This window comes from Rothia sp. HMSC069C01 (genome assembly GCF_001814655.1).
Taxonomy (GTDB): Bacteria; Actinomycetota; Actinomycetes; order Actinomycetales; family Micrococcaceae; genus Rothia; species Rothia dentocariosa.
This window is the reverse complement of record NZ_KV817391.1, coordinates 116,260-173,930: the sequence shown is the minus strand read 5'-3', so window position 1 is coordinate 173,930 and position 57,671 is coordinate 116,260. Positions and strand designations below refer to the sequence as shown.

The window sequence follows — 57,671 nt, the reverse complement described above, 5'->3', positions numbered from 1 at the left end:
CACCTTCTGCGCGGCAAGCCACTCGATCTCGCGGTAGAACATGCTGTTCGGGGCAACATCCTTAAACGTGGGCTTATCCGGTGCCGTGAAGGCCGGGCTGCCCGCGTACCGGTAGAAGAACGCCGCCATCGCATCGCGGTTAACCGCATCCTGCGGGCGGAAGGTACCATCCGCATACCCCGTCGTCAGCCGCTGCGCCGCAAACCACTCAATCTCCTTGTAGAACTGGTCGCCGGGAGCCACATCCTTGAACGTGGGCGTGCTCGGCGCGGTGAACTGCGGCGAACCCGCTAAGCGGTAGAAGTACGCCGCCATGGCGGCACGGCTCGTATTCTCGGCGGGACGGAACGAACCATCCGGATAACCGGTCGTGATACGCCGCTGCGCCAGCCAAGCGATCTCGGTGTAGAACATATCGCCCTCCTTCACATCCGTGAAGCGCGGGGCAGAAGGGGTCTCCGTGCTCTGCTCGCTCACCGGAAGCACCTGGGCGCGCTCGCCGCTTGCACCCTGGGAACCCGAGAGGTCCCCGGTGCCGTTGTGCAGGTGCAGGAAGAGAGCCTTAGCCGAACCCGCATCCGAGGCGCGGTGCAGCGTCAGCTCGGTGGTGGGGGCATCCGCGAAAATCCCGGGGATGCTCGACTCGGTACCGCTGAACCACACCTTCGGGGCGAAGGGGCTGTAGGTAATCCAGTCGGTCTGGCTGACGTTCTCCCACTCGTACTGGGTGATGGAATCAACGCTGTAGCGAATCTGCGGGGCGTTTTCGGCCGTCAACCCCAGATCCTTCAGGGGTACGCTCATGATGAGTGTGTTTGTGTCCATCATGTTTGTATCGGTATCGCCCCAGGCGCCGTTGAGCGGATAGTAGGCGAGGTGCTCCAAAGACCCGTTTTTGTAGCCCATCAGGCGCACGATCGGGAAGTCCAACCCTGCGGAACGGTCGGTTTTGAGCACATAATCGGCGCGGTTATTGCCGTCCGTATCAATATTGACCGTGAAGGTGTTTTCCTCAGAGATCACATCCCAGTTCCTCCACGTGCTGATGCCGAAGGAAAGCGTGCCTTCGTTCGGGTCTTTGCCCGCATCCTTGAGCGCGGGCGCGCTCGAGGCCGCACCCACATGCTGCAGGTTCGCCTTCATATCGCTGCTGACCCACAGGTTGCTCGGGTTAACACGATTCACCGATGCGCCCCACTCGAAGGCCCCCAGCAGGGAGCGGTATCCGCCCTGGTTCAGCTCGGTGCCCTCTAATGTGACTCGCGTCTGGGAGGAGCCAGCGGGAACCTGCACGTTATTGCCCGCAACCTTCATGGTCGAAACCGGTTTGGGCGCTGCATGCAGGGGAACGCGCAGGGTTTGGTCGCCTTCGGTCAGCTTAATACGCCCGGATTCGGAGGCGATAAACTGCCGTGCCTGCTCGGGAACCACAGTCTTACCCGTATTCACATCGATGGAGGACTGGGTCTTTTCCATCGCCGGGTCCATAGTTTTCTCCAAGCGTGCAGGGTCGATCGTGACCTTCACCTGGAAATTCTTCTTCTCACCCGGCTGAACCGTAATGCTGGAAGGCATCGAGAATTCAACACCGGGCATATCGGTGCTTCCCGCATAGGAAATCGAGTAGGTGTGCGCCTTGGAATCGAAATTCTCAACCGTCATCTCGCGGGTGAGCGACTGCTGACCCGCATCTGCCGCATATTCCAGCACGCCAAAAGTCTGCGAGACCTGCTCGGGACGGTCCGCGTTGTACAGAAGTACGCGGGTATCGACGGCAGCCTTCGCATCGATGCGCCCTGAACCCACGCGATCCACCGCGTAGGTATGCCCAGCGGCATCGTGCAGGTCATGATCTGCGCTGTTCATCATCGCCGCCTTGATCTGAATCGGCGAATAATCCTGATGCGCCTGCAACACCTGCGCCGCCACACCGGAGGCAAAGGGCGCAGACATCGACGTACCCGTGTACTGAATCGAGCCCGTTCCGGTACCCACGGCGGCAGAGGAAATATTATTCCCCGGTGCAGCGAGATCGGGCTTCGTGTACCCGTACGAGCCGTGGAACCCGCGTGCGCTCGAGGTTGTCAGCTCATCAAATTTACCGCTCTGAACGCGCAGACCACCCTTGAGGTCTTCGCCCAGGCGAATCTCTAGGGTGCCAGCCTGTGCAGTCTCGCGAACCTTATCGGATGCGCTCTTCGCCACCCTGAAGCCCGGAATAGTTTCGTTCCCGGCGATCCCCAGTTCGGCGCGCTCTTCCTGGGAGGACAGGACGACGCCTTTAGCGCCAGCTTTCTCAGCATTGTCGAAACGGACTTTCGAGCCGCACGAAATAGTGCCGTCTTCGTTCGCCCACTCGATAAAGACCCACCGATCCTTGAGCTTGGCGGAGTCTTCGGCGCTGAATGCCTCACACCCGAACTTATTCGATGCGGGCGCCGCAACGACTTGACCCCGCAGGGTCTCTTCGGAGGCTTTCGAATAGTTGTAGTCCACCGAATAGTCGCCCGGAATCTTCCCGGCAATCTGGCTGGGGGCAAGAATCTGCGCCGCATCCATGGTGTAGGTTGAACCCACAGAGTTCGCCACCGTCAGCGCCGAAATGGCATTCGCGGGCTGGCCAGAGTTCGAGTAGGTATCGCCTGCACCGTTGTATCCGTTCGCGTTACCCGCCGAGACAACGGCGAGCACACCCTGGCGGAACAGCGTTTCGACGGCGTAGGATTCTGGGTCATCTTCGGGCGAGAACTCGCCGCCAAGAGACATGTTTACCACCTGGGCGCGGTCTGAGAAATCGCCGTCGCCGTTGGGGTCGAGCACCTTATCGAGAGCCTGACCCACCAGGTTGGTGGCGCCGCTGCACCCGAAGACGCGGAAGCTGTACAGCTGGGCATCCGGTGCAGAACCGGGGCCGATCTTCATCTCGCCCAGTTTCTCAGGTGTCAGCGTGGAGTAATCGCCGCGGAAGGTCTTGCCCTGCGCATCCACGCCCCAACCAGCCGCAGTACCCGCCACGTGGGTGCCGTGTCCGCCGCTGATGCAGTCGATAGGGTTGTTATCGGGCACTGCCGTGTTCAGGCCGTTGTAGTCGTCACCGGCAAGATCGTACCCTCCTAAGAACTTCGCGGGGTCGTAGAGACCGGAGGATGCTTCCGGCATGTTGGTGAGTTTCGTGGCCTCGTCAAAGGCTTCTTTCGTGCCGGGCCCGCCAAAGTCGGCGTGCGTATAATCAATCCCCGAATCGATTACCGCAATCTTGATGCCCTTGCCGGTATACCCGGTGTTTTGCCGCGCCCAATTCTCGGCGGCCCCGGTATCGACGACGGAACCCGCATTTTGACGGTATTTCGGCACGATCGGGCTGATGCGCTCAACGTCCGGGCGGGACGCGAGATCACGAATCGCCTGGGCATCACCCATGAGCGCCACGCCCGGCATCACGTTATGGGTGGTGTATAGAACTTTTGCGTGCGATTCTCCCGCTACGGACTGCGCCTGTGACTCTACGCGGGTCTTGATCGCCTGCACCTGTGCCTGAGCGTTCACGGGTGCCTGTCTGTTCTGCAGAACCGCCCGCGGCTGGGTCTGCTCATAGGCACCTTGACCCTTGAACTTGACGTAGACCGGTATGGTGCCCTGCGCCTTTAGCATGCTGGGGGAGAGTACCTGCTGCTGCGTGTGCTGTTGTGAGGTTCTCAGGTCTGGGTCTTGCCCTCTCAACGGTGTCTCTGCTGCGTTGAGTGGTACCGCCGTGGAGGCGATAAGACCGAGCCCCAGAACCGCCGATAACCCGATGCGGGTACACGCCCGCCAGGTGTTGGTGGATGCCATGATGCTCCTTGTGTTTGATAGTGTCGAACCCGAGTCAGCACTTTTGGTAACTATGGTTCGGTGTGATATGCGAGCGCATCGCGTTTTAAAAAAACGATGTGTCTTGCACTATCAATTCTAAGAAGTTTTACTCTAAAGTTTTATCAAGGACACCAAAAATATTTATAAAATTTATACATAAATGTAAATTCTTTACTTCTATAGTTTATATATTCCCTCAAAACATCCGGTATTCGTGCCACAAAAATCTACCGTATAAATATGGTGCGCGCTATGATAAAAAGACCAAAAACACCGAATAAAAACCTTGTCGAAGCTGAGTTGCTCGTATCGTCGAGCACGGTAAGGATGCTGTGCCCGGCTCGCATGGAAGTCTGCATCAGACCCGACGGGGTGGGGCAGCAGCCTCAAGAATGGAATATTGTCATGAGTCAGCCAAATTTTGATCCCAACCACAACCCCTATCAGCAGAACCCGCAACCTAACCAGGGACAGTACCAACAGCCGTACCCACCAGGGCAGCCTATATATGTGACTCAACAAACCAACGATGTCAGCACGGTTGCCATGTGGGGACATCTTTCCGGGCTTTTAGGTGGGTTTATTATTCCACTCGTTATCTGGGCTATCTACAAAGATAAGCCCGGGTACGAACTGGCACGCCGCGCCGCCGCGCGGGCCTTCAATTTTGGGCTGACGGGATATCTTATTGTTCTTATCACCCTGCTGAGCGGGTTTGTCTATATTTTTACGATGGTCGTACCCGGTATGGCATCGACTAACGATCCGAGCACCGCTGTTTCCAGTGCCATGGGGATGTTCGCACCCATAACCCTCATGGTTCTGATAAGCTGCGTTGTTCAGATTATGATGATTATTTTCCAGATTATCGCCGCGGTTAAATCAAACTCTGGTGAAGACTATAAGTACCCTCTGCCCACTCTGCCTATCCTGCGATAGTACCGAGGCGACGGGCGCATCGGGCAGGGGCCTACCTCAATCCTTACCGAAGAAGAGCCGAGGTAAAACTCGTACACGAAACCACGAAACACAGAGACGACAACACACAGAACGGGTGAAAACATGAGCCAGTCAAACTTTGACCCCAACCAAGACCCCTACCAGCAGAATCCGCAGCCTAACCAGGGTCAGCAGCCATACCCGCCGGGATACAACCCACAGCAGCCGGGCCAAGGCTACCCACAACCGGGTTACGGGCAACCGGTCTATGTGATACAGCAGCCCACCGACGTTAACAACATGGCGATGCTCGCGCATCTTTCCGGGATTGCAGGATTCTTAATTCCGCTGATCTTCTGGGCGGTTTACAAAGACAAGCCCGGCTATGAGCGAGTACGCAGCGCCGCCGCACGAGCCTTCAACCTGGGCGTGACCATGGTTATCACTATTTTCAGTTCATTCCTGCTGCTGGTTCTGCTGATGGTAATATCCCTCATCATAGGGGCGCAAAGCCAATCCGGCGAGCCATTTATGCTGTTCTTTACAATGTTTCCCATACTGTGGCTTCTGATCGCAGGCTTGGGCGTTACCGCTGTCGTGTTCCACATTATCGGGGCGGTTAAAGCAAATTCTGGTGAGGACTACAAATATCCTCTCCCCACGATTCCCATGTTGCATTAAGGTAGGCGGCATATACTGTAAAACACAGCCCAACACGCTGCATTGAGGAGGTTCTTATGACCTACGACCCTAACTACAACAACGGACAACCGAACTACCAGAATCAGCCCGGTTATAACCAACAGCCGGGTCCGGGGTACAGCCAGCAACGGCCAGAATATAACCACCAAGGTATTACCCCGGACGCAAAAAACATGGCGATATTCGCGCACCTCTCATCGCTTCTCGCCATGCTGCTGTCGCTGAACACGCTGAGCTTCATAGCCCCGCTCATCTTCTGGCTCATCTACAAAGACAAGCCCGGCTATGAATTCACCAAAGAATCATCGCGCCGCGCCTTCAATTTCAACTTCTCCATGTGGGTTATTAACACCGCCGCATTCCTCCTGATGGTTATCACATTCTTCATCCTGTCTCCGATATGGTTTTTGGTGGTATCAGTCACCGGCATACTCATGATTATCTTCCACATCTTAGGCGCTATCGCGGCTAATCGCGGTGAAATGTACAACTACCCTATGACCTTCATCAAGATTCTCAAATAAGAAGGTTCATGCGGTACCTGGGGCATACACCCGGGCATAATTCATGGATGCGCGCTCGCGGCAGGTTGCCCCGGGCGCGCATCCTGTATGTTGGCCCTCCAAAGTGGCTTTTACCGCCGAATCACGGGGTTTACGCCGCAGAGACTCACGGAAAAGATGTGTTGCAACCGCTAAATAATAGATGCACCATCACAGGGGCGCGTTATGATTAACAAATGTGTGCCTAAGGGGTTTGAAGAACCCGCGCACGGCCGCCGAAACGGCGGGGAGTACATCCTAGAGGAGCAAGAATGTCAGCTGTTGTGATCGTGGGCGCCCAGTGGGGCGATGAAGGTAAAGGTAAGGCAACCGACCTGCTCGGACCCCGCGCGGACTACGTGGTCAAGCCGAACGGCGGCAACAACGCTGGGCATACCGTGGTGGTGAACGGCCAAAAATTTGAGCTTAAGCTGCTGCCCGCCGGCATTCTGAGCGAGAACGCAACCCCCGTAATCGGCAACGGCGTGGTGGTGAACCCGGAGGCACTTTTCTCTGAGATTGAGGGTCTGCAGGCGCGCGGCGCCGACACCTCTAAACTCAAGATTTCGGCAAATGCTCACCTGGTGGCACCGTACCACCAGACGATGGATAAGGTCACCGAACGTTTCTTGGGTAAGCGCGCGATCGGCACGACCGGGCGCGGTATTGGGCCTGCCTATATGGATAAGGTAGGGCGCTTAGGTATTCGTATGCAGGATATTTTGGATGAGTCGATTCTGCGGCAGAAGGTTGAAGGCGCGCTGCGGCAGAAAAACCAGCTGCTCGTGAAGGTCTATAACCGCCGCCATGTTGAGGTAGACGAAATCGTGGACTATTTCATGTCTTACGCCGAGCGGCTCAAACCTATGATCGTTGATACTACTCAGTTGCTCAATAAGGCACTTGATGAGGGTAAAACCCTGCTCATGGAGGGCGGCCAGGCGACCTTCCTCGACGTCGATCACGGTACCTACCCGTTCGTGACCTCCTCAAACCCGACCGCCGGGGGCGCCTGCGTGGGGTCGGGTGTTGGCCCCACCCGTATTTCTCGCGTGATCGGTATTCAGAAGGCATACACCACCCGCGTGGGTGCCGGTCCGTTCCCCACAGAGCTCTTCGATAAGATGGGCGATTTTCTGCGTACAACCGGCGGCGAGTTCGGCGTGAACACGGGGCGTCCGCGCCGATGTGGCTGGTACGATGCGGTGCTTGCACGCCAGGCGGTGCGCATCAACGGGTTTACCGACCTGTTTATTACCAAGCTGGATGTGCTCACCGGTCTTGAGAAGGTCCCCGTATGCGTGGCGTATGAGGTGGACGGCGTGCGCTTTGACGAAATACCGATGACACAGACCGATTTTCACCACGCGAAGCCGATTTACGAGTACTTCGACGGCTGGAACGAGAGCATTTCGGATGCGAAAACCCTGGACGAGCTGCCCGAGAACGCCCGCAAATATGTGCATAAGCTTGAAGAACTTTCCGGCTGCCGCATCTCGGCAATCGGCGTAGGCCCCGACCGCGACCAGACCATTGTGGTCCGTGACTTGATGGATTAGGTTCTTTTCTTCTCCCTCCCAGAAAAGGGCTCTTTATTCCAATAAAGCGGCGTTTTTAATGCTTTATTGGAATAAAGAGCCTTTTTACGTTGTAGGAATGATGCAGAATTAAATGATGGATAATGTGCAAAATATTTTGCCGGTGATAGCTGCACTGGCGAATGATGAATCCCGAGAAATGTATGCCAAGGTTATCGTGCAGGATGTGCCGAAAACGCCTAACTATCGTGATCGTAAACTGTTGGCGCGTCTTGAAGCAGTCAGGCTCATTGAGAAGTCAGAGGATGGGCTTTGGCAGGTTACCGAGGTATTCTCCGACTACTTGAGTCTTTTGAAATCCGCGAAAAACCAGGTAACAGATGATGTTGAGCGGTTTTTAGTCAAGGGACGAGTGCATACCTGGCCCTCACGTGCGCAGGATAAGAATGCTCTTTTGCGTTGGATTCTTCAAAAGAGTATTCCTGCCTCCGAGCAGTTTTCGGAGCGTGAGGTGAACGAGCGCATCAGGCAGTACACAGATGACCCTGCCTTGGTGCGTCGCTACGGCGTGGATCACGGAATACTTGAGCGGGACCCCGCAACTCAGATCTACCGGCGCATTCGATAAATCCCCTGCATAAAAAGAGCCTTTATTTGAATAAAGCGGCGAAAAATACTCTTTATTCGAATAAAGGCTCTTTTTAGCACCTGGGGGCCTACCCCTACACTTAACCTATGTCGTATGTAACCGGTGCTATTTATCCGCAGCAGGACCGCATCCGTATGGGGGTTACCCAGTCCGAGGCGCTTGATGCTTACCGTGAGGGCGGCGCAAGCGTGGCGCTCGGCTACATGACCCCGAACGCGCGGGAGCTGCGCGAGCTTCAGCAAACCTTTAACCTGCACGAACTTGCGCTCGAAGACGCCTCGCACGGGCATCAGCGCGCCAAACTTGAAAGCTACGAAGGCTCCCTGTTTGCGGTGGTACGCCCCGCCATCTACCTGGATGCCGAAGAAGAGGTGCGTCTAGGCGAGATGCACATGTTCTTGGGGCGTGACTACCTGCTGAGCATCGTGAACGATCAGATACATTCGCAGCAGGCAGTGTACGAACGCTTCAACCTGATCTACGCCACTCCGGACGGCTCGCCCATACGCCTGCTGCACCGCATCATCGACCAGACGGTAGACGGTTACATGCCGGTGCTCGAAGGGCTCGAAAACGACGGCGATGAAATTGAGGATGCGCTCTTCAAAGAAACCGGCGCCGGCGACCGCACACTGTCACGCCGCACCTACGAACTGCTCAACCAGGTTGCCGATTTTCAGCGTGCCTGCAAACCGCTCGATATGATGCTCGCGCGCATCATGCAGCAGATTCGTGACGGCGTACTTGACGTCAGCCCCTATACGGGTGCTACCGCAACCGAAATCGCGCAGGAGAAGGATGAGCTGCAACGGCAGTTCCGCAATATTCAGGATCACGTGGTGCAGGTTAAGGAGCGCCTAGAGGATCTGCGCACGTCCCTGCAGAATACGTTTACGGTGCACGATACGATTGTGGCGCAGCAGCAAAACGAAGATATGAAGCGTATTTCGGCGGGTGCCGCAATCCTGGTGGTGCCCACAATTATCGGGTCTATCTACGGTATGAACTTTGAGGATATGCCCGAGCTGAAGTGGACTTACGGATACCCGGCATCGCTCGTGCTCATGGTGGTTGCGTGTGTGGTGGTGTATCTCTTCTTTAAAAAGCGTGGCTGGTTCTAGCCGTAATATTAAGCATTTTAGAAGAGTATATTAAAAATATTCTCACGGTATTTAGTATTAGAAATATCGAATAAAATCTAGAGTTTTCGGTGGTCTGCATGTTGTCGTTAGCGCTCTATTGCAGCGAAGTGAGGGCATTGTAGTGTATGAACACTTTGTAGCGACAACTCGTCACAGAGTGGCGTTAAGCTCTTTTGTATTAAGGGTAGGATGTTGCTACATTAAGGGTGTCCTAACTCAATAGATCAACGAGGATTACACATGTCTTTCACGTTTGCATCACGCCAGCGCACCCTCAGACGCATCTGCGCACTCACTCTCGCAGGCACCATGCTCTTGCCCGCAACTCCGCTTTTGGCTGTGAACGCTCACGCCGATTCCGGTGTAGCGGTAGCCGCCGAACAGAACCAAAGCACCGGAAATATCACCTGGGGTATCAAAACCTCATTCCGCAACTACATCGGCGAACCGTACAAGGTCAGCGAAGGTGCAAGCTACAACTCCACCGACCTGTTCACCTTCCCCAACCAAGAAACCAAAGTTTCTGAGGACGGTAACCAAGTTTCACTTCAGGGATCCGGCAAAGTTCAATATATCTCGCACTGCGCCGACCGCAATAAACCCGAAGAATGCTCGTTGAACCTAACGCTCTCAAACCCGCGCATCGAGGTGGATGCGGCACAGGGCACCGGTACGCTCTACATGGTTGTGCGCACCAAAAATTACACCTCCGGGCAGTGGGAAGGACCCCACGAAATCCCGATGGCGAAGCTCTCGCTCAAGACCGCTCAGCAGAGTGAAAAAGACGGCGTTGTCACCTGGAGCAATGTTGCGGCTAATCTCACCGCCGAAGGTAATCACGCATTCTCGAACTTCTACGAAGACGGCGTGGGGCTGGACGCTCTCACCTTTTCGTATTCCGGTACTCAGGCGAAAGATGCCCAAAACAGCGGCTATAAACTGGGTGAGAGCCTGAACTCGGGTACCGATATTAATAATCCGCAAAATACCGTGCGCGCGGGCTCTTATCTTTTCTACGCGGCAGGTAAAAGCTTCGGCGGCGGGGCGGATGCACGCTACGCGGTCATCGACCCAAAGACTTTGCAGCAGACAGAGTCTGCAACCCTGCCGATGGGTTCCAGCGCGCACTTTGCCGCCAATCCCGCCACCGGCGATATCGTGTTTGTGAACGCGAATACTCGCGCCTTGGAGCGCTACCGGGTAGATGAATCCGGCAAGCTTGTATCTCAGGGTACTTTCGCGGGTGTCACCTTCAGCGAATCCGAAAATATTCTGGCGCTCGGTTACAACGAAGCGACCAACAGCTGGGCTGTGCTCACCGCCGATAGCAGCGGGCAGGCGCGGTACGTCAACGTCGCCTCTGATGGCACGGTGAAAGCGCAAACCGTCAAATCTCCGCTGGACTTTGACCCCTCGGTGGCACACGCCGATGACCTGAGCGAATATTATGGCGACGTTTTCACCGGAAGCACCCGCACGCTTGCGCCGCTGCCCGACGGCTCGTTCCTATACAGCCCCAATAAATCTGTGTACAACGAAGAGGGCAATAAGATTCAGAACGGTCAGCTGCTACATCTGAGTGCTCAGGGTATTTCGGTGGTTGAGCAAACCCAGCCCAAGGATGCGGAAGAGGCAGCCAGCCTCAACGGCCTGCTCACCACCCCGGACGGATACGTCTACCGGTGGAATAACTACGCCGCAAGCGCCAGTGCCGTGCAGGTTCTCAAGTACGATGGTTCTTCCTTCACAACGGTGCGCGAAAGCTCCACCGCGCCGCACGGTATGGGGGCGATCGCATCGTTCTTCACCGCTGGCGACAAGATTGTGGCAGTCGATTCCGCAAACGGCCGCCTGGTCTGGATGTCAAAGACCCTTGAATTTGATCACGATGTGCCGCTCTCTGACTTGCGTTCGACCGATAAGAGCGGGTCGTACAATGCGCTTGAGCTGCCGAATGGGGATATTATCTTCCCCACGATGGTTGAGAAGAATGACGGTCTGGAATCTAACCTGTGGCTCAACCGTCTGGTGAATACAGCTAAGACACCGGAACCCGAACAGCCGAAACCTGCTGACCCGGCCCCGGAACCAACCCCTGAACCGACGCAACCCACGCCCGAGCCCAGCAAACCGGCTGAAACACCGACTCCCGAGCCATCGGAAAGCTCCGAGGCACCAGCGCCTGAGCCTACCAAACCTGCTGACCCTGCTCCAACCCCTGAACCGAGTAAATCAGCTGACCCGGCCCCGACGGTCCCCGCACCGGAACCGTCGAAGCCTACCGAGCCAGAGCCCAGTAAGCCTGCCGAACCTGAGCCGAGTAAACCGGCAGAGCCCGCTCAGTCGTTCTCGGATGTGCACGAAGGCGATATGTTCTACCGCGAGATTACCTGGCTCGCCGGGCAGAACATCACAACCGGCTGGGTCGATGGCACGTTCCGCCCGCACGAAAGTATCGAACGTGAGGCTATTGCGGCGTTCTTCTATCGTATGTCCGGATCGCCCGAGGTACAGCTGCCGAAGGAATCCCCCTTTACCGACGTGAAGGAAGGCGACCCCTTCTACAAGGAAATCATCTGGTTCCAGCAGCAAGGTATTACAACCGGCTGGCCCGATAAGACTTTCCGTCCTCACGACCCCGTCAGCCGCGAGGCTATGGCCGCATTCTTCTACCGTTACTCTGGGAAACCGCCGGTTGAGGTGCAGAATGCGCCCTTCAAGGATGTTCCCGAACAGAACATGTTCTACCGTGAAATTGCCTGGCTGCATGACAGCAAGATTACGACCGGTTGGGATGACGGAACTTTCCGTCCCCACGAGAGCATCAGTCGTGAGGCTATGGCGGCGTTCCTGTACCGTTACGCACACCGTGGTTAATCCGTAACCGTGCTGGCTCCCCGCGCACCGCATCGTTCGGTGGTGGGGAGCTTTGCTCTGCCCGAAAACCCTAAGCGGTCATACCGTAATCTTCGCGGATGCGGCGGCGCACGTCCCGGCGTTCCCGTTTGAATTTGGTGCAGGCGTCTTTGGGGTTTTCGCACTCCCACAGGTCCCATTCGCTCACATCAAGCCCCATCATGGCGACTTCCAGCAGGCCCAGCATATTGAGGAACTGCGCGGTATTAATCCTAAAATCACCGGAACCCGGGCGGCTCTCGGTGGCGAAAGCATACCCTTCCAAGGGCAGCACCCGCGGCGCCCAATGCTTATACCAGGCATCGCCGTAACGGAGGCTGCAATACATACGCGTCAGCGCCAGTTTGGTGCCCTGAATCCGCTCGAAACGAAGACCAATCTCAAGCTGATCGTGCGGGAAAACCATCAGGATAGCGTTCTGCGCCGCCCGGCGTAATTCGTGAAGATTTTGTTGAAATCCGGCCTCGCCATAACGATGCTGAGTGAGCATCCGGGTGCAGGAATTTGACGCTGGGGCGACCTGCAGACAAACACGCTCGGCAATGAGCTGTTCTAAATCGCGGCGAATGGCCTCTATATTGAAGGTTTCGTGGTGTACGAGCGTTCCCGTGGACATGAGGAACTGATGATCGGCGCTAACAATATCCTCGGCGGTTGCAACGATGCGGGATGCGCTCAGGGGGTGCTGTGCCATAGGTGCTGATCCTCTCTCGGTGGGGTACCGCCCCGTGAAAGTGCGGGGTTTTTTTCTGATACCTCGACGGTACCTAGGCACCCTGACACTTTAACCGTGCCGAGCCGCCAAGAGAGGTTTTATACAGCATATATTCCAGATAGGGAATGTGGAATATATACTCTGACAAGTTTATATACCGTTTTTGGAATATAGCTATGTGGGTTGATAAAGAGATGGAAGAGCCCATGTGTATTCATGGGTGCAGGGCGGCGACGAATCCAAGCTCACCTCTGAGACGCTGTGGGAAAGCCTGAAGGCGGTCAAGGAGAAGCACGCTCATAAGGTAGATTCCGATATGTTCTATCTGAACGCGGGAATTACCGCGGCCCTAGGCGTGATCGAGGAAATCGATAAGAACATCTAGTATGCGTATCACAGCGACAGCACCCTTGCCCGGAACCCTCCAGGGATTCCGGGCAAGGGTGCGGTCGTACTGGTTCACATTGTGTAGTATGCGGATGCGTTCGTTTTTCACCCCACAACGATATTCAAGGCATACTATAAAAAAGTGTGTTCTCATGGTTAATACATGCCATTAACCACGCCTTGGAGGATGTCCATGAGCACTCTAGAAGAAAAAGCGCAGCATGTTGCCGATGCTCTCAATAAAGACCACGTCAAGCAGGCGGTACGCATCACGGCAACTGCCTCTAAGACCCCGCTGCCAAAGACCGCCTCAAAATTTGGGGGCATTCCTTATGTACCTGTGGGTGCTTCGGCACCGACAAACTCCAGTGGTCAGCCCTTGGGGATGATCGCGCAGATTAACTGTGCAGAGCTGCCGCCGAATGATATCTATCCAAAAACTGGCATGGTGCAATTCTGGATAGACCCGAAGGACGAGGCGTGGGGGTTTGATGCCGCGAAGCCTGCATCTCAGGAGAACTGGCGGGTTATCTATTACAAGAACGTGGGCAGGCCAGACCCGAACACGACTCTTCCTGCCATAGAACCCAAGGACAACTGGCCTGTTGAACCCACACAGACCGAGTTTGCGCTTTCGTTCGAGGCGATCGAGCAGGGTATTACCGGCGCCGCCAATTACTACTATGAAGATTTCGCGCGCGTGTGGAATAAGATGTACCCCGAATCGCAGCTTGAAAGCTACCAGGAGGCGCAGGGTGCCGCTCTTACGATTGAGGAGAACGATGAATTCTCGAAGATCGGTGGGTATCCCTACTTTGTGCAGAGCGACCCCCGGTTCTTCAATGAGGCTCTGCAGGGGCATACCGTGAACCTGTTGACCATTGTTTCTGAGGTGGACTGGGCAGAACCCCATGACGGTTCACCTAAGCTCATGTGGTGCGGCGGAGGCGCGGCAAACTGGCTGATAACGCCCGAACAGCTGGCGGCGGGTGACTTCTCGAACGTGATCTTTGAGTGGTCGAGCAGCTAACCGACCCGCTCGATAATTCTTATACAGGGGGTTGTGGTGTACTCAAGATACTTGATACGCCACACCCCCTGAATCTTTGGGGCGCCTAGAGTCATGCTCCGAATCATGCAGCGTGTGGCCTTCCAAAAAAATACACCGTTGAATAAGCGCACGAGTGACGAAGTTCTGTGCGCGCCCCCGCAAAATGTGTTCTGATGGTTGTAGCACTGAACCAACCACCCGGAGGAACATATGAATACCACCGAGCAGAATGCAGCTAAAAATACCGAAGCGCAGGTGCGTCGAGTCCTCGACGTTATGAATCAGGGAAAACTCAAGCAGGCTATCAGGATTACGGCAACCCCATCGCAGCAGCCGTTGCCGAAGACCGCCTCCAAGTTCGGGGGAGTGCCGTACCTGCCTGTAGGAGAGTCCGTGCCGACGAATGCATCCGGCCAGCCCTTGGGGATGATTGCGCAGATTAACTGTGCGCAGCTGCCGCAGAATAATATTTATCCGAAGAGCGGCATGCTTCAATTTTGGATTGACCCTCACGACACCGTGTGGGGGTATGACTATAACAAGCCTGCGGTTCAAGAGAACTGGCGGGTGCTCTACTACGAGAGCGTGGGTGAGCCGAACCCGGATGCGCCGCTGCCGGTGATTGACTGGGATGCGATCGGTTGGCCTATCGAACCGGAAAGCGTGGAATTTGCGCTCTCGTTCAGCGTAGTCGAGCAGGGAGTTACCGGTACTGCGCACTACTACTATCCCGATTTTGCACGAGTGTGGGACGAGCTGTATCCCGAGGATAAACTGCCCACGGGAGACGACGAGCGGGCGAGGATTCAGCGGACGGAAGCTGTTGAGGAGCTTACTCTCCCGTATGAGGAGAGCGATGAGTACTCTCGGATTGGCGGTTACCCCTACTTTATTCAGAATGACCCGCGGGATTTCGACGAGAACCTGCAGGGGCACACGGTGAACCTGCTGACCATTGTTTCTGAGGCGGACTGGGAGTCAGAGGAAGAAACCCCGGAACTTCTCTGGGGCGATGCGGGCTCCGCAAACTGGCTGATAACGCCCGAGCAACTGGCGGCGGCCGACTTCTCAAACGTGATTTTTGAGTGGTCGAGTTGCTAGATAAGAAATATATATGCTGGTGACGCAATTGCTTGCATGTTCTAATTCCCGTCATAAACCGACACAAACGACACATTGCTACGCGCACTTGGCGCATCCGGGGACCGTGGCACAGTATAGGGTTGAGTACCTCTGTTCCTCGACCTTGGCGCATCATTCGGCTGCGCTAAGCTAACCAGGAGTCATGCATGGCTGAACATACTTTCGGATTCCGCACCCGCGCCCTGCACGCGGGCGGCACCCCGGACGCTGAACACGGCGCCCGCGCGGTCCCTATCTACCAGACCACCTCATTCGTTTTCAAAGACACCGACGATGCCGCCAATCTCTTCTCCCTGCAGAAATACGGCAACGTCTACTCGCGACTATCGAACCCGACCGTTGCCGCGCTGGAAGAGCGCATTGCATCCCTAGAGGGTGGTATTGGGGCGGTGGCGACTGCATCCGGCATGGCCGCCGAGTTCATCACCTTCGCCGCGCTCTGCCAGGCGGGCGACCATATTGTGGCATCCTCCCAGCTGTACGGTGGGACAGTCACCCAGCTGGATGTCTCCCTGCGCCGGTTCGGTATCGAAACCACTTTCGTGGAAGGCACCGACCCTGCGGATTACAAGGCGGCGCTGACCGAGAACACAAAGGCAATCTACACGGAGGTTGTCGCCAACCCCTCCGGCGAGATCGCAGACCTTGAAGGGCTCGCCGCTGTAGCCCATGAGGCGGGAATCCCCCTCGTCGTAGACGCTACTATCTCAACCCCATACCTGATTCGCCCGCTGGAACACGGGGCCGACATCGTGATTCACTCCGCCACCAAATTCCTGGGCGGGCACGGAACCACCCTCGGCGGCGTGGTTGTTGAGAGCGGACGGTTCAACTGGGCGAACGGCAACTTCCCGCTCATGACCGAGCCGGTGCCTTCGTACAATAACGTCTCGTGGTGGGGGAACTTCGGCGAATACGGGTTCCTCACAAAACTGCGCTCCGAGCAGCTGCGCGACTTCGGCCCCGCGCTCTCACCGCAGTCGGCATTCAACCTGCTTCAGGGCGTCGAAACCCTGCCGCAGCGCATGGATGCGCACCTCGCCAACGCGAAAAAGGTCGTGGATTGGTTGGTTGAGGATGCGCGCATCGCCTACGTAAACTACGCAGGCTTGCCGGGGCATGCGCACCACGAACGCGCGAAAAAACTGTTGCCGCTGGGCGTTGGGTCTGTGTTCTCCTTCGGGGTGAAGGGCACCGAGAAGGCGAGCGGCCGCGTGGTTGGCGGCGAGTTCATTAGCGCGCTCGTGCTGGCATCGCATCTGGCAAATATTGGTGACTCGCGCACTCTGGTGTTGCATCCGGGTTCGACCACGCATCAGCAGCTTTCCAGCGAGCAGCTTGCCGCGGCGGGCGTGGGTGAAGACCTGATCCGTATTTCGGTTGGGCTTGAGGATGTTGAAGACATTATCTGGGACCTTGACCAGGCACTCACCCACGCGACTGGCCTGAACCACGCGGGTGAACGTGTGGGCGAATCCAGCGCCGATAAGCTCGTTGCGGCGCAAGAGGCTCTCGCCGCCGAAGAGGCTGACCCGCAGCAGGGCGTCGCCTACGCACTGCCGAATAGCGCCGCAGCTTCGGGCGCCTCAGAGCCCAAGGATGCACCCGCGAAGGAGGGCAACTAATGACTGAGAAACGTACCTGGGTAGGCCCGAGCGCCCCCGAGCGGCTGAACATTCTGCGCAATACCCGCACTATCGCGATTGTGGGGATGAGCGATAAGATTTCGCGCGCCTCAAACTTTGTGGCAACCTACCTGCTGTCTTCGTCGCCGTATACAGTGTATTTTGTGAACCCGATTCTTGCGGCGAAAGGCAAGACCGTGCTGGGGCAGCCGGTGTACGCCTCGCTTCAGGACCTACCAGAGGTGCCCGATCTCGTCGAGATTTTCCGCCGCAATGAAGACCTCCCGGGCGTGGTTCAGGAGGCGGTTGATCTGGGCGCGAAAACCGTGTGGATGCAGCTGGGCTCGTGGAATGAGGAAGCTGCCGCTATCGGTGAGGCAGCTGGGCTGAACGTGGTCATGGACCGATGCGTGAAGATCGAGCACGCACGCTTCCATGGTGGACTTCACCTTGCGGGCTTCAACACCGGCGTGATTTCCTCGAAGCGCCAGGTCACGGCGTAGTACTTCGGGTCTGCGGCTGAAAGCTGAGTTCCGGGAGCGTTTTCTTCGTTCGGGAGCAGTTAAACTGCTCCCGAACGAAGAAAACGCTCCCGGTTTTTGATAGTGCCCAGCATGAGTAAAAGATAAAGCCCACGCTTGGGAAGGTAGTCGTGCGCTTCCACCTCTGTCGTGAATAACCTGATGCCCCCGAAGTTCATCGTATACACTGGAATACATAGTAAAAAGAATGGTTATTGTGTATAGGAGTGTTGATGATGAGCCGCAGTATCCGTGCCGAAATTACTATCCAGGCGGAACCGCATCGTGTTTGGGAAATCCTGACCCGGTTTGAGGAGTATCCCGCGTGGAACCCCTTTATTATTTGGGCGCAAGGTGTGCCGCATGCTGGAGAACGCCTTACACTCACGATGAAACCGGGCAAGCGCCCCATGACCTTCCGCCCCACCGTGCTGGAAGCATCCGAAAATCAGAGTCTTGAATGGCTGGGTCGTCTCGGAATCCCGGGAATTTTTGACGGTCAGCACCGCTTTGAACTGAACCCTTTGCCCGGCGGCGGTACTCACCTGATACAGTCCGAAATCTTCAGTGGTCTGCTTGTGCCCCTCATGCCTAAACTTCTTGACAATACTCAAGAAGGTTTTCGCCGTCTGAATGAGGCACTGGCGCATCGAGCCGAAGAAAATTAATCGTCAGAAACACAAAATTATATATTTATATTGTTTCCACCCGAAAATCTAAATCGGGTTAACCACTTGACAGCTTAAAACCCTACCCTTAGGGATAGGTTTACGGGTATGCTAATACGAGTGCCTTGCGACAGGGGGCTTTCGCGGCGGTCGCAGGGTACTTTTGTGGCGGTGGGGTGCTTGGCACACATGAGCATCCCGCCGCCTTTATCGTTTCTTTCCGAACAGCGTTGAGGAACCTCTCAGGGCGAAGTAGCAGACCCGTTACTTACCGCGTTGCTCCCGTTCACGATGCAGCTGATCGCGGTACGCCTGAATCTGGTCCTCTGTAATCACATCCAGCTGATTTGTGAGCGGCGTGCCCGGTGCCCAGCCTTCGTTCTCAAGGTGTTCGTGGTCGCGGCGGAATACATCCAGCAGGCGCGGGCGCTGAACCTTCAGCGTGGTGGGCATCGGCAGTCGCCAGTCGCGCCACCGCGCCACAATACCCAACACCGTGCAGGTGAGCACAGACATAGCGATCGCCACATGAGGGCGTTCCAGCATCCTGAAACAAATTGCCGTTTCGGCGGCGCCCACGAACGCTACCGTGGCGTAGAGCGAGTTTCCGCCGAAGATAGCGGGGATGCGGTTCACCATAATATCGCGGATAACCCCGCCGCCAACCGCCGTTGTCACCCCCAGCGCGATTGCTGGAAGCCAGTGCAGCCCCAGGGTAAGGGATTTGATGGTGCCGGTAGCCGCCCAACAGCCCATGCCCAGAAAGTCTACGACCACAAGGGCGCGGGTGGCCCAGTTTGAGCTCAGATCCAGCACATACGCCAACGCCGCCGAGGTAATAGCGCCTACCCAGTACCAGCCGTCGGTAAGCGCTATTGGAAGCCCCACATTCAGCAGGATGTCACGAATCATGCCGCCGCCCATGCTGCAGACGACCGCCAGTAGCAAGAAGCCCACCATGTCGAACCGCAGGGCGCGCGCCACTGCTCCGCCGAGCAGGCCATTAGCCACTACGGCTGCAATATCTACGATTCGGAACAGCGTCTCGGGCTCGATATTGAACACGGTCGGCCTCCTTTCGACGGCTCAGGTGTAGAGGAGTGCGGCCCGCAGTTTTAGGCGCAACGTCTGCTATCTTACCGCGTGTGTTGCCGCTACGATACCCGCAGGTTTGTGGCGTGCCGCATACGCCAGATCTGTGCGAGACAATGGAGGAAAGTAAACGCAGGTTGAAAGTGCTGAGAGGAACGCAATGGCGGTTTCACGTGAGCAGGTTTTTGAGGTTCTTCAGCGGGTGCATCCGGTGCTAGAGCAGGGCCTGCCTGGATGGTCGGTGCGCCCAAATATTACGGGAACCGGCGCGGTGGGGCTGTATCTTGACGGCCCCGAGCTGCCGCTGATGGGTGTGAATCTGGCGGGCGAGCCCGTGGCACGGCATCTGTGCGGAACGGTTCAGAGTGCCGACCGTGGGCTTCCCGGCGAGCTGGATCAGGTGCGGTATCAGTATATTTTGGGCGTGAGCGTGACCGAGCGTGACGAGGAATATCCCGAATTAACCGACCTGCCCAAGACGGGGGAGCCCAGCTGGGTTAATGCTCTGCGGGTGTTGGATCAGCAGGTCATCGCCGAAGCCCGGGATGAATTTTTCATTAGCCGCGGCGGTTATGTGCCCGGTCGTCGGGCTTTGGGGAAACGCCGGGTGGCGCTGCGGCGCGAGTTCTTCCCCGGCAAACCCTGGCTGGGTCTGGGCACGATTGACTGGTGCGCGGGCGTGCGTTCCACTCCTGTCTACGCCGGTGAGCTGGATGCGCTCGTCGCCGCCGCGGTGCGCCTCGCCTCCACCTGGGATGCAGCGCTCCGGTCGGTCTAAAATTCACCTGACATGAGGTTTTATGCGTGACGTGCTCACGTTATACATAAGATTCACGAGTTAGGCATATTACCTGAATAAGGCAGTGGGCGAGTCATCAGCGCTCGGTGCCCACTGTTTTCACCTGTGCGGATAAACCCCCAAAGCGCCCTTAGATCCTCGGGAAGAGGGGAGTAGAATCAAAGAGGTGCCTCTCACAGGTTTTTTCTCAACGTTCAGAGGAACCTCTGACAGCAAGCAAACATCACACAGACACAACCAAGAATTCAGGTTTTCGTGGCAACGCATTCACAGGGTGCGGTGGAGAATCCGCGCCGCATGCTTTTTCTCTACACAACACTCAGCGCCCTCATGGCCTGCTCGGCTATCTCGACCGACCTTTACCTGCCGGGCCTGCCGAGCATCGAATCGCAGATGGGCGGCAATATCGAGCTGACGATTACGGGATTCCTCATCGGGTTCGCGATTGCGCAGCTGATTTGGGGGCCTGTCAGCGACCGCATCGGGCGCAAAATTCCGCTGATGCTGGGCATGGCAATCTTTGCCGTCGGTTCTGCCGGATGCGCGCTCGCCTCAACCACGACCGAACTGGTTCTGTGGCGCTTGGTGCAGGCGGTCGGTGCGTGCGTGGGTCCTATGCTTGCCCGCGCTATCGTGCGTGATATGTATCAGGGCGTGCGTGCGGCACAGGTACTTTCTACTCTTGTGCTTATTATGGCGATTGCGCCGATTGCCGGGCCGCTTCTTGGCGGGTTTCTGGTGGTATCGGGTGGGTGGCGGCTGACTTTCTGGGCTATTGTGACCATCAGTGCCGTTATTCTGCTTTTGGTCTTTTTCCTGCCTGAGAGTCTGCCCGAGAATAAGCGTGAAAGCAGTTCGGTACTTGCGGCGTTTAGAAGTTATCCGCTTTTGCTGCGCCGCCGCACTTTTATGCGGTACGTGCTGTGCGTGTGTTTCTTTTACGTGGCGATTTACGCTTTTATCACGGCATCGTCGAGTGTGTATATTACGCGGTTCGGGGTTGATCCGCGCTATTACGGTCTGCTTTTCGGCGTGAATATTATCGGGGTGATGGTGCTTAGCAGTTTCAATCGACGATTTGTGCAGCGCTATAGTCTGGATTTTCTGCTGCGTATTTCGACTGCGGTTGCCGGGTTGGCTTCTATACTCGCCGTGATAACTGTTGCTGCGGATGTGGGTGGTCTGTGGGGTGTAGCGGTTCCGGTGTTCCTGGTGTTTAGTATGAACGGCATCGTTGCCGCCTGTACGAACGCCGCCGCCCTAAATTCTGTGGAACCTGCCATCGCCGGTTCCGCTGCGGCACTCTTAGGGTCGTTCCAATATGGAAGCGGTATTATTTCCTCGCTCCTGCTCGCGGTGATTCCGGGGGAGAGGACGATTCTGATGGTCTCTATTATCTGTGCGTTCGTCCTGCTCTCGGCGGTGATGGGCTTCCCGAAAGCACCCGCAGAAAAAGCCTAAGGAACAACCTCAGAGGCAGGAAGCGGCTTAGAATTTATTGTCCTACTCGCATCTGCATCTGAACTTGCGTAGGTAAAACTCTGGGTATAGCCCGGTGCCTCAGGGATTGAGAGTAAGAGGGAGCAGCTGATTCAACTGCCCCCTATTCACTTTAAGTTAAGCTGCCGCTAGCCCCTTAACAAGTAGTTCGCGGGCAACTTCAGAGGTGCTTTGTCCTCGTTGAGATGCTAGGTCTCGGATAGTATTGTTAAGGGGTATTCGGATTTTATGGTGGAAAAGGGCTTATAAATCACCCTTCTCCAAATTCTTAATAAGTGTGGAAAAATCGACACCTAAGTTGTCTGTAATGTCGTGATCATTCACTTCATACCAATTGAAAGTATCGTATAACATAGCTTTATTGAAAGCACTTGAATTAAATCGTGGCTTACGCTTTTTATGGAGCTTCTCATTGAAAAGGATTTTGGCTCGTAAGGCATCAAACGAGTAACCTCTACCCATTCGCTCTACCTGCCTAATAATGCTGTTAATTGACTCCGTATAAGCATTAGTGAGCCTTTTATCAAAGTAGTTGAATATTTCAACATGCCAGTTGTCTACGGCTCTCACGAGGTCTTTATATGCGTCTTTAGAGTTGCTGGACATACAACGGTGTCTCCATTGACTATAACGAAGATGACCTTCATCTGGATCAGGAGTATCCCATATCCAGTAAAACTCTTCTTTGAGTTCATAGGCTTCTTTTAAAGCAGGAAGATTACCTAACCAAGTATCTAAGAGGAATGATTCACGTTCATTTAGATCGTGTTTACGCTTTAGAAGGATAAACCTTTCACGCATAAGGGTACGTCTTTCTTTTTGACTCATATGGGCTTTCAAAGACTTTCTGACGTTATCTAAGGCTTGATTAGCCATTCTAACTACATGAAACTTATCTACGACAACTTTAGCGTGTGGAAGGATAGTGTTCACTGCGTCTTTGTAGGGCTTCCACATATCCATTGTGACTTACTCAATGTAAGTCCTGTCACTGATTTCTGAAAGACGTTGGATGACTGTTTCCTTGTTACGGTTAGGCTTGATGTCATAAATAGTCCTGCGTTCAATATTAGTCAATACAAGCCGAGGTCTACGGATAATATGTATCTCGTCTATCCCAAGCCACTTAGGAGTTTCAAACTGGTATTCACGTTCTTTGAGTGCCACATAGTCCTTAAAAACGTTCCTAATGGTTTTCTCGTCAACACCAACGCTTTCTGCGACTTCTACAAAGGTCTTAGACATGGATTGCTCTTGAATGGACTTTAAAAGCCTTTTGGTCATACTACGCTTTTCATCTACAGATATTAGGCGTTCCCAGAAGGTAGATCCGCATTCACGACACTTGTATCGTCTACGGTTCAATTGTAAGCCCACTCGCTTTAAACGAATGGGCAAATCCATAATTAGTTGATTTCTTGAACTGTGTTTGTACAACTTGTCAAAACCACATTCAGGACAACGTTCAGGTGGTCCGACTGCTTCAACTTTAAACATCATATCGGTTTCATTTTCTTGTGGCGGTTCTATTGTTTTAATGTCTGGTAGGGATAATAAGTCTGACATATTATTCATCCTTTATTACTCTGCGGTGTTAAGGTATCAATTATAGATTTGATGTCGAAATCATCAGTGTTAAATTATTTTTGTGACCACAAATTCACTTAGAAAATCCCTTAAAGCATTAGCTGGTTCACTTGAATAGGGAGTTGTAAAAAAGTTCCCTTAGCCTGCACAACAAGATAATTTCGAAATATCTTTATCGAACGTAAGTGCAACTAATTTTAGCCCTTCAGCCATTGTTAAATATGGTGCTAGGGTTTCTGTTAAATCTTCTATCGTTAAGCCAAATTTAACAGCTAATGATGCTGCATAGATGACATCTCCTGCATTTTCAGATACAATATGAACCCCTAATACTTTTAGTGTTTCTGCATCTGCTACTAGTTTAAATACACCGGTTGTTTCACGGTTTACAATTGCTCTTGGAACAGCATCTAAAGGTAATACAGATGTCTTCACATCATACCCTTTCTCTTTTGCTTGTTCTTCTGTTAAACCAACCGTTGCAACCGTCGGATTCGTAAACGTAACAGCAGGAACTACCGATAAATCTATTTTTTTGTTTAATCCACCAATAGCATTATCAGTAATAATTCCACCTTCATAGGCTGCTACATATACAAATTGTGGTCCTAAAGTCACATCTCCTGCTGCATAAATCTTTTCATTACTTGTTTGACCAAAATCATTGATCAGGATTTCATTATTTTTTCCAGTTTCAACACCTGCTGCACTTAAATTTAAAGAATCCGTATTTGGTTTTCTTCCAGTGGCAACAAGTAACTGATCTGATTCAATGACTTCTCTACTGCCATTTACTGTTACGTAAACCCTTTTTATCTCTCCACTTTGTTCAACACGCTCAAAAGTTGCCCCTTTGACAAGGTTTATACCCTGTTCAATTAACGCTTTTTCAACTGACTCTGAAATCTCAGGATCATACTCCTTTAAAAGTCGCTCACTTCTTTGCATAAGCGTTATTTCTGAACCTAAATGATGAAATAGTTGTCCAAGCTCCATTCCAATGTATCCTGAACCAATTACAGTTAATCGTTTTGGTATTTTCTTTAACTCAAGAAGTGTTGTACTAGTTAAATAGTCCATTTTTTCAAGTCCTGAAATTTGGGGCAACGAAGGCGATGCACCTGTTGCAATTAAAAAGCGTTTTGCAGATAACTTTGCCCCATTGACCTCAACCGTACTAGCATCAACGAATTTTGCTTCACCTTTAATTAAATCAAAATTATATTCATCAATTAAATCCATATATTTTTGATTCCGAAGTTCGCTCACCAATTTATCCTTTTGCGTGATTAAACTAGCTAAATCCACTTCTCCAGCGGATGTTTGTAAACCTATAAACGGATTGTCTTTTGATAAATGATTGATTTCCCCTGCCCTAAGAAGAGTTTTTGACGGAACACAGCCAATATTCACACAGGTTCCCCCAACCGTTCCACGCTCAATCATTCCAACTTTTGCACCGTATTCTATAGCTTTAATTGCCGAAGAAAAGGCAGCAGCACCAGAACCAATAATAAGAAGGTCATAATTGTCTTCATTAATTAACGCCACGTTTTCTAGTGATGATACTTCTTCAATTTCTCCGGCTTGGTAATTTGCTTCATCAATCGCCTTTATTGCACTTTCAACCTCAATATCATCGGGCAGTTCAAATACTGCTTCACCACGACGATAACTAGACTCAATATTTTTAGCACCTATCTTTTCAAGTGCTGATTCTACGTGTTTTTCACAACCCGTACAAGTCATTCCTGAAATGTTTACCTTAAATTTATTCATAAAAAAGCTCCTTTCGTTAATTAATCTCTCATGCTAATGTTTCTATTATTGGACACGAATGTAATTGCTTTTCATCTGGACATCGTTGTTTTAAGTCGTCTAACATAGTTTCATATCTGCAAACTCACTAATGCGATAAATCATCTTATTTCACCCCCTGAATATTATAAACCATGTACCATAGTACACGGTCAAGTAAATTGGACTATTTTATTTTTTTCCCAAAGTATCACTCGTATGTGATTGATACTTTTATATAATACTATTGATTATCCTAACATCCCACCAGAAAATCCGATTTAAACACCAGTTGTTTTTAAACTATTAAGAAAGTAATTCCACTATATATTCCGAAGACCCTTGTTAAGTTCTTCAGGCAGTCGCATATGCAGTACTGGTGAGTGTTGAGATGCTTGTTCTTTCTGCTCTGAGAGCTTGCGGCGGCCGCGAGTCATCTTAACGAGCTCTGTATAATCATCAGTTCCTGTTGCCGCTTTGAGCATTGCCAAAGCAGACTGCCGAGCTTCTTCCCCGGTGAGTAGAGTATTAGGAACGGGGGTAAATTCTCCCCTTTTGGCTGCCTCCGCATTTCTTCAAAATATTTGTCATTGTATGCAGTCATAGGTCTTAGCCCCTTCCAGTTCTGTGGTGTGTGCTAGTTTCTAGAATACATACTTCGCGAGGGTCACGCATCCGTTATCCTGCACCGGAGTGAAGCCGAAGCGCCGATAGAGCTCGATGACGGGTGTGTCCACAATATCTGTAGTGATGAACCTCTGGCGAATGCTCTCCCGGTCAAAATCGGCGAGGATCTTTCCCAGTAGAGCCGAGCCGATACCGTGGTGCTGAGCCTGCGGGTGCACCAGTAGATCCTGGATATACGCAATGGTTTGTCCATCACCCACCGCACGTACCAGACCGATAAGCCGTTCGGTCCCTTCCGCCGTGTTCTCACGCGCCACATAGAGGTACCGCGACCCATCCAGCATAGGAACCAGCCGTTCGGGTGCGCGAGTGTAGGTGCTCCAGCCCACCGCATCATACAGTTCAACGAGTTCTTCGGTGCTTGGTAGGGAATTCTCGGCGTTCAAAATACTGTATTGCATACCCGTATTATCCTATGCCCCACACGAAAAAGAGCCTGATAGTGAAAAGCGGAATTTCTAACGCTTATTCACTATCAGGCTCTTTTTAAGCGAGATTACGCGGGGCGAGGCTGTAGGGCTCTGTGTGCTTAGCCCAGTGCTTCAGACAGCTGAATACCCTGTGCCACGCCGCCCATGGTTGCCGCAATGCGGATCAGGTCGTTAACCTGCTCCTTGGAGGCGCCCTCCTCGCGGATGGTGTGCTCGTGGGCAGCCACGCAGTGCGAACATCCGTTCACGGCAGAAACTGCGAGCGCCAGCATCTCAAAGTCGAGCTTGTCGATACCGCCGTTTTTGCCGATGATCTGCATGCGCAGGTTTGCGCGCTGATCGTCATAGGCGCCGTCGAGGAAGCCGCGGGTGCGGTAGAAGATGTTGTTCATCCCCATGATGGTTGCCGCGCCGAGTGCCGCATCGAAGGCGGTTTCGCTCAGGTGCTCTTTCGCTTCTGCTGCGATCTCAACGATAACGGAATCAACCTTGGTTGCCGCCGCAGTGGCCAGGATTGCGCCCCAGAGCTGCTGCTCGGTGAGCGAGGTGATGCGCGGCAGTGAAGACAGATTCAGGTTCATGTCTTTCGCGTAGGAAGGCAGCGCGTTACGCAGGTTCTCAATGCTCATTACTTCATCTCCTTGAAGGCGTCGATGGTTTCTGCACCCTTCTTCCAGTTGCAGGCGCACAGTTCGTCGGACTGGAGCGCATCCAGCTGGCGGAGTACTTCGTCGGTGTTGCGGCCGACGGAATCTGCGGTAATGGATACCGACTGGATGGTGTTGTGCGGGTCGATGATGAAGGTTGCGCGGTCTGCCACGCCGTCCTTGTTGAGGACGCCCAGGGCATTGGTGAGCTCGCGTTTGAGGTCGGATGCCATGACGATGGGCAGATCTACGAGCTCTTCGTGGGAGCGGCGCCATGCGTAGTGGGTGTATTCGTTATCCACGGATACGCCGATAACCTGGCAGTCGCGTGCCTCGAATTCGTCGGCGAGCTTGCCGAATGCGGCGATTTCGGTGGGGCAGACGAAGGTGAAGTCCTTGGGCCAGAAGAATACGACGCGCCAGGTGTCTTCGTCCAGGCCCTCGGAGGAAACGGTGGTGAAGTAATCTTCGGGCTTGTTTGCCTCAATCTCGGCGAGCTTGCCGGGAACAACGCCGGTCAGCTCGTAGGCGGGGAACTGGTCGCCAATAGTTAGCACAGCCATAGTGTTCTTCTTTCCTGATCTAGGTGGGTACCTCAAGGCTGGTTCGTGTGTGACTTCGGTGGCCTTGAGGCATTCTTCTGTTCTCCTCACAAGAGGAATCCTATCCATTTTAATATGAGTAATTCATAATAATCAACCGTCCGTCGGTATGTTACAAGTGTTTTGAGTCACACAATATGGTGATTGGGGATTTGCAGACACAGCAGGCCTCACAAAACAGCGCAGAAACTGGTAATGTCATGTCATGAGAATTCCGGAACTCATCACCGAAAAATTTACCCTCAGGTCACTGCGCGAATCCGATCTTGACGAGCTGGTTCATATCTGCACCGACCCCGAAACCGTGCGATGGACCACCATCCCCCTGAACTACACGCGCGACGATGCGCGAACCTTCCTCGACTTTACCCAGCGCGCCGCAGCTGCCGGGCGTGAACTCACCTGGGCCATTGATTACAGCGGGGTGCTCGCGGGGGCTATCTCCCTGCGCCTGCCCGGAGGCTCCGCAAATGCGCCCGGAACACACGCAGACTTAGGGTTTTATACGGCTCCCCAGATGCGCGGGCGCGGCATCATGACGGATGCGGTACGCACAGTCCTCGGCTTTGGCTTTGACCCGCTCGGGTTTGCCCTAGACACCATCGGATGGACGGCGTTGGCGGGGAACACGGCATCCGAACGGGTGGCGGTGAAGGCCGGATTCACGAATATTATCAATGGGATTAGCACCAGCGCGGCCCGTCCCGACAAGTACGGCAACCGGGTGGCTGTCGCCGTGCGGCAGGCGATGATGACACGCGCCCAATTCGCCGAGATCTGGCGTGATTGAGGCGTTTGCGTGTGCGTCCTGGCTTCTCGCTTTTCCGCCGCTATCACTGCGTAAAAAGGCTCTTGATGTAAATAAAGCGTTGGAAATCCCGCTTTATTCGCATTAAGAGCCTTCTGATTACTGCATATTTTCGGCAGGGCGGCGTAGGAGCACCGCCCACAGCACAACCAACACCACGAGCGCCAATGCCGGAATTGAGGTCACAAACATAACCGGCTGCTCATCCGCCGCCCGCAGAAGCAGGGTATGCGCATCCACCCCCGGATACCTGCCGGTAAACGGGTAAAAATCGACACGCCGCCAGAAGCGTACCACGAGCTTTCCCCAGTCCAGAAGCGTATTAACCAGCATGAGAGAACTCAGCGCATAGCAGGTATAACACAGGATGCGCCCCGCACGAGAACGCCACCGTGCCGCCAGCGGCAAGAAATCGACCGCCGCGCACACCATAAAAATCGGTAGAATCACGGCATGATGGAACCAGCTGATCGGCGAGATAAACACCGGCACAAGAACCGCCAACGAGATCTGCGATAGATAGAGTTTGTGCTGCTCCATCTTCCATAGGGCGTACCCCACCACCGCAATTAGTGCGATTGCCGTGGTTCCGTACAGCGCCTTCAGCACGGTACCATCCTGAAAGGTCATGCGCCCTAAAATACCCTGAATCGCCAAGCTATTGCTCGATATTGGGTTGCCCACGCGTGACGGATCCCAGATGACGCTGCCCCAATAGGTGAGAGACTGCTGCGGAAGCACAGCAAACCCCGCTGCAATGGTTCCCGCAAACGAAACTCCCAGTGCAATAATGGATTTCCACTCTTTACGCACTAGAAAAAGAATTCCTATGGCGAGCGGAGTAAGTTTAATGCCCGCAGCAATACCGATAAAAACGCCGCGCGGAATCCTGGTACCCGGCCGCAGAAGATCGTACAAAATAAGCGCCAATAGATACGGATTTATTTGACCGTACAAGAAATTATTGCGCCACGGTGCCGAAAGCAATATAAGCGCAGCACACAAAACAATAAAGGAAAAAGGCGAAAGATATTTCTCAAAAAGCAGCCGAGAATTGCGCTTTACCAGATAGTCACGCAGAACCTTGGCGCAATAGAAGGCAATGGGCACGAAAAATGCCAGATGAAGACCGATTGCTACCCGCAAGGGTAAGAACGATGCGGGAATAAAGAGGAGCGAAGCAAACGGCGGGTACGTAAACGCAAGCCACAGACCGCTGTCGCCGAAAGTATATCTAAAGTTTTCTGCCCGCACAGTTTCACGAAGAATATCGAGATCATAGAGGCTGCTGGGATAATCAAGAAACCAGTTAACGCTTTTACCCCCGGCATAATAAACCAGATAATCATATGCCAGAAATTCGTGTAGGTTATAAACAATAACTCCGGCTAAGAAAAGAATGCAGGCACCGGTTATGCCCCAGCGATAGCGTGTCATCAAAGACCTTCATGAACTACGTGAATGATATGAGTGCGTAAACTATTATTCCACGTTACCGGGTGTTTGGGGCATACTGCGGGGCGCATCGGGAGCATAAAAAGGCTCTTTATGTGAATAAAGCGTCCAAAACGCCTCTTTATTCACATAAAGAGTCTTTTTAGCAGGGTGGCAGGGGAGTGCGCTACCGGGTCCCGAACCCCTTGAATGTGCCTTGCGGTTCGGTGAAAGACGCATCCACAAAATCCACATGCCCGGCGGTATCGCCCGAATTAAGGGTCTCCAGCAGGCGCTCGCAAGATGCGCGGCTTCCCTGCGCGATCACCTTCACCCGACCATCGTCCAGGTTTTCGGCGTATCCGCTCAATCCCAGCGGCTTGGCGGCCCCGGCACACCACCATCGGAACCCCACACCCTGAACCTTGCCTTGAACGTAGGCGGTAAGCTGCGCCTCGGCGGGCTCTTCCGGGGTTTTGTCGGCGAAGAGATCGAAGAATCCCACGGGAACCTCCTGCGGTTGCTCTAAAAATACCTGGTACTTTAGGATACCGAGCGATGCGGCACCAACGGAATAGCCGCCCCGGAACTCGTCGCGAGATAATACCCGCACGCTGCGGGTAAACCTTACATGACAAGAGCGCGACCGTGTGCAGACACGGGGACAAGTACCAAACATCCCGCACCCCGGCGTGCGAACCAACCTTGCGCGAGAGAAAAACACGCCCCGAACCCGTGAAGAGGCTCGGGGCGCATCCGCACTCAGCCGGGGCAGGCGCATCCGGCAAACCCTAGCGCAGCTGTGAGCTTGACGGTGCCTGAGCGAGAGCCTGCCGAATCTCGGTATCGCCGCCGGTGAAAGGAATGCCCTTGCCGATCGTGCTGGAATCATCGACCACCTCAGCGAGCACCCGCGCCACGGTGGCACGCGGGGTATGGGAGCTCAAATCGGAATGATACACCGGATCGACCCCTACGCTAATACCGCCTTCATCCTCAGTCGTGAGCATGCCGGGACCTAGAATCGTGTACTCCAACCGGGTGCCGCGAAGATGCTGGTCGGCCTCCGCCTTAGCCTCCGCATATGCGAAGAACGGGTTATCTGCGGGTACCCCGTGCTCGGTTCCGGCCCCCAAATACGAGACCATAATGTACCGTCGAAGACCTGCCTGCTGTGCCGCCTCCATAGAGCGAATCGCGGCGTCACGGTCAATCGCATAGGTGCGTTCGGGGCCACCCACACCGCCCGCACCTGCGGACCACACCAGCACTTCTGTATGTAAATCCTTGAAGAGCTGCGCCATCTCCTTAGTGCTTAGGGTGGTAATATCGGCAACCACAGGGTTAGCGCCGGTCGCCATAATATCTGCCGACTGATCTTCACTACGAATAATAGCGTTCACCGTATGTCCGCGTTCACGAAGCATCGGTTCTGCCAGAAGAGCAACCTTGCCGTGCCCGCCAATGATCGTAACGTTAGCCATCGTATCCTCCCTGTGTGTTGAAAAATACTTGTATATCCAGGCTAGGCTTGCTGTGCCGCAATGTCTATGGTTTTTCTGTGCTTCCTGAGAACATCAGGAACCCGCGTTCCCTGTGCTGATGCGCTCAGACAGCGCCGCATGATGAGAATTCTCGTGCGGGGCTCAAGACGGCGTTATGATGAAGTGCTAGGTTTTTATTGCCCGGCGGTACCGCCGAGAAGACAAGGCAGGGGATTTATGGCAGAGCCAGCCGCATCAAAGACGCACCGCAGCGTACCATCAATGGAGCAAACCGCCGAGAAGCCGTGGGTTGCCATGTGGTCACTCGTGATCGGGTTCTTTATGATCCTGCTCGATACCACTATCGTCACCGTGGCGCTGCCCCATATGCAGCATGAGCTCAATGCCTCGCTCTCCGCCGTGATCTGGGTGACCAGCGCCTACCTGCTCGCCTATGCGGTGCCGCTGCTGATTACCGGTCGCCTGGGCGATAGGTTTGGGCAGAAGCAGATGTACCTGCTCGGTATGGTGGTCTTTACCCTCTCTTCGCTGTGGTGTGGTCTTTCGCCCAATGTGGAGATGCTGATTGTTGCGCGCGTGGTGCAGGGGATAGGCGCCTCGATTATGACCCCGCAAACCATGTCCATTATTACGCTCATGTTCCCGCCGCATAAACGCGGGGTGGCAATGAGCGTGTGGGGCGCGGCGGCCGGTATCGCATCGCTCGTGGGCCCTATCGCTGGCGGCCTGCTCGTGGACGGTCCCGGATGGACGTGGATCTTCTTCATCAATATCCCTATCGGCGTGATCGGCACCTATCTGGCGGTTCGGAATATCCCGCATTTCCCCTCCAAACAGCACAACTTCGACTGGCTGGGCGTGGTTCTCTCCGCTATCGGCCTGTTCCTGATGGTCTTCGGTATTCAGGAGGGTTCTACCTACGATTGGGGCACTATCACCGATTCGCTGTGGGGAACCGGAATCCCGGTGAGCGTATGGGGCATGATTATCGCGGGCATAATCGTGTTCACCCTCTTTATCGTGTGGCAGGCTGTTAACCGCAAAGAACCGTTGGTACCGCTGGGACTGTTTAAAGACCGCAACTTCTCGGTATCGAATATTGCTATCGCGGCAATGGGTGCGCACACCCTGACAATGGCATTCCCAACTACTATTTACTTCCAGCAGGTGCGCGGTATGAGCCCCACTCAGGCGGCACTCATGACCGCCCCGCTCGCCCTGTTCTCGGGTGCGCTCTCTCCGGTCATTGGTAAGCGTTTAGGCACGTCAAACCCCAAATGGTATGCGGTCTCGGGGTTTGCCCTGCTGGTAGTCGGATTTGTTGTTCTGCGCGCTCTGATGACGGCGGATCAACCCCTCGCGCTTCTGCTCATACCCTTTGCGATCTTGGGTATCGGCAACTCTATGATTTGGGGTCCGCTAGCGGTGACCGCAACCCGCAACCTGCCGCCTCGTTTAGCCGGTGCCGGGTCGGGCGTGTATAACGAAACTCGTCAGGTTGCCGGTGTGCTCGGTTCGGCGGGTATCGCCACTCTCATGGGCGGTCTGATCGCCGACCAGATTGCGCAGACCATGCAGCGGATGCGTCCCTCGGGCGCCGGCGGAAGCGCCATGAACGCCCCCGCCGTTGGTGAAGGCATGTCCGGCGGTCAGGTTCCCGACTTCCTGCGCGAACCTATAGCCACCGCAATGAACGACTCACTGATGCTAGCGCTGGTTCTGGCAGTCGTGGGCATGGTTGCGTGTCTCTTCTTCGCCAAGCCGGTGGATAAGGGCGCGTGGGCATCCGGGCAGAATGCCGCTGAGCCACAAACGGAAGCTGACTCGGCACGGGACGGCTCAAACTCTTCCGGTACCGATCCTGATGCGGAGGTGACCGCCTCCACCGAGGCACGCCCCGCAGACGAGACGCAACCTATTTCTTCGGAAAAAGGACGCGAAAAATCCTTCTAAGCCATAATTCCATTTGAGGAATATACTATTTGACTAGTATATATAGCCAATGCGGCATATAACCAGCAGGTTATATGCCGCATTGTAGTTTCATCAGGGTATTGAGGGCGGGAGCTATTGCCTCCGCAAAACACTCGCGCTCGCAGAGAACCTTTCTATCAGATTCGGCGCGATGCCGCTGCCGAGCGTAACCCCTATGCCGCTTGATCCTCTGCGAACGCATCCGGGTCTACTCGCCCGGTGTTCACGAGCACCTGTGCGATAGCGCCGAGCGCCTCCTCATTCTGAAGCGAAGAAATATCGCCCAGCTTATGCCCCTGGTAGAGCTCACCCAGCAGACGGCGGGTAATCTTCCCTGAACGAGTCTTAGGAATATCGGCGACCGCGACCACATCCTTGGGTTTAGCGATAGGGCCAATATACTCGCGCACATGCTGGGTGAGTGCAGTCTTCAGCTCGTCTTCGGTAAGTGCCCGACCTTCGTCGGTGAGCGTCACATAGGCGACTGCCTGGTGGCCGGTTAGCTCGTCCTCCACGGGGCACACGCCAGCCTCCACCACGGCCGGGTGCGTCACGAGCGCAGACTCAATTTCGATGGTCGAAAGGCGGTGCCCGGAAATGTTGATCACATCGTCAATGCGCCCCAGGATGTACACGTTGCCTTCATCATCGACTTTCGCGCCGTCACCGGCGAGGAACCAGCCGCGCGTACCGTAGTGCTTCCAATAGGAATTCAGGTAGCGTTGCGGGTCGCCCCAGACGGTGCGTGCCATGGAGGGACCGATCTTATCGACCACAATGAAGCCCTGTTTGCCGGGCTCAACGAGGTCACCGTGCTCGTCCACCACGTGCACCGAGACTCCGGGGACTTCGCGGGTGGCGCATCCGGGAAGGGGAGTGCAGTGCGGGGTACCTTCGGGGAAGGTCCCTTCGGGCGCGAAGGCGGGGTCGTGTGGCCGTGGGGAGCAGATGGTCGAGCCGGTCTCGGACTGCCACCACGTATCGATAAACGATGCGGTACCCCCACCCACGTGCTTGCGCAGCCACTTCCACGCCTGAGGGTTAATGGACTCGCCCACAGACCCGAGCAGACGCACAGTTGAGAAGTCGTATTTTCCAGGTTCGGGGCCGTCAGGAAAAGCCCCCATGAGGGAACGAATCAGGGTGGGCGCGGTGTAATAATTGGTGACGCCGTAGCGTTCGATAACCTCGAAATGGCGGCCATAATGCGGAGTATTGGGGGTACCCTCGAAAATAACCTCGGTAACCCCATTCACGAGTGGACCATAGATTTCATAGGTGTGTGCGGTCACCCACGCGAGATCGGCGGTACACCAGTGCACAGTCGATTCGACCTTCGTCGGATCGTTCACGGCAGACAGCTCATCGGGGCGCAGCACCCCGTCGTCATCCACATAGTCCGGCAGCAGATCGTACAGCAGCGCGTGGGTGTATGCGGTCTGCACCAAATACCCCGCCATCGTGTGCACCAGGCCCTTGGGCTTGCCCGTGGTGCCGGAGGTATAGATGATAAACAGCGGGTCTTCGGCATCGTGCAGCTCGTACTCATGGGTATCGGGCTGATCGTCCACCAAATCGTGGTACCAAATATCGCGCCCGGCCGTCCAGGGAACCTGCGCGTGCGCCACGGGGTCTGCGGCGCTTGTACGGTCCACCACGATCACGTGCTCGATATTGTTCTCACCCGAGCATGCTTCATCGGCATTCACCTTCACGGGCACGACCTTGCCGCGGCGGTTCTGCCCGTCGGTGGTGATCAGAACCTTCGCGCCGGTGTCTTCCACCCGGAACTTCAGCGCCTCCGCCGAGAACCCACCGAACACGAGCGAATGAATTGCGCCGATCCGCGCGCACGCAAGCGTGAAAATAATGGTTTCGGGAATAACCGGCAGGTAGATTACTACACGGTCGCCTTTACGCACGCCGAGTTTGAGCAGGCCGTTGGCGGCGCGGGCGATGCGTCGCTGCAGTTCGGCGTAGGTGATAGCTTCACGGTCACCGGGTTCGCCCTCGAAATAGAGGGCTACTTTGTCGCCGCGGCCCGCCTCCACGTGGCGGTCCACGCAGTTGTAGGCGACGTTGAGTTTGCCGCCCTCGAACCACTTAATCTCGGGTACGGAGTATTCTTCGATGCCCTCAGCGTCGGTTCCGATAACCTGCGGTTTCTGGAAGGTATGTGCGTTGTCCCAGGTCTTGCCCCAGCTTAGGCGTTCGGCTTGTTTTTCCCAGAACGCTACCCGCGCCTCGTCAGATTCGTGCGCGGGGTTGGGGGTGGGTGCTAGAGGATTCGTGAATGAAAAAGGGGAGGGAAGTCCCACAGTATCTCCCATCGGTTGCTGGCGTTAGCACCTTCGGCGTTATGAAGGCGCATGATGCGCCACCGCAGGCGAGGTTGCTGCGACGTCGTCGAGCCAGGTCTCTCGGTCGCTCTAGATGGATTACCAATCTAGTAAACCTTGTAGCTGGCGCAGGTGCAAAGACACCCCGTCATATTGCGCGTGTATGCGCCACGTTCGTAACATTCCGCAACATTGCGCCCACGCATCCACACCACACCCTATACCGCGAGCAGGTAGGATTTTGTCGACAAGGTAGGATTTTCCTACCTGCTCGGGTCAAAAACCACCTGCTCGCGAACAGTACAAAAAAACACTCCCACCGGGATGCGCCTCGTCAAGAGGATTTACCCGGCGGGAGTGCCATTTACTCACCCAAAATTACCGATTAGTTCTGTTTTTGTGCGTTGGTTGAGCCTTTCGAGGCTCCGTTAGGGTTTTTCTGCCCGGATAACCAGTCGTTAGGATCGATCTGAATGTCGTTACGGACGGTGAAGTCGCTCTCTTGATCCTTGTTTTTCTGGTCACCCGTTGATCCCGTCGAGTTGGAACCGCCGCCTTTTGACTTGTCGCTGGGGGTGCTGGGAGTGCTCGGATCCGGATCCTCAGGTTCACCAACATGTTCGATGGAGGCCACAGCCTGCTGACCGGTCAGGTCAATATCGCTCTTGGGGGCACCATTCTCAGGTTCGTAGCGCAGAGTGCCGCTGAGGATCGTCAGGGTGGTGGTCACACCGTAGTGTTCGAGATAGAAATCTTCAAAATGTGTACCGAACTGGCTGGCCAAGATCTGGTTGTAGACCTGAGTCCCGCCGCCGTTATGACTGGAAGCTACAACATCATGGTCAAGCGTAATATCGACGTAGCCTATCAGCTTATTGCCGTTGGCGGTCATCTCGCTGAAGTAACCGTGCATAGCACCACCGTTGAAGGCGACGAGCTGGGGATTATCGCCGTTTTCTGGCGTGGGATTGACGACGAGGGAAACCGCAAAATCGTCAGTATTTTTATTCCAGCCCGGAGGTTCTGCCCCGTCGATCTCGGCCCAGTCGGGGAAAACGAAACGGTGCTCCAAGCGTAGGCGCGCACCGGCGAGCAGGGTAGTGGTGCCCGAGTAGTATGTCTGCTTACCGTCTTTAGTGGTTGCCTTGGGTGCTGAGAACCAGAAACCAGCGCCACCCCATTTTGCCTTGCCGATGCTGCCGCCGGGGGTAAATTTACCGTTGCCAGCCGAGTAGAGACCGCTTGAACCTGCCGGGACGCTGGCGTGCTCGTTCTCAACCGGGCCGCTAAATGAATCTAGCCCCAGGAAACTGTTAGTGTCTAGTTCCTGGTGGGTGACGAACGCCTGGGTAAAGATACCGTAGTCAGGGCGTGTGTCATCATACGAAGCCGCATAAGCCGGAACTACAGCGGAAGAAACAATAATTGGGGTTGTCCATGCGGCGCCCGCCAGAACACGACGGCGCGTCAGACCTCCCCGCGTAGATGCGTGGGTCACAATGACTCCTATGAGTGGTTGGGTGAATAAGTGGCGCTCGGATTACACGCCAGTAATAATTTTACGGGATATACCCCAAAAATCCTAAACAATGTAAGATACACATGAAATCTTTACGATAAAACGCTCACTCACCCGGATCTGAGCATCCTCAAATTATACGGAAGATATTCTGTATTCCGCGCTCATTTCGGGCCTATTGTCGCGTGGATGCTTTGGCAAGTCTTGGTGTCTCACGACAGCAATGATGGCGAGAACGGCAACCCCCATTACTTCAGCGTGATGAACTACGATTACCAGCTCACTGGCGCTTCTACGAAAGAATCCTGAACCTTCACCAGAGATTGAGATTAATCTCATAACGGCTGATGATGTACGAGAGCAAGGTCTTATTCGCTAGCCTTGTATGCTGCCAGCGTGCGGGAGCGGGTTATGTCGCCGGAAACCTTTACTTATTCCTGTGATATGACCCGCTCCCAAAACTTGTTTTATGTCACAGATTTATAAAATTTTACGGTGCTAGGATGCAGGTGAAATCTTATCTATCGGTTATTCATATACAACCGTTCATATACCACTCTCTTGCTCAAACGGCACCACAATGCCACTAATGCGCATTGTCGCATGTGGGAATCTGCCACACCATAGGTTCCCTACCATGAATACCGCTCACTCATAGAAAGATTTCCTCTCGCTCAACACAACGACACAAGGAATATCTCTCATGAAACTACGTACTATAGCGCGCCTGATGCTGGCATTCGTCAGCCTGGTGTTTCTCGTCCCTCTGAATTCCCTGCCCGCCTCGGCAGACACGTTGCCAGTCGCCCCTGGCAGCCCGGGTGCCGCGCGGGATGTGGCTGCACTTGATTCTGACGGTGATGGGATCTCAGACATCGTGGAAATCAACGGATACGATGCTGATGGTGATGGTAGACCTGAAGTCGATTACAAGAAAATGGGCGCAAATCCCTACCACAAGGATGTATTCGTTGAGATGGACTACATGCCTGGCGAGCTTGCCAGTGAGGAAGAGCTGGATCGCATTGTGCAGTCTTTTGCTGACTTGAATGTTACTAACCCTGACGGCAGGGCAGGCGTTAATCTGCATCTGGATGCCGGTGCCGCCCGAGGCCCTAAGTATAACTTGGGAGGCGGCAACCAGGTTCCGCACCAAATGCTCAGCAACGATATGGAGTCTTCTGGGGAATGGGCAAATATCAGGGCTCATAATTTTGATTCTGCCCGCTACAACAGCGGTTTCGACTACATGATCTGGGGCGATTACTATGTGGATAATAAAACCGGAAATCGAATCTCATCAGGAGTAGGGCTTATAAGCTCTCCCGGTTTCATGGTGACCGTTGGGAAAACCTATTGGGAAGGAGCCAACAGCGATATTCGCGTGGGCACTTTTATCCACGAGCTGGGGCATAACCTCAACCTGAAGCACGGCGGTACTGACGATTTCAACGGCAAGCCTCAGTACTACAGCGTGATGAATTACAACTATCAGCTCACTGGCATTCCCAAGGCGGACGGAACCCGATACTTCGGATACCTGCAGCAGGATATGCCAACCCTTAACGAATGGGCACTGAACGAGCGCGACGGCTTTGGCCCCCAAGCGGGCGAATACCTGTATACGCACAAAGATAAAAATGGGAAAGACGTTACTCAGCCCGCAAATCAACCCATCGATTTCAACCGGAACGGCGTTATTGATAATTCTCCGGTCTCGGTAGATCTCAATGGCGATGGGATACTAAAGGAGCTAACTGCTCTCAGTGATCTGAAGAAGCTCAACTTTGATATGACGCCTACTCAGGCTGGAGCTGGCGGTCCTGTGGCTCAGCCTGAAGCGGAAGAAAACCCGGTCACTGCGGATGACGCCCGCAACCTGGGCCTTATTCCCTAAATCATTCGGCGTTCTTCCCAAAACGGGGGCGAAGAGGTGTAGCTGCTGAGGGATGTTATTCCGAGCGTGCGAGGACATACATAACGTTCTGAAGCTGGCGAGGCAACGAGCCAGATGAAACACGCCCTCGCTGCACCTCTTCGTTCCCGGGCTTTACCCCGCACAACCGTTCATATACTACTCTCTTGCTCAGACGGCATCGTGATGCCATCTAAAATGCACTCGCATCCGAGAACCCGCAACATCGCAGGTTCTCGCCGATGACTATCGCTCACTTCACTCTCTATGTAAGATTCCCTCTCACTCAACACATGACACTAAGGAATATCTCTCATGAAATTACGTACTATAGTGCGCCTGATGCTGGCATTCGTCAGCCTGGTGCTTGTTGTTCCTCTGAATTCTCTGCCCGTTTCTGCGGTGGAAGCGAAGCCCGCTCAGCCTGCACCCGCGCAGAACCAGAATATAGATCTCGTTCAGAGCCCCAACTCGGGTGATCGCGACGGCGATCATATTCCCGACGAGCTGGAAAGAGACGGGTACGATATCAACAACGATGGCATACCAGAGATCGATTTCCCTAAGATGGGCGCGGATCCCAACCATAAAGACATTTTTGTCGAGATGGATTATATGCCCGGTGAGCTTGCCAGTGAGGAAGAGCTGGATCGAATCGTGCAATCTTTCGCGGATATAAATATCAGCAATCCCGACGGCAGAACGGGTATTAATCTGCACTTGGATGCCGGTGCCGCCCGGGGACCTAAGTACAACTTGGGAGGAGGCGAACAGGTCAAGTGGCAAGTGCTCAGCGACGATATAGGTAACAACGCTGGGAACTGGGCCAGGTTTAAAGCTTCTCATTTTAATCAGCGTCGTGATGGACTCTTTCATTATATGGTTTGGGGCGACTACTACGTGCAACAACAAAATGGGGAGAGCGGCTCATCAGGATTGGGACAATTGGGAGGTCGTGATTTCATGGTGACTGTGGGGAAGACACACTGGAATAACAATAAAGGTAATATGAGCGATATTCGCGTGGGTACTTTTATTCACGAGCTGGGGCATAACCTCGGCCTGCAGCACGGTGGTGATGCCGATGAGAAAGGCGAAAAAGGTAAACCACAGTACTTCAGCGTTATGAATTACAACTATCAGCTTACCGGTGTGCCCAAGGCGGATGGAACCAAATATTTCGGATACCTGCAGCAAGATATGCCGACCCTTAAAGAATGGGCCTTGGACGAACGCAAAGGCTTTGGTCCCCAAGCGCGTGGGTACATGTATCGGCCCAATTCAGAGGCCGTACTGAGACCAGCAGATGGACCTGTCGATCTCAACGGTAATGGCGAAATCGACCATGGAATCTATGCTCTTGATCTTAACCGTGACGGAATGAAAGGCTGGCTGACGGCACCAAGCGACCTGAAAAAATTGAGCTTTGGAGCTGTGTTTGGACGAGGTGCTGACGAGACTATCCCTGAGCCCAAGGTGGAAATAAACCCCATCACTGCGGATGACGCCCGCGAATTGGATCTCATTTCCTGAATAATTTGACGCTTTTCCTAAAATGGGAGCGAAGAATGGCAGCGGGAGCGTTAAACACGCTCCCGCTGCAAATTATTGCTCCCGAATTTTGCCGTCGCATTCGAAAGAACACTGCTGTCCGCCGGGCGACGTACGCGGCCCTTAATATTACGGGCGACAGTCACAAACATTAATATTCGTCATAATATCGCACCAACCACGACACCCCTTATACACTCAAAATCAAGGATTATGAGTCCCGGCGTAAAGCTCTGGCTAGCCGGGCGGCAACCCTCTCCCGTAGCGGGGTGCTCCAGATGATGATCTGGCTTCAAGGGACACGAAGCAAGTACGGCGCGAATGCGCCACCTGCACAACTTGGAACACCAAGAAGGCCACCACCTATAAAGGAGGCGGCGCGCGGGGTGCAGGAACACCCTAACATTCGCGAAAGGATACGTAGATGGCTGAGCAGAAGAAGCGCATCGCAGTTAACGCATTCGACATGACCTGTGTGGGTCACCAGAGCTTCGACCTCTGGCGCCACCCCCGCTCCCGTGCTACCGAGTACAACACCATCAAATACTGGACTGACCTGGCACAGATCCTTGAGAAGGGCTTCTTCGACGGCGTATTCCTAGCCGATGTTGTGGGCATCTACGATATTTACAAGAACTCCGCCGCGCCCGCTATCGAAGGCGGCGCTCAGGTGCCCGTGAACGATCCGTTCATGCAGATCTCCGCAATGGCCGCCGTAACCGAGCACCTGGGCTTCGGTGTGACCTCAGCCGTCACCTACGAGCAGCCTTACACGCTCGCACGCAAGTACGCTTCTCTCGACCACCTCACTAACGGGCGTGTGGGCTTCAATGTGGTGACCTCATACCTGCCTTCCGCAGCCGAATGTCAGGGCCTCGAAACCCAGATTGAGCACGACACCCGATACGAACTCGCCGAAGAGTTCCTGGATGTCTGCTACAAGCTCTGGGAAGGCTCCTGGGAAGACGGCGCGGTCGTCAAAGACCGCGAGAAGGGTATCTACGCCGACCCCGCCAAGGTGCACCCGATTCAGCACAAGGGTAAGTACTTCAGCGTGCCTGGTGCGGGTCTGACCGAGCCCAGCCCCCAACGCACCCCCGTGATTTTCCAGGCGGGCGCATCCAGCCGCGGGCAGAAGTTCTCGGGCAAGCATGCCGAAGTTGTGTTTATCGGTGCGCTGCGCCCCGATTTGACCCGCATTATTACCGACCGTATCCGTGACCGCGCCGAAGAGAACGGCCGCGGCCGCGACGAAATCAAGGTTTTCGCGATGCTCTCCATTATTGTGGACGAGACCGAAGAGAAGGCGAAGGCAAAGTACGAAGAGTACCGCAAGTACGTGAACCTGGAATCTTCGCAGGCCATTATCGGCGGCTGGTCCGGCGTGGATCTTTCGCAGTTCGACGAGGACGAGGTACTCAACTATGTGAAGACCGAGTCGATTCAGTCTTTCCTCACTCCCTTCACCCTGCAGTCCAAGGATAAGCAGTGGACGCGTAAGGATATTGCCGAGCACTGCACTATCGGCGGTATGGGCGAGGTTATTGTGGGCGACCCGCAGCAGGTGGCCGATGAACTAGAACGCTGGATTGATGAAGGCGGACTGGACGGTATTAACCTGGCATACCACGTTTCACCCGGCTCCTTCGAGGACTTCATCGAGTTCGTGGTTCCTGAGCTGCAAAAGCGTGGGCGCTACCGCACCTCCTATGAGGGTGAGACCCTGCGCGAAAGCCTGTTCGGCAAGGGCCAGACTAAGGTCGCAGACTCCCACCCGGCCGCGAAGTACCGCGGCGCCTACGTGGGTAAGCCCTCCACAGCAGACACCCCGGCACGCGCGATCGCGAACTAACCAACTCTGCCTCAGAGTTTCCTCCGCAATATATTGAAAACAGTGCAGAACCCGCCTCTCTCCGGTTTGACTGCCGGGATGGGCGGGTTCTCGCATGCCCGAACCTGGTAGCCCTTTAGAATGGGGTGCATGAGCGAAACAACCCTGTATGATCCTCAAACCCGCTGCCTGTGTACAAGCGGCGAGGTATACGGTGCCTGCTGCGGGCGGTACCTGGGCGAGTTTGCCGCATCCGGAACCTTGGGCGCGCCCACGCCGCTGGCTCTGATGCGCTCGCGATTTACCGCCTTTGCCCTGCACGATGCTCCCTACCTGCTGGCGAGCTGGCACCCGCATACGCGCCCCGCAGAGTTAACGTTGGATGAAACGCTGCGCTGGTACCGGCTGGATATCCTGGGCTCTTCGGGCGGTCCCTTCGATGCGGCGGGCACGGTCGAGTTCGTGGCGTACTACCGCTCGGTTCCCGGCACGCCCGCCGAAGAACGTGTGAAAGGTGCCATGCACGAAAAATCTCGCTTCGAGAAAGTACACGGCACCTGGTACTACCTAGACGGCGAGGTTGGGTAGGTCCCCTGGTTCGTCCGGTCCTCGGGCAGGTATGGCAGAAATATTCCTCTTATGGTATGTTTTTGCCATGATGTCAGTCGCGGAATATGCCCAGCACGCCGGGGTGAGCCCCCGAAGCGTGCGTGCACGCCTTGAACGCGGATCTTTGAGTGGACAAAAAATCGCCGGGCGGTGGATGGTTTCAGATAACCCGCACGAGCATCACTCCGCACATGGGCGCAAAATCTCGATGGCATCCTTCAACCAACTTGCCGCCTATCTTGACGGTAACAGTGCATCCCTTACCCCCGATGCACGCCGCCGTGCCAAAGAACGTGCACATAACCTCTCCGAACGTGGGGTAGAAACTCTTAAGCAGTATGCAGTGCGTGCAGATGCGAAACCTCAATTCTATGCCGTACCCTCTGCTGACCTGCATGACCTGATGGACGAACGCGCATTAGTGCTCACGGGTGTCAGCCACGAATATTCGGAAATTTACGGGGCTACAGTAGACGCATACGTAACTCCCCGCGATCTCGAATCCCTGAAATTTATCTACGCACTGCGTGAAGTTCCGGCACAGGATGCCAACGTTATTCTTCGCGCAGTCAAAGAGTTACCTAAGATTCGTCCCCTGCACGTTGCGGTCGATCTCCTAGTCTCTAAAGACCCGAGAAGCGAGCGGGAAGCGGAACGTCTGGTGAAAGGACTCATAAGCCGTGCCTGATCAGAAAACGGTGAAAATCCCAGCCCAGGGCGCAGAGCTTGAATCCTGGCTTGGGCTGGCGGATATCTCCGTGCTTGTTCCTCAGGGTTGGTCCCTCGCCGGTGGAAGCATGATGAGGTTACTCGCGTGTGAGCGTGGGTATGAGGGCTCTCGGGCAACCCGAGATATTGACGTTGTTCTTAATATTCGTGCTCGACGTCGGCTTATTGGGGAATTCGTCCACGCACTCAAGAGCGCAGGATATGTCATTGATGGGTATAACGCTTCCGGGCAAAACCACCGATGGGTTCGCGGCTTAGCCCAAATTGATGTATTGGTGCCTTCGGGACAATCCGAGAAAACCCTGTCCTATGACTTTTCCGGGCTGGGAAAAGTCCTGATGACTCGTGGAGCCCAATTTGGCATAGACCGCACATCGTCAGTTGCTGTGGAATGCGCGGGTCGCACGTTCCTGGTGAATCGCCCCGATGCCCTGGGGGCACTCTACGAAAAATGCTCAGCCCTTTTGAATAATGGCGACACACATAAACAACGCCATCTTCATGACATTTTGGTGCTTGTATGCCTGCTTTCAACCTCTGAACGCCGAGACCTGATAGGACTTAGCGGCAAACAAAGGTCAAGACTGGTATGGGGGCTGCGCAGAGCTTTAGCAGAACCCGGTATTGGCCGTCCTCGTGAGCGTGAGATGGCACAGGATATTGTGAGCTTCCTTGATGAAAGTCTCAAAAACTAGTCCTGTATTTGCTATGTTTATGCCATGAGTGACGTTATCTCGCAGGAATCTTTCGACGAGCTCGCCCTCTATTTCAACGGGGGAGGGCACCTGCTTACCCCGGATGCGCGCCGCATCGCCGCCGAACGCGCCCGCATCCTCTGCGCTCACGGGCTCGATGCGCTCCAGCAGTACACGCAACGCACCGGGATGACTGCGCGCTACTACGTGGCACCCTACGATACGAGCGACCTGCTGCGAACGGGTGCGGATGCGCTCGCGCTCACCGGGGCTCGGCACGAACTTTCGGGGATGAAAACCCCTCTAATAGACGCCTACATTCTGCCCAGTGACCTCACAAAATTTGCCCCGATTTGGATCCTGGAACCTGCCCCACCCGAGCGGGCGAACGTGATTTTGCGCGAGGTTTCCGCCCTTCCGCGCGTGCTGCGCCTGCACGTGGCGGCAGACCTGCTGCACGCATGCGATATTGGCGTGGTGGATGAGCGTGCACAAGAGAGGGCCGAGCGCATCATGAAAGAATTATGCCGCCCAAGCGACCGATAGAATTCTTGGTTTAACCTGAGCCAGCCCGCGCCGTCTCTGAGTAAGAGGGCGCGGGCTGGCTCGCATTCAAACGCGTTGTCTGCGTGTATAGGTGCGTTGAATTGGGTCTACCTGAAAGTAAACCTATGCGAAGAATACCAGGAAAAACGGGTGAAATTGTATACCTGCAGCCGTGAAATTTCTGACGTTTTCGAGCGCGTATCTACACCCCCATAGGTTCATAAAAAGGCTCTTTTTGAATAAAGCGTAGTTTTCCGCCGCTTTTCTTCAAAAAGAGCCTTTTTAGACCCGATATATACCCGGGATTTCAGTAAACGCTAGTGCGTGAGACCGTTGATAATACCCATGCCGAAGTAGATGACGAACACCGCCGACACCACGTACATGAGCCAGTGCACCTCGCGCCCGCGACCCTGAACCAGGCGGATGAAGGCGTAGGAGACGAACCCTGCACCAATACCGTTAGCGATCGAGTACGACAGCGGCATGAAAATAATGGTCATAAACGCGGGGATACCCAGCCCCCAATCTTGCCAGTCGATATGCACGGCTTGGCGCACCATCAAGAACCCAACAACCACCAGAGCGGGGGCGACCGCCTCAAAGGGAACGATCGTCACCAGCGGCGAGGCGATAATTGCCACCAGGAACAGCACGCCGGTGACAATATTCGCCAGACCCGTGCGGGCACCCTCACCAATACCGGTTGCCGACTCCACAAAAATCTGGTTCGCAGAGCCGGATGCGCCGCCGCCGACCACGGAACCGACCGCATCCACGAGCAGCACCTCGTTAATGTTCTCGACCTTGCCGTCCTTATCGATGGTGCCCGCTTCGGTTGCTAAGCCTACCGAAACGCCCATGGCGTCAAAGAAGACCGAGAGCAGAATAGCGAACACCAGCAGTGATGCGCCCAGCACGCCGATAGCGCCGAACGCGCCGAATCGTGCAGACCCGATAAGCGAGAAATCGGGGGCTGAGAAGGAAAAATTATTGAGCGCGGGAACATTGAGCGACCAGCCGGTCGGGTTTCCCTTGCCGCTGCCGATATGGAAAATAGCCTCTAGGATGATAGACAGCGCGGTAGAAGCCACCACGCCAATGAGGATAGCGCCGCGCACATTGCGAATAAACAAGGCGATGGTGAGGAAAAGACCGAAAATAAACACGAGAGTAGGCCAGCCAAGTAAGTGACCACCCACGCCGAACGAGACGGGAACGGTGGTTCCTGCGGCATCCGGCATGCGGCGGATAATCCCGGAATCAACCAGTCCGATAAAGGCGATAAAGAAGCCGATTCCCGCAACAATTGCGGTTTTGAGGCTCTCGGGAACCGCCTCGAATACGGCGGTGCGGAAGCCGGTGAGGACCAGCACAGTCATAATAAGACCGGCGATAATCACCAAGCCCATAATATCTGCCCACGTCAGCCCGGGGGTGGTTGCGATTGTGGACGCCAGCAGCGCGTTCACGCCCAGTCCCGCCGCCATCGCGAAAGGCTGTTTAGCAATGACGCCCATGAGGATAGTCATCACGCCGGCGACGAGTGCGGTGACCGCAGCAACCTGCGGCACGCCAAGGATATTTCCCGCCGAGTCTGCGCCGGTGCCGATCACCAGGGGGTTGAGGACGACGATGTAACTCATAGCGAAGAACGCGGCGAGACCGCCACGAATCTCGGCTGAAATAGATGAGCCTCGTTCAGTGATTTTGAAGTAACGGTCCAGTGCGCCGCCCGATGCGTTGGGCTTGTGTGCCTGGGGAGCCGCGGTGTTCTCAGAAGACATTCGTGAAAATCCGTAGATACTCTCGTAGGATGCGTGCGCGGGTTTGCGCCGCAATAAGAAAAGCGCCCAACCCTTATGGTGGGTGTGACGCTTTTGTTACCACATTATTCTATGACGTTTAACCCTCAATGCGCTACTGACAGGAAATTCTCAGGTCTTTAGCGGGGGTATATCCGTCTGAGGTAAAAGTGGGTGATAAAAAGAGCCTTGATCGTGACTAAAGTTTTCACGATCAAGGCTCTTTTTACGATGGGAGGGGGAGAGAGAAAGATGCTCTAACGCATCCACCCCTCAATCAGACCCATTCCGAAATGCACCGCAAACACCGCCGAAACCACGTACATGAGCCAGTGCACCTCGCGTCCGCGACCGGTCGCCACACGGATAACCGTGTACGAAATAAACCCGGCACCAATACCGTGCGCAATCGAATACGACAGCGGCATGATGACGATCGTCAAGAAGGCCGAAATTCCCAGGGCAAGATCGTTCCAATCAACATTAACCGCCTGGCGCACCATCAGGAACCCGACGAACACCATTGCGGGGGCGACCGCCTCAAAGGGGACAATCGTCACCAGGGGAGAGAGGAAAATAGCGCCCAGGAAGAGCACACCTGTCACCACATTTGCCAGACCTGTGCGGGCACCCGCGCCAATACCGGTTGCCGACTCCACGAATACCTGGTTGGTTGAGGTTGAGGTGCCGCCACCGGCGACCGCGCCCAGCGCATCTACCAGAAGCAGACGGTCGATGTCTTCGATCTTACCGTCTTCATCGATAGAACCGGCTTCGACTGCCATACCCATGATGGAGCCCATCACATCGAAAAACGCCGAAATGAGGATGGTAAACACCAGCAGAATTGAGGCCATTGCACCCAAAGAACTGAAGGCACCGAAAAGATCTGCGGAGAACAGAAGCGAAAAATCGGGCAGACCAAAACCGCTGCCGTCCCAGGTGGGTACATTGAGCGACCAGCCAAGCGGGTTAGCCTGCACGCTGCCGGAGGGGGCGACCGCCTCCAGAATAAGCGAAAGTGCCGTGGATGCGAGCATGCCGTAGAGAATAGCGCCGCGCACCTGACGAACATACAGAATAATGGTCAGGAACAACCCCACAATAAACACGAGAGTGGGCCAGCCGAGCAGATGCCCGTGAACACCGAACACGACAGGGGTTGAGCCGGTCTCTGCACGGCGAATAATTCCGGCGTTCACCAGCCCAACAAAGGCGATAAAGAGCCCGATACCCACCACGATTGCGGTTTTCAGGCTTTCGGGCACGGCGTCGAAAACGGCGGTGCGGAAACCGGTCAGCACGAGGGCAGTCATGAGCACGCCCGCCCACACGACCAACCCCATAATCTGCGGCCAGGTGAGGTTAGGAGTCGTGGCTATCGTAGTCGCCAATAGTGCGTTCACGCCCAGTCCCGCCGCCATCGCGAAGGGGTGTTTGGCGTAAACGCCTAGAAGAATGGTCATCACGCCTGCAACAAGCGCGGTCATGGCGGCAACCTGCGGCACGCCGAGGGAACGTCCGGATGAATCGGGCGTGAGGCCGAGAATAAGCGGGTTGAGCACCACAATATAACTCATGGCGAAGAAGGTCGCTAAACCGCCGCGAATTTCGGTGCTGATAGTTGAGCCACGCTCGGTAATGTTGAAGTAACGGTCCAGTGTGCCGCCCGAACTGCTGGGTTTAGGCGTCTGAGGAGCCGCGGTGTTCTCAGAAGACATTCGTGAAAATCCGTAGATACTCTCGTAGGGCGCGCAACCGCCGGTTGGGGATGCGCATAAGAAAAGCGCCAGCCGTGGGGCGTGACGCTCTTGTTACTACAACATTCTAGGGGGAGTAACCCGTAAAAGGCTACTTCTTTGCGTCTGCGCATGATGGTCGCTTTTAGGCGGTAAGTTTTCCGTGAGGGCACCACCCGCGCTGTAGGCGAAACCCCATCGGCACACGCTCACAACACTGCTAAGATAAGGATTACCTAAGGATGATATGTGCCGCCTGGGAATTGGCGCTGGGCGCGCATCCTGAAGCATGAAGAAGGTTGTTATGAGTGAGTATCCAGCCGCAGAATCTCTGCCCGTTCGTCAGCGTTCCACGGTCAGTACCGACCGCCCGGCACGTTATATTAAACAGCTTGGCTCACATATGGGTCGCAAAATTAGTACCGAGGAAATTCCTGGTGGATTGCGCTTAATCTTTAATCGCGACGGTATCTTTCGTGGGTATGGCGATCTGGTGGCCGATGATGCGAACCATGCGCTCATCATGGAGGTTCGTGCCGAAGACGACGAGAAAGCACAGAGCCTTGCAGGCGTGCTGGAGCGTCACCTTGTGCGTTTTGGCGAGCGCGAAGAACTAGTCGTGGAATTCCACGCGGTCTAACCCCTGTATTCATTCTGCGAGCAGGTAGGATTTCGCCGAAAAGGTAGGATTTTCCTACCTGTTCGTTCCAAAAGCCACCTGCTCGCGGGCTAATAAAACTCACCGAGACTGTATCGGTGGGTTTTATTGCGTTTTATGACGGAAAAATATTTTAAGAAACTTTACCCTACAAATATACAGGTCAGGAGAAAATAACTATTAGGGTTTTTGTGGCTTTATGTGGTTTTCTATAGACTTTCGGGTTGCGCTGCAACCGCCTCACCGGCGAACAGGATGCGGAATACCCCGTCGAGAGTCGTAAAGTCGCTGCGGCTTAGCTGATGACCGTTATAAAGTTCAGGATGCTCATGCTTCGCTTGACAAGGGTTCCCGCATCGCCTGGGGGCGATGCACCCTTAGGCGCTCGCTATGAGCATCCTGAACTTTTAGTGTGTTCTCGTAACGCAGGCGACGAATTTTATGCTCGCACACATATTCCGAAGTCGTGACAGGAATATTAATGATGGAGCCTTCAAAATCCTTGGGATAAAAACATGAAAAATGTGTCTTTTGAGTGGTTCAGCTCATGTTTCCTGCGTTTGCTCAGGCATGACCGCTAAAATAAGCAAGGATGTTAAGGCTAAGCTCGCCCTGTGGGTGAACTTTGAAAGGAAAAATACGTGTCTGAAGCTGCACGCCCGTTGCGCGTTGCCGTTATCGGTGCGGGTCCTGCGGGTATCTATGCCGCCGATCTGCTCACCAAATCTGAGGAAGTACGCTCTGGAGCCGTTGAGGTTTCTATCGACATTTTTGATCGTTACCCCGCGCCCTTTGGGCTCATTCGCTACGGTGTGGCGCCCGATCACCCGCGCATCAAGGGCATTATCACCGCCCTGCACAAGGTACTTGACCGCGGTGATATTCGATTCTTCGGCAATGTCGAATACGGTAAGGATTTGAACCTTGCCGATCTGCGCGAGCATTATGATGCCATTATCTTTGCGACCGGTGCTATTTACGATGCGCCCCTGCCTATTGAGGGTATCGACCTGGACGGTTCCTATGGTGCCGCCGATTTCGTCTCGTGGTATGACGGTCACCCCGATTACCCGCGCACCTGGCCGCTGAATGCGAAGGAAATCGCGGTGCTTGGTAACGGTAACGTGGCGCTGGATATTGCGCGTGTGCTCTCCAAGCATGCCGATGATCTGCTCGTCACCGAAATTCCCGAGAACGTGTACGAGGGGCTGAAATCTTCGCCCGTGACCGATGTGCACGTCTTTGGCCGCCGCGGCCCCGCGCAGATCAAGTTCACCCCCCTGGAGCTGCGCGAGCTCTCTCATTCCCGCGATGTCGATATTGTGCTCTACGAAGAGGACTTCGAGTTCGACGAGACTTCGGATGAGGCTATTCAGACGAATAACCAGGTTAAGACCATGATGAAGACCCTCACCACCTGGCTTACCGACCAGGAGGAGGGCGAGCAGACCGCATCGCGCCGTCTGCATCTGCACTTCCTGCAGTCCCCGCACGAGATTCTGGGCGAGGACGGCAAGGTTGTGGGCATCCGCATGGAACGCAATAAGCTTGACGGTAAGGGTGGTATTGAGGGCACCGGCGAATTCGTGGACTACCCCGTGCAGGCCGTGTACCGCGCGATCGGCTACTTCGGATCTGAGCTACCCGAGGTTGGCTATGACGCTGATAAGGGCGTGATTACTAACGTTGAGGGCCGTGTGGTCGATGAAAACGGCGAGCACGTGCCCGGTCTGTACGCTACCGGGTGGATTAAGCGCGGACCGGTGGGCCTGATTGGCTCCACAAAGGGCGATGCACTTGAAACCATCACCCACCTGTTGGAGGACCGCGAGAACCTGTACACCGCTCCCGAACCGGATGCTGACACCTTCAGCGATTACCTGGATTCTAAGGGCATTCGCTATACCACATGGGAAGGCTGGCACCGTCTGGACGATCACGAAAAGGCGCTCGGTGCAGCATCACAGGATGCGAAGGGCGAGCCACGTGAGCGTGTGAAGGTTGTTGACCGTGATGATATGATTCGTATTTCACGCGGCGAGTAATAACTGTACGCAGCGATTTTCTGCGGTACATGAGCCGCGATGAAGAAAATCCCCGCCGGGTCTTCGGCACAGCCCGAAACCGGCGGGGATTTCTTGTATCAAAATCATAGTGTGCGCGTGCGCGCGGCATATTCTACGCCTTTTTGCTGAACCTGTGTAGGGGATGCGCGGCGCTTACCCGGTCATTTCGTGCTGTTTGCGGGGGTTATTCAGAAAAATTTTGAGAAATTTCTGGTGACTATAAAATACCTTCTGACTAGTAACTATGTAGGTGAGCAGGGTATCTTAGAAGGGGGAGTGCGGCGGGTATGAAGAAGTTTTTGAAGAATCCGGCTTGCACGGCTTAAAAATCTGTCATAGACTAGTTGAGGTTCGAACGACGGGATGAAAAGAACCCGTTCGCATCGACTGGGCCCCCATCGTCTAGCGGCCTAGGACGCCGCCCTTTCACGGCGGTAGCACGGGTTCAAATCCCGTTGGGGGTACTTGCAAATCCTCAGATTTGCAAAGCCATGTTGAAGAAGCAGATTATACCCCTGCCGAATCCAACAAGGCCCCGTAGCGCAGTTGGTTAGCGCGCCGCCCTGTCACGGCGGAGGTCGCGGGTTCAAGTCCCGTCGGGGTCGCTCTGGCCGCGTGATTCAGGTGAAGAAATTCATCACGAAGACGCGGTCGTTGCGTATCTGCTTTGATGCGCAAGGCTCTGTAGCTCAGTTGGTAGAGCGTGCGACTGAAAATCGTAAGGTCACCGGATCGACGCCGGTCGGAGCCACAATCCGCCCTCCAGGCTTCTACAGTGGGGGCGGATTTTTTCTTTAACCACACTGGTGTTCCCAGTCCGTGCGCCCTACATGCTGACGACTGCCCTCATATATGGACTCGCACCTTTTCCTTCTATGCCCACAATGCTCTTTATCTGAGTGAAACGGCGAAAATACGATTCAGCCTAAAGGCTCCTTTTGCGCCGAAAGAGAAGAGGACTGCGCCAAATAGGCTGGTAAACACGCCGGTTCGTTTCAATTTCCTGGAATTTCCGTTAGGGTTGAGACGTTGTGTTATTTGCACAACGTCTGTACACACGGCGGCAAAAACCGGCGCATACGGAAGAGATCGAATGCCAGCATCCACTCCCCAAGACACCATACCGTCGAACTCCGCGCAGGCAACACGCACTGCGGGAATCGAATTCTCCCAGGTCACCAAACGCTACGGCGCTAACACCGTGGTCAATAACCTGACTCTGAGCATCCCCGCCGGTGAAACCACCGTTTTCGTCGGTTCCTCAGGTTGCGGTAAAACCACCACCCTGCGCATGATCAACCGCATGGTCGAGCCACAGGAAGGCACGATCACTATTGGAGGTCAAAATATCGCAGACCAAGACCCCTACAAGCTGCGTCGATCCATCGGGTACGTCATGCAAAGCGGCGGGCTGCTGCCGCATCGTACCGTGCTTGAAAACGTTATGACCGTGCCCCTGTTGAACGGCACCCCCAAACCGCAAGCGAAAGAACGTGCTCTTGACCTTCTGGGTACCGTGGGCTTGGATGCCTCCCTAGCGCAGCGCTACCCGGCTCAGCTTTCCGGCGGGCAGGCACAGCGCGTGGGAGTCGCGCGGGCGCTCGCAGCGGATGCCTCTATTTTGCTCATGGACGAGCCATTTTCTGCGGTCGATCCGATCGTGCGCACCGAACTGCAGGAAGAACTTTTGCGCCTGCAGGGCGAGCTGCATAAGACCATTGTTTTCGTAACCCACGATATTGATGAGGCTCTATTCCTCGGCGATAATATTGCGGTCTTCGCCCCCGGTGGCAAGCTCGCCCAGTACGGCGCTCCCGAAGAGATTCTGACGAATCCCGCTAATGATTTTGTGGAATCTTTCGTTAGCCAGTCCGTGGGTGCCTTGCTGCCTGCCGATGTGATGCGCCAGGTGCGGTATATTCGCCGCGAACGCTACCGCCGCACACGCGAAGCCGCAGTATCGGGCGAGGGCGCCGCATCAACCTCTGGGTGGGGATAGTATGAACCTGTTGTTGGCAGATTCGATGCACTGGGACTGGTTGGGAAATAACATCCAGCGCGTCCTTGATTTGACCCTCAATCACCTGTATCAGGGCATTATTCCGGTACTTGTGGGAACCGCTCTGTCGATTCCGGTGGCGCGGTATGCGAGCCGACGCCGCGCGCGGGAAGACGGCGCGAAAACCTACCGGAGTGGTGCGCACGCCCTGGTGCACGGCTTCGGGTTGCTCTATACAATCCCGTCGATCGCGTTCTTCGTGCTCATGCCGCTGATTCTGGGGACCAGCATTATTTCGCCGGTGAACGTGCTTGTGGCGCTTACGATCTACACGATGGCGCTGATGGTGCGTTCCGGGGTAGATGCTTTTAATGCGGTTCCCGAGCATGTGGTGGAGTCATCGCGCGCCCTGGGATACACCCCGGCTCGTGCGTTTTTCACGGTGGAATTACCACTCGCTTTACCCGTGCTTTTTGCCGGTATCCGCGTGGCGACGGTGGCAAATATTGCGATGGTATCCGTGGGTGCGGTTATTGGTGTTTCTTCGCTCGGCACGCTTTTTACCGACGGATTGGCGCGTAGTATCCCTGCCGAACTTATCACGGGCGTGGTGCTCAGCGCCGTCCTCGCCTACCTCGCCGATGCGCTTCTTGCCCTCACGGCACGGCGCCTGACCGCCTGGAGGACCGCATGAATGTTATAGAACGTACCTTCGCTTTTCTGGGTGATGGCACCAACTGGCAAGGGCCTCAGGGCATTTTTGCGCGCACCGTCGAGCATCTGGGCATCACCATGTTTGCGGTTGCGATTGCCCTGGTGATTGCCGTGCCTTTGGGGCTGTGGGCTGGGCATACACGCCGCGGCGGGCACGCTCTGCTGGGGTTTACCGCCGCTTTGCGCGCTCTGCCCGCCCTAGGTTTACTGACCCTGCTTGCTCTCTGGTTTGGTGTTAACGCGATTCCACCGCTCGCAGTGCTCGTGATTATCGCGGTGGCGCCCCTGCTGGCGCACACCCTCGAAGCCGTGACCGGGATTGATCCGGATGTGGTGGATGCGGCACGCGCCCAAGGCATGACCGAAGGGCAGATTCTTCGCCGGGTTGAGATTCCTCTGGGTCTTCCGGTGTTTATGGGCGGTCTGCGCAGCGCGGTACTGCAGGTGATCGCGACCGCGACTATTGCCGCCTACATTAATGGGAATAACCTGGGCCGGTACCTTTTTGATGGGCTCGCGGTGCGGGACTATCCGCGTATGCTCGTGGCAACCTTGCTGGTAGCGGTACTCGCCTTTGTGGTGGATGCGCTCATGGCCCTAGCACAGCGGGCCGTGACCCCCGTGCCCTTGCGGGGTGGAAGCGGGCGCGGAGGCGCATCCAAACGTCATAGGCAACAGAAACACGAGAGCGCACTGGATGCGGCAAACTCGCACACGGAAGGGGCGCACGCATGAGCCTGGCGCATCGCCGAAACACGAACGATCGTTCTTCTCTATCCGGAAAGAGCGCGAAAAGCCAAGGAACGGCGGAGACTGGAATGGCACGCGGCGTTACCAGGCGGCGGGCATTGGGTGTTGTTGGCGCCCTTGGGATGTTAGGAGCGCTGAGTGCCTGCGGGCTGAGCGGCGAAAACGTTTTCGGCGGTGAACACGACGGCATTATTGTGGGGTCAGCAGCGTTCGCAGAGTCGCAGATTCTCGCCGAAGTATACTCCCAAGCACTAAATAAAAATGGGTTTAAATCGAGCACCCAGCTGGGGATTGGCGCGCGTGAAGCCTACCTGGGGGCGCTTACCTCCGGGGCTATCGACGTGGTTCCCGAATACTCGGGCAACCTGCTGTTGTATCTTGACGAGAATTCCACAGCGCAGACCAAACAAGAGATTCTGCAGGCGCTCGGTGGGGTGCTGGATAAAAACCTCAAGGCTCTGGACGCCTCGCAGGCGGAAAATAAAGATACCTTAGTCGTCACCCAGCAGACCGCCCAAAAATACAATCTGCACACCCTGGATGATATGGCGAAGGTCTGTACCGAACTGAAGATTGGTGCCGCTCCCGAATTTGCCGAACGCGCCTACGGAATTCCGGGGCTCAAAGATAAGTACGGGTGCGTTCCGGCGGAATTCGTCTCGCTTGCGGACGGGGGAGGGGCACTCACCGTCAAAGCCCTGCAGGATAACACCGTGCAGGTTGTAGATTTGTACTCGACCACCCCGGCAATTACGCAGAACAATTTTGTGATGCTCGAAGACCCGAAAAACATGATTCCGGCGCAGCAGGTACTCCCCATTATCAACACCAAACGGGTACCCGAGGATGCGCAGGCGGTACTGAACCGCATCAGCGCGGTGCTGACGACCGACGATTTACGCTCGCTCAATGACGAGGTATCCGGCGATAAGAAACTGGACCCATCCACGGCAGCGGCAAATTGGCTCAAAGATAAGGGGTTGTTGTAGCCTTTCTTCCTTTCTGCGCTGGATACCGCTAGGTTCTGGTGCTCAGAGAATATCCGGTTGGGGCATCCATTACTTGGAATGCAAAGAGCTTTGATCGTGAATAAAGCGTTGGTAATCCCGCTTTATTCACGATCAAAGCTCTTTGTGCAGGTGGTGTACTAGAGGGCACCACAACTGTATACGCACGATGAAACACGTTCAAGAATGCTCCCAAATATCCTTGACCTTCAACGTTAAAGTAGATAGCCTTGAGTGAAACTTCCGTAGTCCATGAAATGTGAATGCGTTCAAGGAATTAGAGCGCGAATACACCAGTGATCGCTGCTTAATACGGAAGATGTCATGCCTGATCAAGCCTCAGTTAAAGAGGCGTGGCGCATTATGCCCATCTGCTTCGGCGCGGGCAGAGCGCGCTCGTGAGCATCACACCATCTGAAACTACACACTTCCGGGGGAGTTCCTGATGTCTGAAGAATATAAAGCCTCACAAGAAGACGTGCACTTCGATAACGGCAGAGCAGACCAGCTGATGCGTCAGCTGCGTGAAGCCTCCGAATATTTGCACACCACGGACTCCACCCAGCGTTCAGGCGCTCGCGATCAGGCGATGACCGAATTTGCTGGACCATACGCGGATCTTTTCGCGCACAACACGGAAACTGCTCTTCGCGATGGAAAACGACTGGGCGATGCGCTCTCCGACGCCGCCAACGAGCTTCAGAAATATAAGGAGCTTGCCCGCCTAGAGCAAGAGAACCGTCAGAAGGCTCGTGATTGGGATAAGCGTGACTTTTTCCAACAGTTTGGTGATTCGTGGTCAGGTAAGAAAAAGCCAGAAACTCATTCAACCGGACCGAGTCTTCGTACGCCGCCGCCAGCGACCGAGAGCTCTTCCCAAGGGGGAGAAGGCAAAGGCGGCTCTTTCCTGGAAAACGTCTCTGACATGGTGATGGATACGCTGGATCCGGCCAGGAAAAATATTAAGGTGGGCGGTCCGGGTGTCTCAAAGACTTCCGCCATCCCCGATAATCTTGATGTCTACTTCAATCAAGCGCGCACCCTGAGTGAGGACTTGGGGAAGAAACTTGAAAGCATCCAAAAGGAATACCAGGGGTTTATGGAAAATACCTCCTGGGGTCAGTTCGATATTATGGGTCTGCTCAAAGCAACGGGTGACTGGGCTGGCAAAAACATGGAGGATGCATCCTTCGTACACGTGATCGCTGAGGCTTTCCGTCAGGCGGGTGCCTCTAGCAATATGGTGGCGACCTACGATAGCTTCCTGATTGAAGAAATTCTTGCGAAAGCAGGCGTTAAAGCGCAAGAACGCAAAGAACTTGATATTCCACTTGCTACGGTAGCTGGAGCTGATCTCACCTCGGGGTTCGTGAATGACCCTGTGAACGCCGCCACGGGTAACTTTATTGAGGAAGAGCTCGACCTTTCCTTCCCCGGCACTGGTTCGGGTACTTTGCGCCTGGAACGGATGTACAACAGCTTGGCGGTTACGCATCCTGATGAAATACCATCGGGTGTCTTTGGTCCCGGGTGGGCATCCACATTAGACCAGCACATGGAATTTATCGCTCAGGAAGCCCGCTGGCACACCCACGATGGTCGTATCCTCTTCTTCGCCCGCGAAGGTGAGGGGTATGCGCGATGCACCCACGAACCCTGGTGGCTGCAGAAGGCTACGATTGGGGCGGATCAGTACGAGCGTTTTGCACAGCTTCGTGATGAGGCGTATTCCCAAGCGAAGACTGGTACCGCTGGTTCCTCGGCGCCGTTCTACTGGGTGGTATCTAACGCTAAACACCATCGGATTTTCTTTACTCCTGCCGGAGATTGGGCGGGTATCAAAGCAAAAGATCCGAAGATACTTAAGGATGAGTTTATTGATAAACACACTACTTTTATGGGTAAGACGGGTGGAGAAGTTATTGGCAATATGACGTCTGGCGCTA

Annotated in this window: 45 protein-coding genes, 3 tRNA genes, 2 pseudogenes and 2 riboswitches (2 of these 52 only partly in view); of the genes and pseudogenes, 34 read left to right on the top strand and 16 right to left on the bottom strand. The window is 54.8% G+C overall.

The features are described from left to right. Window positions 1-3,831, bottom strand: partial view of a S8 family serine peptidase gene (locus HMPREF2981_RS05360; protein ID WP_070661422.1) — the 5' portion only. The gene continues 111 nt to the left of window position 1, outside the view; the window shows 3,831 of its 3,942 coding nt (coding positions 1-3,831); the start codon lies at window positions 3,829-3,831; the stop codon falls past the left edge of the window. A 273-nt stretch (window positions 3,832-4,104) separates the two neighbouring features. On the opposite strand from HMPREF2981_RS05360, the gene HMPREF2981_RS05355 reads away from it, so the two are divergent. The 7 genes from HMPREF2981_RS05355 (at window position 4,105) to HMPREF2981_RS05325 (ending at window position 12,241) form a co-directional block, all read left to right on the top strand. Continuing rightward, on the top strand, window positions 4,105-4,791 hold the full coding sequence (locus HMPREF2981_RS05355; RefSeq protein WP_246825329.1) for a DUF4870 domain-containing protein: 687 nt from the start codon (window positions 4,105-4,107) through the stop codon (window positions 4,789-4,791). Window positions 4,792-4,914: 123 nt separating this feature from the next. Beyond that, window positions 4,915-5,472 (top strand): DUF4870 domain-containing protein, encoded by a 558-nt coding sequence (locus HMPREF2981_RS05350; protein WP_070661420.1) that lies wholly within the window; start codon window positions 4,915-4,917, stop codon window positions 5,470-5,472. A 56-nt stretch (window positions 5,473-5,528) separates the two neighbouring features. Then, entirely contained in the window at window positions 5,529-6,017 is a 489-nt protein-coding gene (locus HMPREF2981_RS05345) for a DUF4870 domain-containing protein (protein ID WP_070661417.1), read from the top strand. 290 nt (window positions 6,018-6,307) lie between these two features. Further along, window positions 6,308-7,594, top strand: coding sequence for an adenylosuccinate synthase (locus HMPREF2981_RS05340; RefSeq protein WP_013398350.1), 1,287 nt, complete (start codon window positions 6,308-6,310; stop codon window positions 7,592-7,594). Window positions 7,595-7,706: 112 nt separating this feature from the next. Then, on the top strand, window positions 7,707-8,201 hold the full coding sequence (locus HMPREF2981_RS05335; RefSeq protein ID WP_070661414.1) for a DUF2087 domain-containing protein: 495 nt from the start codon (window positions 7,707-7,709) through the stop codon (window positions 8,199-8,201). A 107-nt stretch (window positions 8,202-8,308) separates the two neighbouring features. After that, window positions 8,309-9,343 (top strand): magnesium and cobalt transport protein CorA, encoded by a 1,035-nt coding sequence (locus HMPREF2981_RS05330; RefSeq protein ID WP_070661411.1) that lies wholly within the window; start codon window positions 8,309-8,311, stop codon window positions 9,341-9,343. A 261-nt stretch (window positions 9,344-9,604) separates the two neighbouring features. Further along, window positions 9,605-12,241 (top strand): HtaA domain-containing protein, encoded by a 2,637-nt coding sequence (locus HMPREF2981_RS05325; RefSeq protein ID WP_070661407.1) that lies wholly within the window; start codon window positions 9,605-9,607, stop codon window positions 12,239-12,241. Window positions 12,242-12,311: 70 nt separating this feature from the next. Here HMPREF2981_RS05325 and HMPREF2981_RS05320 read toward each other — a convergent pair whose 3' ends face one another. After that, window positions 12,312-12,974, bottom strand: coding sequence for a hypothetical protein (locus tag HMPREF2981_RS05320; protein WP_070661405.1), 663 nt, complete (start codon window positions 12,972-12,974; stop codon window positions 12,312-12,314). Window positions 12,975-13,203: 229 nt separating this feature from the next. On the opposite strand from HMPREF2981_RS05320, the gene HMPREF2981_RS10790 reads away from it, so the two are divergent. The 6 genes from HMPREF2981_RS10790 (at window position 13,204) to HMPREF2981_RS05295 (ending at window position 18,390) form a co-directional block, all read left to right on the top strand. After that, window positions 13,204-13,380, top strand: coding sequence for a hypothetical protein (locus tag HMPREF2981_RS10790; protein WP_246825328.1), 177 nt, complete (start codon window positions 13,204-13,206; stop codon window positions 13,378-13,380). Window positions 13,381-13,575: 195 nt separating this feature from the next. Further along, complete coding sequence (locus tag HMPREF2981_RS05315) at window positions 13,576-14,412, top strand: YwqG family protein (protein WP_070661402.1); 837 nt, start codon at window positions 13,576-13,578, stop codon at window positions 14,410-14,412. 231 nt (window positions 14,413-14,643) lie between these two features. Further along, window positions 14,644-15,534 (top strand): YwqG family protein, encoded by an 891-nt coding sequence (locus tag HMPREF2981_RS05310; protein ID WP_070661399.1) that lies wholly within the window; start codon window positions 14,644-14,646, stop codon window positions 15,532-15,534. Window positions 15,535-15,722: 188 nt separating this feature from the next. Continuing rightward, window positions 15,723-17,201, top strand: a complete 1,479-nt coding sequence (locus HMPREF2981_RS05305) for an O-acetylhomoserine aminocarboxypropyltransferase/cysteine synthase family protein (RefSeq protein ID WP_070661396.1) — start codon at window positions 15,723-15,725, stop codon at window positions 17,199-17,201. After that, window positions 17,201-17,704 carry a CoA-binding protein gene (locus HMPREF2981_RS05300; protein ID WP_013398362.1) on the top strand — a complete coding sequence of 168 codons (504 nt, stop codon included), beginning with the start codon at window positions 17,201-17,203 and terminating at the stop codon, window positions 17,702-17,704. The genes HMPREF2981_RS05305 and HMPREF2981_RS05300 overlap by 1 nt, the downstream gene beginning before the upstream one ends. Before the next feature lie 251 nt (window positions 17,705-17,955). Continuing rightward, window positions 17,956-18,390, top strand: a complete 435-nt coding sequence (locus tag HMPREF2981_RS05295; RefSeq protein ID WP_070661394.1) for an SRPBCC domain-containing protein — start codon at window positions 17,956-17,958, stop codon at window positions 18,388-18,390. A 264-nt stretch (window positions 18,391-18,654) separates the two neighbouring features. Here HMPREF2981_RS05295 and HMPREF2981_RS05290 read toward each other — a convergent pair whose 3' ends face one another. Then, window positions 18,655-19,455, bottom strand: coding sequence for a trimeric intracellular cation channel family protein (locus HMPREF2981_RS05290; RefSeq protein ID WP_004006482.1), 801 nt, complete (start codon window positions 19,453-19,455; stop codon window positions 18,655-18,657). A 187-nt stretch (window positions 19,456-19,642) separates the two neighbouring features. Between HMPREF2981_RS05290 and HMPREF2981_RS05285 the strand changes: the two genes are divergently transcribed. Next, the gene (locus HMPREF2981_RS05285) at window positions 19,643-20,260 is read left to right on the top strand and encodes an L-alanine-DL-glutamate epimerase (protein ID WP_070661390.1); all 618 of its coding nucleotides are present in this window, start codon (window positions 19,643-19,645) and stop codon (window positions 20,258-20,260) included. A 276-nt stretch (window positions 20,261-20,536) separates the two neighbouring features. Next, complete coding sequence (locus HMPREF2981_RS05280) at window positions 20,537-21,742, top strand: multidrug effflux MFS transporter (protein WP_246825327.1); 1,206 nt, start codon at window positions 20,537-20,539, stop codon at window positions 21,740-21,742. Window positions 21,743-22,024: 282 nt separating this feature from the next. On the opposite strand, the pseudogene HMPREF2981_RS11265 reads toward HMPREF2981_RS05280, so the two are convergent. From HMPREF2981_RS11265 to HMPREF2981_RS05255, 6 genes and pseudogenes are all read right to left on the bottom strand, one after another. Beyond that, window positions 22,025-23,347: pseudogene (locus HMPREF2981_RS11265) on the bottom strand (ISL3 family transposase). Between the two features lie 159 nt (window positions 23,348-23,506). Next, window positions 23,507-25,147 (bottom strand): mercury(II) reductase, encoded by a 1,641-nt coding sequence (gene merA, locus HMPREF2981_RS05270; protein WP_001031935.1) that lies wholly within the window; start codon window positions 25,145-25,147, stop codon window positions 23,507-23,509. A gap of 28 nt (window positions 25,148-25,175) precedes the next feature. After that, window positions 25,176-25,265, bottom strand: a pseudogene (locus HMPREF2981_RS10605) (Hg(II)-responsive transcriptional regulator); the annotation flags it as partial. 544 nt (window positions 25,266-25,809) lie between these two features. Further along, complete coding sequence (locus HMPREF2981_RS05265; protein WP_070661386.1) at window positions 25,810-26,253, bottom strand: GNAT family N-acetyltransferase; 444 nt, start codon at window positions 26,251-26,253, stop codon at window positions 25,810-25,812. A 128-nt stretch (window positions 26,254-26,381) separates the two neighbouring features. Beyond that, window positions 26,382-26,912, bottom strand: a complete 531-nt coding sequence (locus HMPREF2981_RS05260) for an alkylhydroperoxidase, AhpD family (protein ID WP_070661383.1) — start codon at window positions 26,910-26,912, stop codon at window positions 26,382-26,384. After that, window positions 26,912-27,493 carry a peroxiredoxin gene (locus tag HMPREF2981_RS05255; RefSeq protein WP_070661381.1) on the bottom strand — a complete coding sequence of 194 codons (582 nt, stop codon included), beginning with the start codon at window positions 27,491-27,493 and terminating at the stop codon, window positions 26,912-26,914. Before HMPREF2981_RS05255 ends, HMPREF2981_RS05260 begins: the two co-directional genes overlap by 1 nt. Before the next feature lie 244 nt (window positions 27,494-27,737). Between HMPREF2981_RS05255 and HMPREF2981_RS05250 the strand changes: the two genes are divergently transcribed. Beyond that, window positions 27,738-28,322, top strand: a complete 585-nt coding sequence (locus HMPREF2981_RS05250; RefSeq protein ID WP_004006489.1) for a GNAT family N-acetyltransferase — start codon at window positions 27,738-27,740, stop codon at window positions 28,320-28,322. A 117-nt stretch (window positions 28,323-28,439) separates the two neighbouring features. On the opposite strand, the gene HMPREF2981_RS05245 is transcribed toward HMPREF2981_RS05250, so the two are convergent. The 3 genes from HMPREF2981_RS05245 to HMPREF2981_RS05235 form a co-directional block, all read right to left on the bottom strand. Further along, the gene (locus tag HMPREF2981_RS05245) at window positions 28,440-29,777 is read right to left on the bottom strand and encodes a glycosyltransferase 87 family protein (RefSeq protein ID WP_070661378.1); all 1,338 of its coding nucleotides are present in this window, start codon (window positions 29,775-29,777) and stop codon (window positions 28,440-28,442) included. A gap of 184 nt (window positions 29,778-29,961) precedes the next feature. Then, entirely contained in the window at window positions 29,962-30,387 is a 426-nt protein-coding gene (locus tag HMPREF2981_RS05240) for an acylphosphatase (RefSeq protein ID WP_246825324.1), read from the bottom strand. Between the two features lie 178 nt (window positions 30,388-30,565). Beyond that, entirely contained in the window at window positions 30,566-31,258 is a 693-nt protein-coding gene (locus HMPREF2981_RS05235) for an SDR family oxidoreductase (RefSeq protein ID WP_070661375.1), read from the bottom strand. Window positions 31,259-31,495: 237 nt separating this feature from the next. Here HMPREF2981_RS05235 and HMPREF2981_RS05230 point away from each other — a divergent pair, with 237 nt between their 5' ends. After that, window positions 31,496-33,232, top strand: coding sequence for an MFS transporter (locus HMPREF2981_RS05230; RefSeq protein WP_246825321.1), 1,737 nt, complete (start codon window positions 31,496-31,498; stop codon window positions 33,230-33,232). A 194-nt stretch (window positions 33,233-33,426) separates the two neighbouring features. On the opposite strand, the gene HMPREF2981_RS05225 is transcribed toward HMPREF2981_RS05230, so the two are convergent. Together HMPREF2981_RS05225 and HMPREF2981_RS05220 are read right to left on the bottom strand one after the other, a co-directional pair. Continuing rightward, window positions 33,427-35,571 carry an AMP-binding protein gene (locus HMPREF2981_RS05225; RefSeq protein WP_070661495.1) on the bottom strand — a complete coding sequence of 715 codons (2,145 nt, stop codon included), beginning with the start codon at window positions 35,569-35,571 and terminating at the stop codon, window positions 33,427-33,429. 5 nt (window positions 35,572-35,576) lie between these two features. Continuing rightward, window positions 35,577-35,693: riboswitch (SAM riboswitch) on the bottom strand. Between the two features lie 284 nt (window positions 35,694-35,977). Next, entirely contained in the window at window positions 35,978-37,090 is a 1,113-nt protein-coding gene (locus HMPREF2981_RS05220) for a hypothetical protein (RefSeq protein ID WP_070661372.1), read from the bottom strand. 724 nt (window positions 37,091-37,814) lie between these two features. Between HMPREF2981_RS05220 and HMPREF2981_RS05215 the strand changes: the two genes are divergently transcribed. The 7 genes from HMPREF2981_RS05215 (at window position 37,815) to HMPREF2981_RS05185 (ending at window position 44,987) form a co-directional block, all read left to right on the top strand. Beyond that, window positions 37,815-39,008, top strand: a complete 1,194-nt coding sequence (locus HMPREF2981_RS05215; RefSeq protein WP_070661370.1) for a C4-dicarboxylate ABC transporter substrate-binding protein — start codon at window positions 37,815-37,817, stop codon at window positions 39,006-39,008. 333 nt (window positions 39,009-39,341) lie between these two features. Continuing rightward, window positions 39,342-40,559 carry a zinc-dependent metalloprotease family protein gene (locus HMPREF2981_RS05210; RefSeq protein ID WP_070628047.1) on the top strand — a complete coding sequence of 406 codons (1,218 nt, stop codon included), beginning with the start codon at window positions 39,342-39,344 and terminating at the stop codon, window positions 40,557-40,559. A 227-nt stretch (window positions 40,560-40,786) separates the two neighbouring features. Continuing rightward, a riboswitch (SAM riboswitch) is annotated at window positions 40,787-40,896 on the top strand. A gap of 105 nt (window positions 40,897-41,001) precedes the next feature. Then, complete coding sequence (locus tag HMPREF2981_RS05205) at window positions 41,002-42,429, top strand: LLM class flavin-dependent oxidoreductase (protein ID WP_070661367.1); 1,428 nt, start codon at window positions 41,002-41,004, stop codon at window positions 42,427-42,429. 129 nt (window positions 42,430-42,558) lie between these two features. Next, window positions 42,559-42,996: a YchJ family protein gene (locus HMPREF2981_RS05200; RefSeq protein WP_371326217.1), complete on the top strand. Its 438-nt coding sequence runs from the start codon at window positions 42,559-42,561 to the stop codon at window positions 42,994-42,996. Between the two features lie 67 nt (window positions 42,997-43,063). Next, the gene (locus HMPREF2981_RS05195; RefSeq protein WP_246825319.1) at window positions 43,064-43,705 is read left to right on the top strand and encodes a hypothetical protein; all 642 of its coding nucleotides are present in this window, start codon (window positions 43,064-43,066) and stop codon (window positions 43,703-43,705) included. Beyond that, window positions 43,698-44,441: a hypothetical protein gene (locus HMPREF2981_RS05190; protein WP_070661357.1), complete on the top strand. Its 744-nt coding sequence runs from the start codon at window positions 43,698-43,700 to the stop codon at window positions 44,439-44,441. The genes HMPREF2981_RS05195 and HMPREF2981_RS05190 overlap by 8 nt, the downstream gene beginning before the upstream one ends. A 24-nt stretch (window positions 44,442-44,465) precedes the next feature. After that, on the top strand, window positions 44,466-44,987 hold the full coding sequence (locus HMPREF2981_RS05185; RefSeq protein WP_070661355.1) for a hypothetical protein: 522 nt from the start codon (window positions 44,466-44,468) through the stop codon (window positions 44,985-44,987). 317 nt (window positions 44,988-45,304) lie between these two features. Here HMPREF2981_RS05185 and HMPREF2981_RS05180 read toward each other — a convergent pair whose 3' ends face one another. Together HMPREF2981_RS05180 and HMPREF2981_RS05175 are read right to left on the bottom strand one after the other, a co-directional pair. Next, window positions 45,305-46,774, bottom strand: coding sequence for an NCS2 family permease (locus tag HMPREF2981_RS05180; protein WP_070627017.1), 1,470 nt, complete (start codon window positions 46,772-46,774; stop codon window positions 45,305-45,307). A 275-nt stretch (window positions 46,775-47,049) separates the two neighbouring features. Continuing rightward, window positions 47,050-48,513 carry an NCS2 family permease gene (locus tag HMPREF2981_RS05175; protein ID WP_070661352.1) on the bottom strand — a complete coding sequence of 488 codons (1,464 nt, stop codon included), beginning with the start codon at window positions 48,511-48,513 and terminating at the stop codon, window positions 47,050-47,052. 322 nt (window positions 48,514-48,835) lie between these two features. Here HMPREF2981_RS05175 and HMPREF2981_RS05170 point away from each other — a divergent pair, with 322 nt between their 5' ends. The 10 genes from HMPREF2981_RS05170 to HMPREF2981_RS05125 all read left to right on the top strand — a co-directional run. Further along, window positions 48,836-49,171 (top strand): DUF2218 domain-containing protein, encoded by a 336-nt coding sequence (locus HMPREF2981_RS05170; protein ID WP_048780084.1) that lies wholly within the window; start codon window positions 48,836-48,838, stop codon window positions 49,169-49,171. A 659-nt stretch (window positions 49,172-49,830) separates the two neighbouring features. Continuing rightward, entirely contained in the window at window positions 49,831-51,234 is a 1,404-nt protein-coding gene (locus HMPREF2981_RS05165; protein ID WP_070661349.1) for an FAD-dependent oxidoreductase, read from the top strand. A gap of 412 nt (window positions 51,235-51,646) precedes the next feature. Further along, a tRNA-Glu gene (locus HMPREF2981_RS05160) sits at window positions 51,647-51,719 on the top strand. Window positions 51,720-51,786: 67 nt separating this feature from the next. Further along, a tRNA-Asp gene (locus HMPREF2981_RS05155) sits at window positions 51,787-51,860 on the top strand. Window positions 51,861-51,933: 73 nt separating this feature from the next. Further along, window positions 51,934-52,006 (top strand) — tRNA-Phe (locus HMPREF2981_RS05150). A 342-nt stretch (window positions 52,007-52,348) separates the two neighbouring features. Further along, window positions 52,349-53,254 (top strand): ABC transporter ATP-binding protein, encoded by a 906-nt coding sequence (locus HMPREF2981_RS05145; RefSeq protein WP_070661346.1) that lies wholly within the window; start codon window positions 52,349-52,351, stop codon window positions 53,252-53,254. 1 nt (window position 53,255) lies between these two features. After that, window positions 53,256-53,948: an ABC transporter permease gene (locus tag HMPREF2981_RS05140; RefSeq protein ID WP_006888470.1), complete on the top strand. Its 693-nt coding sequence runs from the start codon at window positions 53,256-53,258 to the stop codon at window positions 53,946-53,948. Then, window positions 53,945-54,703: an ABC transporter permease gene (locus HMPREF2981_RS05135; protein WP_070661343.1), complete on the top strand. Its 759-nt coding sequence runs from the start codon at window positions 53,945-53,947 to the stop codon at window positions 54,701-54,703. The genes HMPREF2981_RS05140 and HMPREF2981_RS05135 overlap by 4 nt, the downstream gene beginning before the upstream one ends. Window positions 54,704-54,786: 83 nt before the next feature. Next, window positions 54,787-55,707, top strand: a complete 921-nt coding sequence (locus HMPREF2981_RS05130) for an ABC transporter substrate-binding protein (RefSeq protein ID WP_179918997.1) — start codon at window positions 54,787-54,789, stop codon at window positions 55,705-55,707. A gap of 463 nt (window positions 55,708-56,170) precedes the next feature. After that, window positions 56,171-57,671, top strand: the 5' portion of a protein-coding gene (locus HMPREF2981_RS05125; RefSeq protein WP_070661340.1) for a DUF6531 domain-containing protein. Its footprint extends 548 nt past the window's final position; 1,501 of the gene's 2,049 nt are visible here — the first part of the coding sequence; the start codon lies at window positions 56,171-56,173; the stop codon falls past the right edge of the window.

Coding starts and splice junctions, on each gene's coding strand:
- HMPREF2981_RS05205 (WP_070661367.1), top strand. CDS start 41,002: ATGGCTGAGCAGAAGAAGCGCATCGCAGTTAACGCATTCGACATGACC.
- HMPREF2981_RS05185 (WP_070661355.1), top strand. CDS start 44,466: ATGAGTGACGTTATCTCGCAGGAATCTTTCGACGAGCTCGCCCTCTAT.
- HMPREF2981_RS05170 (WP_048780084.1), top strand. CDS start 48,836: ATGAGTGAGTATCCAGCCGCAGAATCTCTGCCCGTTCGTCAGCGTTCC.
- HMPREF2981_RS05315 (WP_070661402.1), top strand. CDS start 13,576: ATGAGCACTCTAGAAGAAAAAGCGCAGCATGTTGCCGATGCTCTCAAT.
- HMPREF2981_RS05140 (WP_006888470.1), top strand. CDS start 53,256: ATGAACCTGTTGTTGGCAGATTCGATGCACTGGGACTGGTTGGGAAAT.
- HMPREF2981_RS05345 (WP_070661417.1), top strand. CDS start 5,529: ATGACCTACGACCCTAACTACAACAACGGACAACCGAACTACCAGAAT.
- HMPREF2981_RS05200 (WP_371326217.1), top strand. CDS start 42,559: ATGAGCGAAACAACCCTGTATGATCCTCAAACCCGCTGCCTGTGTACA.
- HMPREF2981_RS05215 (WP_070661370.1), top strand. CDS start 37,815: ATGAAACTACGTACTATAGCGCGCCTGATGCTGGCATTCGTCAGCCTG.
- HMPREF2981_RS05135 (WP_070661343.1), top strand. CDS start 53,945: ATGAATGTTATAGAACGTACCTTCGCTTTTCTGGGTGATGGCACCAAC.
- HMPREF2981_RS05210 (WP_070628047.1), top strand. CDS start 39,342: ATGAAATTACGTACTATAGTGCGCCTGATGCTGGCATTCGTCAGCCTG.
- merA (WP_001031935.1), bottom strand. CDS start 25,147: ATGAATAAATTTAAGGTAAACATTTCAGGAATGACTTGTACGGGTTGT.
- HMPREF2981_RS05340 (WP_013398350.1), top strand. CDS start 6,308: ATGTCAGCTGTTGTGATCGTGGGCGCCCAGTGGGGCGATGAAGGTAAA.
- HMPREF2981_RS05325 (WP_070661407.1), top strand. CDS start 9,605: ATGTCTTTCACGTTTGCATCACGCCAGCGCACCCTCAGACGCATCTGC.
- HMPREF2981_RS05265 (WP_070661386.1), bottom strand. CDS start 26,253: ATGCAATACAGTATTTTGAACGCCGAGAATTCCCTACCAAGCACCGAA.
- HMPREF2981_RS05250 (WP_004006489.1), top strand. CDS start 27,738: ATGAGAATTCCGGAACTCATCACCGAAAAATTTACCCTCAGGTCACTG.
- HMPREF2981_RS05245 (WP_070661378.1), bottom strand. CDS start 29,777: ATGACACGCTATCGCTGGGGCATAACCGGTGCCTGCATTCTTTTCTTA.
- HMPREF2981_RS05335 (WP_070661414.1), top strand. CDS start 7,707: ATGATGGATAATGTGCAAAATATTTTGCCGGTGATAGCTGCACTGGCG.
- HMPREF2981_RS05175 (WP_070661352.1), bottom strand. CDS start 48,513: ATGTCTTCTGAGAACACCGCGGCTCCTCAGACGCCTAAACCCAGCAGT.
- HMPREF2981_RS05320 (WP_070661405.1), bottom strand. CDS start 12,974: ATGGCACAGCACCCCCTGAGCGCATCCCGCATCGTTGCAACCGCCGAG.
- HMPREF2981_RS05180 (WP_070627017.1), bottom strand. CDS start 46,774: ATGTCTTCTGAGAACACCGCGGCTCCCCAGGCACACAAGCCCAACGCA.
- HMPREF2981_RS05260 (WP_070661383.1), bottom strand. CDS start 26,912: ATGAGCATTGAGAACCTGCGTAACGCGCTGCCTTCCTACGCGAAAGAC.
- HMPREF2981_RS05355 (WP_246825329.1), top strand. CDS start 4,105: ATGATAAAAAGACCAAAAACACCGAATAAAAACCTTGTCGAAGCTGAG.
- HMPREF2981_RS05305 (WP_070661396.1), top strand. CDS start 15,723: ATGGCTGAACATACTTTCGGATTCCGCACCCGCGCCCTGCACGCGGGC.
- HMPREF2981_RS05285 (WP_070661390.1), top strand. CDS start 19,643: ATGGCGGTTTCACGTGAGCAGGTTTTTGAGGTTCTTCAGCGGGTGCAT.
- HMPREF2981_RS05330 (WP_070661411.1), top strand. CDS start 8,309: ATGTCGTATGTAACCGGTGCTATTTATCCGCAGCAGGACCGCATCCGT.
- HMPREF2981_RS05230 (WP_246825321.1), top strand. CDS start 31,496: ATGGCAGAGCCAGCCGCATCAAAGACGCACCGCAGCGTACCATCAATG.
- HMPREF2981_RS05235 (WP_070661375.1), bottom strand. CDS start 31,258: ATGGCTAACGTTACGATCATTGGCGGGCACGGCAAGGTTGCTCTTCTG.
- HMPREF2981_RS05195 (WP_246825319.1), top strand. CDS start 43,064: ATGATGTCAGTCGCGGAATATGCCCAGCACGCCGGGGTGAGCCCCCGA.
- HMPREF2981_RS05300 (WP_013398362.1), top strand. CDS start 17,201: ATGACTGAGAAACGTACCTGGGTAGGCCCGAGCGCCCCCGAGCGGCTG.
- HMPREF2981_RS05255 (WP_070661381.1), bottom strand. CDS start 27,493: ATGGCTGTGCTAACTATTGGCGACCAGTTCCCCGCCTACGAGCTGACC.
- HMPREF2981_RS05295 (WP_070661394.1), top strand. CDS start 17,956: ATGATGAGCCGCAGTATCCGTGCCGAAATTACTATCCAGGCGGAACCG.
- HMPREF2981_RS05310 (WP_070661399.1), top strand. CDS start 14,644: ATGAATACCACCGAGCAGAATGCAGCTAAAAATACCGAAGCGCAGGTG.
- HMPREF2981_RS05145 (WP_070661346.1), top strand. CDS start 52,349: ATGCCAGCATCCACTCCCCAAGACACCATACCGTCGAACTCCGCGCAG.
- HMPREF2981_RS05350 (WP_070661420.1), top strand. CDS start 4,915: ATGAGCCAGTCAAACTTTGACCCCAACCAAGACCCCTACCAGCAGAAT.
- HMPREF2981_RS05130 (WP_179918997.1), top strand. CDS start 54,787: ATGGCACGCGGCGTTACCAGGCGGCGGGCATTGGGTGTTGTTGGCGCC.